General features: G+C 74.2%; 48 protein-coding genes, 1 tRNA gene and 1 pseudogene (1 of these 50 running past the window's edge). 23 read left to right on the top strand and 27 right to left on the bottom strand.

All coding sequences use genetic code 11. From position 1 onward, the window contains the following. Positions 1-247: the end of a PHP domain-containing protein gene (locus ACI792_RS12745; protein ID WP_456602959.1), read on the top strand. It extends 803 nt beyond the left edge of the window; only the last 247 of its 1,050 coding nucleotides appear in the window; the start codon falls outside the window, past its left edge; the stop codon is at positions 245-247. A gap of 164 nt (positions 248-411) precedes the next feature. Here the strand turns inward: ACI792_RS12745 and ACI792_RS12740 are convergent, their stop codons facing one another. Next, positions 412-1,275, bottom strand: coding sequence for a hypothetical protein (locus tag ACI792_RS12740; protein ID WP_456602910.1), 864 nt, complete (start codon positions 1,273-1,275; stop codon positions 412-414). A gap of 299 nt (positions 1,276-1,574) precedes the next feature. On the opposite strand from ACI792_RS12740, the gene ACI792_RS12735 reads away from it, so the two are divergent. Both ACI792_RS12735 and ACI792_RS12730 read left to right on the top strand, forming a co-directional pair. Beyond that, complete coding sequence (locus ACI792_RS12735; RefSeq protein ID WP_456602909.1) at positions 1,575-2,834, top strand: hypothetical protein; 1,260 nt, start codon at positions 1,575-1,577, stop codon at positions 2,832-2,834. 142 nt (positions 2,835-2,976) lie between these two features. After that, entirely contained in the window at positions 2,977-4,482 is a 1,506-nt protein-coding gene (locus ACI792_RS12730; protein WP_456602908.1) for a sugar transferase, read from the top strand. A 60-nt stretch (positions 4,483-4,542) separates the two neighbouring features. Here ACI792_RS12730 and ACI792_RS12725 read toward each other — a convergent pair whose 3' ends face one another. Then, positions 4,543-5,763, bottom strand: a complete 1,221-nt coding sequence (locus ACI792_RS12725) for a hypothetical protein (RefSeq protein ID WP_456602907.1) — start codon at positions 5,761-5,763, stop codon at positions 4,543-4,545. Positions 5,764-6,040: 277 nt separating this feature from the next. On the opposite strand from ACI792_RS12725, the gene ACI792_RS12720 reads away from it, so the two are divergent. Continuing rightward, positions 6,041-6,211, top strand: coding sequence for a hypothetical protein (locus ACI792_RS12720; protein WP_456580119.1), 171 nt, complete (start codon positions 6,041-6,043; stop codon positions 6,209-6,211). On the opposite strand, the gene ACI792_RS12715 is transcribed toward ACI792_RS12720, so the two are convergent. Beyond that, a complete protein-coding gene (locus ACI792_RS12715; protein WP_456602906.1) occupies positions 6,208-7,005 on the bottom strand; it encodes an arsenate reductase/protein-tyrosine-phosphatase family protein in 798 nt (265 codons plus the stop codon). The two genes, ACI792_RS12720 and ACI792_RS12715, sit on opposite strands and share 4 nt — an antisense overlap. Positions 7,006-7,256: 251 nt before the next feature. On the opposite strand from ACI792_RS12715, the gene ACI792_RS12710 reads away from it, so the two are divergent. Further along, a complete protein-coding gene (locus ACI792_RS12710) occupies positions 7,257-8,093 on the top strand; it encodes an ATP-grasp fold amidoligase family protein (RefSeq protein WP_456602905.1) in 837 nt (278 codons plus the stop codon). Then, positions 8,090-9,211 carry a glycosyltransferase family 4 protein gene (locus tag ACI792_RS12705; protein ID WP_456602904.1) on the top strand — a complete coding sequence of 374 codons (1,122 nt, stop codon included), beginning with the start codon at positions 8,090-8,092 and terminating at the stop codon, positions 9,209-9,211. The genes ACI792_RS12710 and ACI792_RS12705 overlap by 4 nt, the downstream gene beginning before the upstream one ends. On the opposite strand, the gene ACI792_RS12700 is transcribed toward ACI792_RS12705, so the two are convergent. The 5 genes from ACI792_RS12700 to ACI792_RS12680 all read right to left on the bottom strand — a co-directional run bounded on the left by ACI792_RS12700 (position 9,205) and on the right by ACI792_RS12680 (position 16,336). After that, positions 9,205-10,680, bottom strand: a complete 1,476-nt coding sequence (locus ACI792_RS12700) for a sugar transferase (protein WP_456602903.1) — start codon at positions 10,678-10,680, stop codon at positions 9,205-9,207. The two genes, ACI792_RS12705 and ACI792_RS12700, sit on opposite strands and share 7 nt — an antisense overlap. Positions 10,681-10,978: 298 nt before the next feature. Next, entirely contained in the window at positions 10,979-12,583 is a 1,605-nt protein-coding gene (locus ACI792_RS12695) for a polysaccharide biosynthesis tyrosine autokinase (protein WP_456602902.1), read from the bottom strand. Between the two features lie 99 nt (positions 12,584-12,682). After that, the gene (locus ACI792_RS12690; RefSeq protein ID WP_456602901.1) at positions 12,683-13,750 is read right to left on the bottom strand and encodes a glycosyltransferase family 4 protein; all 1,068 of its coding nucleotides are present in this window, start codon (positions 13,748-13,750) and stop codon (positions 12,683-12,685) included. Then, positions 13,747-14,712, bottom strand: coding sequence for a glycosyltransferase (locus ACI792_RS12685; protein WP_456602900.1), 966 nt, complete (start codon positions 14,710-14,712; stop codon positions 13,747-13,749). Before ACI792_RS12685 ends, ACI792_RS12690 begins: the two co-directional genes overlap by 4 nt. A 115-nt stretch (positions 14,713-14,827) precedes the next feature. Next, a complete protein-coding gene (locus ACI792_RS12680; protein WP_456602899.1) occupies positions 14,828-16,336 on the bottom strand; it encodes a hypothetical protein in 1,509 nt (502 codons plus the stop codon). Positions 16,337-16,636: 300 nt separating this feature from the next. On the opposite strand from ACI792_RS12680, the gene ACI792_RS12675 reads away from it, so the two are divergent. Together ACI792_RS12675 and ACI792_RS12670 are read left to right on the top strand one after the other, a co-directional pair. Then, positions 16,637-17,956: a UDP-glucose dehydrogenase family protein gene (locus ACI792_RS12675; protein ID WP_456602898.1), complete on the top strand. Its 1,320-nt coding sequence runs from the start codon at positions 16,637-16,639 to the stop codon at positions 17,954-17,956. A gap of 43 nt (positions 17,957-17,999) precedes the next feature. Next, the gene (locus ACI792_RS12670) at positions 18,000-19,340 is read left to right on the top strand and encodes a hypothetical protein (protein WP_456602897.1); all 1,341 of its coding nucleotides are present in this window, start codon (positions 18,000-18,002) and stop codon (positions 19,338-19,340) included. A gap of 1 nt (position 19,341) precedes the next feature. Here ACI792_RS12670 and ACI792_RS12665 read toward each other — a convergent pair whose 3' ends face one another. After that, positions 19,342-20,325, bottom strand: coding sequence for a polysaccharide lyase (locus ACI792_RS12665; protein ID WP_456602896.1), 984 nt, complete (start codon positions 20,323-20,325; stop codon positions 19,342-19,344). A gap of 296 nt (positions 20,326-20,621) precedes the next feature. On the opposite strand from ACI792_RS12665, the gene ACI792_RS12660 reads away from it, so the two are divergent. The 5 genes from ACI792_RS12660 to ACI792_RS12640 all read left to right on the top strand — a co-directional run bounded on the left by ACI792_RS12660 (position 20,622) and on the right by ACI792_RS12640 (position 25,994). Next, positions 20,622-21,842, top strand: coding sequence for an acyltransferase family protein (locus tag ACI792_RS12660; RefSeq protein ID WP_456602895.1), 1,221 nt, complete (start codon positions 20,622-20,624; stop codon positions 21,840-21,842). 285 nt (positions 21,843-22,127) lie between these two features. After that, positions 22,128-22,391 carry a hypothetical protein gene (locus ACI792_RS12655; RefSeq protein WP_456602894.1) on the top strand — a complete coding sequence of 88 codons (264 nt, stop codon included), beginning with the start codon at positions 22,128-22,130 and terminating at the stop codon, positions 22,389-22,391. A 266-nt stretch (positions 22,392-22,657) separates the two neighbouring features. Next, positions 22,658-23,644 (top strand): LCP family protein, encoded by a 987-nt coding sequence (locus tag ACI792_RS12650; RefSeq protein WP_456602893.1) that lies wholly within the window; start codon positions 22,658-22,660, stop codon positions 23,642-23,644. Positions 23,645-24,295: 651 nt separating this feature from the next. Next, the gene (locus ACI792_RS12645; RefSeq protein ID WP_456602892.1) at positions 24,296-25,093 is read left to right on the top strand and encodes a hypothetical protein; all 798 of its coding nucleotides are present in this window, start codon (positions 24,296-24,298) and stop codon (positions 25,091-25,093) included. Between the two features lie 91 nt (positions 25,094-25,184). Continuing rightward, positions 25,185-25,994, top strand: a complete 810-nt coding sequence (locus ACI792_RS12640) for a glycoside hydrolase family 16 protein (protein WP_456602958.1) — start codon at positions 25,185-25,187, stop codon at positions 25,992-25,994. Here ACI792_RS12640 and ACI792_RS12635 read toward each other — a convergent pair. Then, complete coding sequence (locus ACI792_RS12635; RefSeq protein WP_456602891.1) at positions 25,979-27,730, bottom strand: glycosyltransferase family 2 protein; 1,752 nt, start codon at positions 27,728-27,730, stop codon at positions 25,979-25,981. The genes ACI792_RS12640 and ACI792_RS12635 overlap by 16 nt on opposite strands. A 1,052-nt stretch (positions 27,731-28,782) precedes the next feature. On the opposite strand from ACI792_RS12635, the gene ACI792_RS12630 reads away from it, so the two are divergent. The 3 genes from ACI792_RS12630 (at position 28,783) to ACI792_RS12620 (ending at position 32,346) form a co-directional block, all read left to right on the top strand. Then, positions 28,783-31,074, top strand: a complete 2,292-nt coding sequence (locus ACI792_RS12630; RefSeq protein ID WP_456602890.1) for a putative bifunctional diguanylate cyclase/phosphodiesterase — start codon at positions 28,783-28,785, stop codon at positions 31,072-31,074. Between the two features lie 98 nt (positions 31,075-31,172). Continuing rightward, positions 31,173-31,562, top strand: a complete 390-nt coding sequence (locus ACI792_RS12625) for an S-adenosylmethionine decarboxylase (RefSeq protein ID WP_456602889.1) — start codon at positions 31,173-31,175, stop codon at positions 31,560-31,562. 1 nt (position 31,563) lies between these two features. Further along, complete coding sequence (locus tag ACI792_RS12620) at positions 31,564-32,346, top strand: hypothetical protein (RefSeq protein WP_456602888.1); 783 nt, start codon at positions 31,564-31,566, stop codon at positions 32,344-32,346. A 211-nt stretch (positions 32,347-32,557) separates the two neighbouring features. Here ACI792_RS12620 and ACI792_RS12615 read toward each other — a convergent pair whose 3' ends face one another. The 7 genes and pseudogenes from ACI792_RS12615 to ACI792_RS12585 form a co-directional block, all read right to left on the bottom strand. After that, positions 32,558-34,696, bottom strand: a complete 2,139-nt coding sequence (locus ACI792_RS12615; RefSeq protein ID WP_456602887.1) for an acyltransferase family protein — start codon at positions 34,694-34,696, stop codon at positions 32,558-32,560. 134 nt (positions 34,697-34,830) lie between these two features. Continuing rightward, positions 34,831-35,880: an NrfD/PsrC family molybdoenzyme membrane anchor subunit gene (nrfD, locus tag ACI792_RS12610; protein ID WP_456580074.1), complete on the bottom strand. Its 1,050-nt coding sequence runs from the start codon at positions 35,878-35,880 to the stop codon at positions 34,831-34,833. Position 35,881: 1 nt separating this feature from the next. Next, the gene (locus ACI792_RS12605) at positions 35,882-36,943 is read right to left on the bottom strand and encodes a 4Fe-4S dicluster domain-containing protein (protein ID WP_456602886.1); all 1,062 of its coding nucleotides are present in this window, start codon (positions 36,941-36,943) and stop codon (positions 35,882-35,884) included. 130 nt (positions 36,944-37,073) lie between these two features. Next, positions 37,074-40,364, bottom strand: a pseudogene (gene fdh, locus ACI792_RS12600) (formate dehydrogenase). An 85-nt stretch (positions 40,365-40,449) separates the two neighbouring features. Beyond that, positions 40,450-40,689: a hypothetical protein gene (locus tag ACI792_RS12595; protein ID WP_456602885.1), complete on the bottom strand. Its 240-nt coding sequence runs from the start codon at positions 40,687-40,689 to the stop codon at positions 40,450-40,452. 64 nt (positions 40,690-40,753) lie between these two features. Continuing rightward, positions 40,754-41,491: a hypothetical protein gene (locus ACI792_RS12590; RefSeq protein WP_456602884.1), complete on the bottom strand. Its 738-nt coding sequence runs from the start codon at positions 41,489-41,491 to the stop codon at positions 40,754-40,756. 37 nt (positions 41,492-41,528) lie between these two features. Beyond that, positions 41,529-41,786: a hypothetical protein gene (locus ACI792_RS12585; RefSeq protein WP_456602883.1), complete on the bottom strand. Its 258-nt coding sequence runs from the start codon at positions 41,784-41,786 to the stop codon at positions 41,529-41,531. Between the two features lie 185 nt (positions 41,787-41,971). On the opposite strand from ACI792_RS12585, the gene ACI792_RS12580 reads away from it, so the two are divergent. Continuing rightward, positions 41,972-42,937, top strand: a complete 966-nt coding sequence (locus tag ACI792_RS12580; RefSeq protein ID WP_456602882.1) for a glucosyl-3-phosphoglycerate synthase — start codon at positions 41,972-41,974, stop codon at positions 42,935-42,937. A 50-nt stretch (positions 42,938-42,987) separates the two neighbouring features. Further along, positions 42,988-43,851, top strand: a complete 864-nt coding sequence (locus ACI792_RS12575) for a glycerophosphodiester phosphodiesterase (RefSeq protein ID WP_456602881.1) — start codon at positions 42,988-42,990, stop codon at positions 43,849-43,851. 138 nt (positions 43,852-43,989) lie between these two features. Here ACI792_RS12575 and ACI792_RS12570 read toward each other — a convergent pair whose 3' ends face one another. Together ACI792_RS12570 and ACI792_RS12565 are read right to left on the bottom strand one after the other, a co-directional pair. Continuing rightward, complete coding sequence (locus tag ACI792_RS12570; protein WP_456602880.1) at positions 43,990-44,667, bottom strand: HAD family hydrolase; 678 nt, start codon at positions 44,665-44,667, stop codon at positions 43,990-43,992. A 45-nt stretch (positions 44,668-44,712) separates the two neighbouring features. Further along, on the bottom strand, positions 44,713-45,828 hold the full coding sequence (locus tag ACI792_RS12565; RefSeq protein WP_456602879.1) for an NDMA-dependent alcohol dehydrogenase: 1,116 nt from the start codon (positions 45,826-45,828) through the stop codon (positions 44,713-44,715). Positions 45,829-46,009: 181 nt separating this feature from the next. Here ACI792_RS12565 and ACI792_RS12560 point away from each other — a divergent pair, with 181 nt between their 5' ends. Next, positions 46,010-46,729, top strand: a complete 720-nt coding sequence (locus ACI792_RS12560) for a TetR/AcrR family transcriptional regulator (protein ID WP_456602878.1) — start codon at positions 46,010-46,012, stop codon at positions 46,727-46,729. Positions 46,730-46,741: 12 nt separating this feature from the next. On the opposite strand, the gene ACI792_RS12555 is transcribed toward ACI792_RS12560, so the two are convergent. The 4 genes from ACI792_RS12555 to ACI792_RS12540 form a co-directional block, all read right to left on the bottom strand. After that, on the bottom strand, positions 46,742-47,335 hold the full coding sequence (locus tag ACI792_RS12555) for a TetR-like C-terminal domain-containing protein (protein ID WP_456602877.1): 594 nt from the start codon (positions 47,333-47,335) through the stop codon (positions 46,742-46,744). A 133-nt stretch (positions 47,336-47,468) separates the two neighbouring features. Continuing rightward, positions 47,469-47,801 carry a hypothetical protein gene (locus ACI792_RS12550; RefSeq protein WP_456602876.1) on the bottom strand — a complete coding sequence of 111 codons (333 nt, stop codon included), beginning with the start codon at positions 47,799-47,801 and terminating at the stop codon, positions 47,469-47,471. Between the two features lie 14 nt (positions 47,802-47,815). After that, a complete protein-coding gene (locus ACI792_RS12545; RefSeq protein ID WP_456602875.1) occupies positions 47,816-48,706 on the bottom strand; it encodes a 1,4-dihydroxy-2-naphthoyl-CoA synthase in 891 nt (296 codons plus the stop codon). 56 nt (positions 48,707-48,762) lie between these two features. Next, positions 48,763-49,239 carry an NUDIX domain-containing protein gene (locus ACI792_RS12540; RefSeq protein ID WP_456602874.1) on the bottom strand — a complete coding sequence of 159 codons (477 nt, stop codon included), beginning with the start codon at positions 49,237-49,239 and terminating at the stop codon, positions 48,763-48,765. Between the two features lie 160 nt (positions 49,240-49,399). Between ACI792_RS12540 and ACI792_RS12535 the strand changes: the two genes are divergently transcribed. Genes ACI792_RS12535 through ACI792_RS12520 form a run of 4 tightly spaced genes read left to right on the top strand, consistent with a single transcriptional unit; the run spans position 49,400 to position 52,624 of the window. Beyond that, complete coding sequence (locus tag ACI792_RS12535; RefSeq protein WP_456580061.1) at positions 49,400-49,858, top strand: MaoC family dehydratase; 459 nt, start codon at positions 49,400-49,402, stop codon at positions 49,856-49,858. 6 nt (positions 49,859-49,864) lie between these two features. Next, positions 49,865-50,437 carry an LOG family protein gene (locus ACI792_RS12530; protein WP_456602873.1) on the top strand — a complete coding sequence of 191 codons (573 nt, stop codon included), beginning with the start codon at positions 49,865-49,867 and terminating at the stop codon, positions 50,435-50,437. A gap of 50 nt (positions 50,438-50,487) precedes the next feature. Then, the gene (locus ACI792_RS12525; protein WP_456602872.1) at positions 50,488-51,423 is read left to right on the top strand and encodes an alpha/beta fold hydrolase; all 936 of its coding nucleotides are present in this window, start codon (positions 50,488-50,490) and stop codon (positions 51,421-51,423) included. A gap of 28 nt (positions 51,424-51,451) precedes the next feature. After that, positions 51,452-52,624 carry a geranylgeranyl reductase family protein gene (locus tag ACI792_RS12520; protein WP_456602871.1) on the top strand — a complete coding sequence of 391 codons (1,173 nt, stop codon included), beginning with the start codon at positions 51,452-51,454 and terminating at the stop codon, positions 52,622-52,624. Here the strand turns inward: ACI792_RS12520 and ACI792_RS12515 are convergent. From ACI792_RS12515 to ACI792_RS12500, 4 genes are all read right to left on the bottom strand, one after another. Continuing rightward, positions 52,582-53,436, bottom strand: coding sequence for a hypothetical protein (locus ACI792_RS12515; RefSeq protein ID WP_456602957.1), 855 nt, complete (start codon positions 53,434-53,436; stop codon positions 52,582-52,584). The two genes, ACI792_RS12520 and ACI792_RS12515, sit on opposite strands and share 43 nt — an antisense overlap. 350 nt (positions 53,437-53,786) lie before the next feature. After that, entirely contained in the window at positions 53,787-56,051 is a 2,265-nt protein-coding gene (locus tag ACI792_RS12510) for an immune inhibitor A domain-containing protein (protein ID WP_456602870.1), read from the bottom strand. Positions 56,052-56,422: 371 nt separating this feature from the next. Next, positions 56,423-56,510, bottom strand: a tRNA-Ser gene (locus ACI792_RS12505). 199 nt (positions 56,511-56,709) lie between these two features. Beyond that, positions 56,710-57,576: a F510_1955 family glycosylhydrolase gene (locus tag ACI792_RS12500; RefSeq protein WP_456602869.1), complete on the bottom strand. Its 867-nt coding sequence runs from the start codon at positions 57,574-57,576 to the stop codon at positions 56,710-56,712. Between the last annotated feature and the right edge of the window lie 95 nt (positions 57,577-57,671).

Below are 57,671 nucleotides of genomic sequence, written 5' to 3'. Positions count from 1 at the left end.
CTGCGTCCAGCACGGCACGGCGGTGGAGATCAACAGCCGACCCGAACGGCTGGACCCGCCCCGGCGGTTGCTCACGCTGGCGGTGGAGCTCGGCTGCGAGTTCGCCGTCGACACCGACGCGCACGCGCCCGGCCAGCTGGACTGGCAGTCCAACGGCTGCGAGCGGGCGGTCGAGTGCGGCGTCCCGGTGGACCGCGTGATCAACACACGCACCGCCGACGACCTGCTCGCCTGGACCGCGGGCTGACGGCTCGCTCCCCCGCAGCGTCCGCCTCGATCACGCGCGGCGGCAGACCGGATCCGAGGGGGCGGGATGGCTCGTTCCGCACGGGACGACGGGGCCCGGGGCGCCCCGAGGAGGCGGCAGGCGACCGACGAGCGGTCCGCGCGCTGACGCCGCGGGCCCCTGGTTCAGCGGGCCGGCTTCTCCAGCGGCGCGACCGGCTCCAGACCGTAGGCGTCGTCCGCCCGGCGCATCGCCCAGTCGGCGGGCAGCACCAGGCGCGGCGCGACACCGACCAGGACCGCCATGAGGAGCGCGACGCCGGCCAGCGCCTCCCCCGACTCCTCCACGAAGGTGGCGGCGACGCGCAGCGAGGCGGGGGCGAGGGCGGAGAGGGCCGAGAGGCCGACGGCGGCGACGCCGTAGCCGGCGAGGCTGCCCAGCACCCGGCGCCGGTCACGGCGCTCGGTGCGGCTGAGGAAGAAGAGGGCGCCCACGACGGCCAGGGCGGCGAGCGCGCTGAGGGCGATGGCCGCGGGCCGGCCGACGGCGGAGTCCAGCCGGGCCATCGCGTCGGCGTGCACGGTCCCGCCGGCCTTGACCGACGCGATGCCGGCCGAGACCAGCCCGACGGCCAGCCACCAGGTGCGGCGGCCGGGGTTGCGGGCGGCGCCGGCGACGGCGGCGACCGCGGCGACGGCGAAGAGCCCGGCCACGAACAGGCGGGGCAGGGAGAGCGGGGCGTCCATGGAGAGGGCCTGGGCGGCGGGGCCCGTGGCCCCGTTCAGGCTCAGCACGAAGCCGGTGGCCATGAGCACCACCGCGGCGGCGGCCAGCCCGACCCCGACCGGCGGCAGCGGGACGGCGCGGCGGCGGGTGCGCGCGGCGGTGGCTACGGGGGCGGTCGCGGGGGCGGTCGCGGGGGCTCGGCCCCCCGGGACGGACGCCTCCTGCTGGTCCGCGTGCCGGATGACCCGGCCGATCACGACCCCGAGCACGACGGCGATCGCCGTCCAGACGACCAGTCCGCCGACGATCCAGGCCCACCACACGCGCTGATCATCGGCACGGCGGCGGCAGAACTTGACCCTCCAGCCCGCGTGTCGCCACGAGCGGGGCGGAGGGGTCAGCTGGGACCGGCGAGGTGGCGCCGCAGGGCCTCGCGTCCGTGCAGCGGCGCCAGCCCCCCGTTCATCGGCCACCGGGCGACGCCGTTCCGACTCCCTCCGGTCACCGAGAGTGAGGCCGGGCCGCACCGGGCCGCTGTTCACCCGCGCGCCACCCGGGCCCGGTTCCCCTCACCCACACTTCGGGCCGAAGGTGTCCTCGAGAGGAGCCACAGGGGGTTCGCATGTCCATCGGTCGGCCGTGGGGCCACGCGCGGGAGCCGCGCGGCCTCCGCACGCCGCCGGCCGGACCCGCCCGCTGGTCCTGGCGCCTGCTGGTGACCACGTTCCTGCTCCTGGGCGCCTGGGCGCTGCTCGGCGCCACCGCCGACGACGCGGCGCTTGCCGACGCCGGAGAACCCCCGGAGGGCGACACCTCCGTCGTCGAGCCGGCCGGTGAGGGGACGACGCCGCCCGACGACGCGGCCGGTCCCCCGCCGGGTGCGCCCGTCGACCCGCCCCCTGACCCCGCGGAGCCGCCGCCCGTGCCGGCCGACCCGCCCCCGACCGCGCCGGCCGACCCGCCGCCGGCGCCCGCCGACCCCCCGCCCGCACCCGCGGACCCGCCGCCGGTCACCGACCCGCCGCCCGCCGAGGAGCCGCCCGCGGAGGAGGTCCCGGCCGCGCCCGAGCCGCCGCCCGCCGCGGAGGTCCCGCCGGAGCCGGCCCCCGTCACCGACGTCCCGGCCACGGACACCCCCGCCACCGAGACCCCGGCCACCGAGACCCCGGCCACCGAGACCCCGGCCACGGAGACCCCCGCCGTCGTCGAGACCCCGGCCACCGACACCTCCGCCGACGTCGAGACGCCGGCCACCGACACCCCCTCCACCGGCACCGCGTCGACCGACGTCCCCGTCACCGAGCCCCTCGCTCCCGCCGAGGTGCCCGCCGACCTGCCCGCCGAGGGCACGGAGGAGACCGAGCCGGCGCCCGCCGATCCCGCGGCGGCCGACGAGTCGGCCGGCCCGACTCTGCTCACGGTCACGGTCTCGGTCACTGCTGTGGAGGCGGCGCTGATCGCGGCCCCGTCGCCGGTCACGACCCTCACGGCCCCCTGCCCGGAGCCCGGCGCCGTCACCGTCTCGTCGACGCCTCCGTCGGGCGGCGGGGCGGCGGTGGTCCGCGCAACCGGGCTCGCCACGGCCGCACCGACGGACGACCCTGCTCCGGAGCGCGCGCCACCGGTCCGCCGACCTGCTCCCCCGGCTCCTCCGGCGACGCCGGTCGCACCGGTGCCGGCGTCCGCCCCCGGCGGCCCCGCCTCGGCCTCGGTGTCGGGCGGCGGGTCGTGCGGGACCGGCCACACCGATCACGCCGACGCCGCGCTCGCGGTGCTCGACGCGGGCTTCCCCGCCTTCCTCGTCGGCTCGATCCGGGCCGCTCGCGGGCACGACGCCGCCCTCCTGGGCCGCATCGACGAGCCGGGTGCCAGCCCCGACTGACGGGCGCACCCCCTCGTCCTGCCCCGCCGGTCCCTCGATCGGCTCGTCGACCAGTCCATGACCCGCACGCGCGCGACCTCTCCCGGTGCGCTTCTCCGCACCGGGCGCCGGATCGCCGTTCGCACCGCAGGGAACTCACGCGATGAGCAGTGAAGCCATTCCGTCCGAACACCTCACCCAGCACCCGTCTGCGCCGCTGCCGGGGCTGCCGCGGCCGGATCCGCTGCGGGGAGCCGGTACCGCCGCGCGGCGAGCGTGGCGCGGTCCCTACGTCCGCCGGCTGGTGGTCTGGGACGCCCTCTGCGCGAGCGCGGCCGCCGGGAGCGGTCTGCTCGCCCGCTTCGCCCCGCCGGACGTCGGCGCCACGAACGCCTCCCTGGCCATCGCCGTGGCCCTGCCGGCCGTGTGGGTCTTCGCCATGGTCGTCGCGCGCAGCTACGAGAGCCGCTACCTCTGGGAGGGCCCGGAGGAGTTCCGCCGGGTCTTCTTCGCCGCCGCGCTGCTGCTCGCCATCGTGGGCACGGTCTCGTGGGGGCTGAAGCTGGAGGTGGCCCGCGGCTTCGTCGTCGTCGCCCTCCCGCTCGCCACCCTGCTCACCCTCGCCCACCGCCAGGCGCACCGCTCCTGGCTGCACCGCCAGCGGGCGCACGGCCGCTTCCAGCAGACGACGCTGCTCGTCGGTCACCGCAACGGCGTCGCGGCGCTCCGCGAGCAGCTGCACCGCGAGGCCGACCAGGGCTACCGGGTGATCGGCTACTGCATGCCGCACGGCTCGGGCCGCAGCAGCGGCCCCGGCGGGCTGCCGGTGCTCGGCGGCCTGGGTGAGGTCGTCGACGTCGTCGAGCGGTACGAGGTCGACACCGTGGCCGTGCTGCCCTCCCCCGAGCTGGACGGCGCGGCGCTGCGCCGGCTGGGCTGGGAGCTCGAGAAGACCGAGGCCGACCTGCTGCTCGCGCCGTCGGTCTCGGAGGTCGTCGGGCCCCGCATCCGGGTGCGCCCGGTCTGCGGGCTCTCCCTGCTGCAGATGGAGCGCCCCGAGCTGCGCGGCCTGCACCTGCTGGTGAAGGAGACGTTCGACCGGACCTGCGCGGTCCTGCTCCTGGTGCTGCTGGCGCCGGTCCTCGTGACCGCCGCGCTGGCCATCCGGTTCGACAGCCCGGGGCCGGTGCTCTTCCGGCAGGAGCGGGTGGGCCGGGACGGCCGCCGGTTCGCCATGCTCAAGTTCCGCAGCATGCACGTCGGGGCGGAGCGCCAGGTCGCCCGCCTGGCCGCGGTGGACGAGGGCAACGGGGTGCTGTTCAAGATGCGCCAGGACCCGCGCGTGACGCGGGTGGGCCGGACGCTGCGGCGGTACTCGATCGACGAGCTGCCCCAGCTGCTCAACATCCTCCGGGGCGAGATGTCGCTGGTGGGGCCGCGGCCGCCGCTGCCCTCGGAGGTGGAGCGGTACGGCGTGGAGATGCACCGCCGGCTGGTGGTCAAGCCCGGTCTGACCGGGCTCTGGCAGGTCAGCGGGCGCTCCGACCTGTCGTGGACCGACTCGGTGCGGCTGGACATCCACTACGTGGAGAACTGGTCGCTGACGCTGGACCTGATGATCCTCTGGCGGACGGTGGGGGCGGTCTTCACCGGCCGCGGCGCCTACTAGGGACGACGAAGGGGCGGGCGCCGCGCGTCTGCGCGGCACCCGCCCCCTGGAGCGGTCAGGTCAGCGGTAGCCGGGAGAGACGTACCCGATGCCGACGGAGCCGGCCGGGACGAAGTCACCCGACGCGGGCTTGCCCTGGGTGAGCGTGCCGCTCAGGTTGCCGATCGAGGGCCACGAGACGACGCCGTTGCTGATCTTCGCGGGGCAGCTGCGGTCGTCGGTCTGCGGCCACACGCTGTAGCCCATGTCGCGGCCGACGCGCGGGTCGATGAAGACGTTCTCCAGCGCCAGCGGGTAGGTGTTGCAGTCGATGCGGATGAACTGCCCGCCCCGCTCGACGGGGGTCACCCCGGAGCTGCCGACGTTGGTGTTCCGGATCGTGCCCTTGCCGATGGCGCCGAGGTCCTGGCGGACCTGGATGCCCTGGTAGTTCGTCGTGCCGCTGAGCCGGTCGATCCGGTACTCGCGCACCCCGCCCCACGGCTGGAAGACGTCGGCGTGGTTCACCGAGTAGGTGCCGCGCAGGGCCTCCATGCGGACGTTCTGGATCTGCACGGTGGCCTCGGGGGCGTTCACGGCGATGCCGTCGGCCTGGGAGCCCGGGACGTTGCCGTTGATGAGGACGCCCTCGATGTGCACCGTGCCGGTGCACTTGTGCACGTAGATGGCGCGCTGGTCGTCGTTGCCGAAGCGGGCGGTGGGCGCGACGGTGATCTGCCCGCCCATGATGACGGCGTTGCGGCAGTTGGCGATGGTGATCGGCCCGGCCGGGCGGTCGGCGGGCAGCTTGATCAGGACGTCGCCGTTCCTGGCCCCGATGGTCGTGACCGAGTTGCTCGGGGTGACGTTGTGGACCGGGTAGCTCTCCCAGCCGGCCGGCGGGGCCCAGCTGAGGGCGCCGGTCGACGGGGTCGTCGCGCGGGTGGCCGGGGTGCTCGGGGTGGTCGCGGCCGGGGTGGTCGGGGTCGGGGTGGCCGTGGTCGGCTTCGGAGCCGCCGGGGCCGGGGTGGTGGTGCCGGTGGAGGCCGGGCTCGTGCCGGAGCGGGAACCGGCCACCGCGGTCGGCTCCTCCGTCGGCGTGCCGGCGGTGGGCTGGTCCACGGGGACCTCGCCGGCCGGCGCCACGTCAGGGGCGGGGGGGCTCGTGGGCGGCTGCGCGGCGGGGCGGGAGTCACGGGACTCCACCGCCGGCGGGGTCGCGACGGCGTCGGACCCTCCGTCCTGCACGAGCGGATAGCTGAGGGGAAGGATGCCGACGAGCGCGAGGAGCAGCTGCGTCATGCGTCGGCGCGACATGCGCCGCCGGCGACGGGGTCGGATGCTTCGCCACTGTCGGTGAGCGTTTCGTGACACGCCGCTGAAGGTAGCGTCACGGTTCCATAACGCCAAGCCCGTTCGAGTGAATTTTCTCGGCCGCACGGCGAGTCGTCACCGGTTCTGTTAAGCGACTCGCGCCCCGACCAGCACGGATACCCACACATGCGGGGATGGACTTTTTCGGCAGCTTCTGCCCGCGTCGGACGCGCCCGCGGCGCGTCGGGGCCCCTAGGAAGGGCCCATGACGTGGGTGCTGGTCCTCCTGACCGCCTGGACGACGCTGGCGGCGCTGCTGGCGCTCGGCATCGGCCGGGCGGTCCGCACCGCCGACCGGCGGCAGGCGACGGAGACCGCCCCGGTGCCGGACTTCGTCCCCGCGGAGTGGACCGCCTCCCCGCCCGTTCCCCGCTAGGAGCCCGAGCCGGCCCGCCGGCGGCGGCCGAGCGCACCGAAGGCGCGCCGAGCAGGACCCGGGCCGGCGGAGCGGTGGTCGAGCGGGACCGGCTCGGCCCAGACCTCCGGGTCGCCGGACAGGCCCAGGACGCCGCCCGGGTGGATGTGCGACGCGCTCGCGACCGGATCCGGCAGGTCCGCGGCATCGACCGCCGGGTGCAACCGCAGCACGGCGGTGAGGACGGGCAGCAGGGCCTCGGACACGGCCAGGCCCACCGCCTCGTGGCCCTCCAGGGAGCGACCGATCGGATCACCGATGTCGTCGCCATCCCCGCCGCTGCGCCCGGGACGGGCCGCCGCCAGGGCGGACACCAGCCCGCGCACCCGGTCGGCGAACTCCTCCCCCTCCGGCTGCCGGTCGCCGAGCGCGCCCAGCAGCGCCGCGGCCTCCCGGAGGGTGAACGTGCGCGCCAGCGCCCGGGGCGCGAGCCCCAGGACGTCGCGGCGGTGGTCGCGGGTCAGGGTGAGCACGAGATCGGCCTCGTCGACCATCGCCGGCTCCAGCTGCCGGGCCACGAACCCCTCGGGGTCGCCACCGAACCCGGACAGGACCAGCGCGCTGCGGGGGTGCATCGGCGAACCGGCGACCGCGCGCGTGCCCGCGCTGACCAGTCGGACGTCGTCGGCCGCCGCGCCGAGGTGCTCGCGCAGGTAGGACCGTCCCAGCCCCTGCCCGAGGGCAGAGCGGCAGATGTTGCCGGTGCACACGAGCAGGACGGTGACGGGCGGTGGGGGGCTCTCCAGGGCGGGCACGACGCCAGTGTGATCGGTGCCGGCCGCCGCCCGACACCTCCGATGGGGTGATGGCGCACGGGGAAAAGGCCCTGGCCCGCACCGGGTACTAGGCTCGCCGCGACACCGGACGCCCGGATCGGGCGTCCCCAGCGGACACCAGCCGGCGTGCCCACGTCTCACACCTAGAAGGGGTCAGGATGCCCCGGAGCGGCCTGAACGAGAGCCTCCGACATTTCTTCCAGCCGGCCCACCGCAGGGTCGCCGGGCTCATGCCCCTCCCCCTCCGGCGGCGGTACCTCTACCTCGCGGGGCACGGCAGGCTGCCGCGTCTGCGCGACCCGCAGACCTTCGGCGAGAAGATCAACTGGCGGATCATGCACGACCGGCGCCCGCTGCTGGCCTGGACGTGCGACAAGCTGGCGATGAAGGAGCACGCGACGCAGGTGCAGGAGGAGGCCGGCATCTCGGTACCGGAGACCTTCTGGTCCGGCACCGATCTCACCGAGGTCGCCGGCCGGATGTTCGACCGCCCGTGGGTGCTCAAGCCCAACCACCGCAGCGGGCTGGTCCACTTCGGCCGCGCGGACGAGTCGGTCGACGCCCGCACGATCGCGGCGACGAAGAACTGGCTCCGCGACGACCAGAGCGTGCTGCTCGGCGAGTGGGCCTACAGCCAGGCGCGGCCGCTCTACGTCGTCGAGGAGGCCATCGGCGACGGCGTGACCCCGCCCGACGACTACAAGTACCTGATGTTCGACGGCAAGATCGCCGCGATGTCGGTGGACACCGGCCGGTTCACCAGGCAGCACTCGCGGACCTTCTACACCGCCGAGTGGGAGCCGCTGCGCATCGCGACCGCGCTGGGCAGCGGCGAGCCGAGCCCGCCGCCGGAGAACCTCGCCGCCCTGAACCACGCGGCCGAGGTGCTCGCCCGCCCCTTCGACTTCATGCGGGTCGACCTCTACAACGTCGACGGGGTCATCTGGTTCAGCGAGTACACGCCGTACCCCGGCGGGGGCGTGCTGCCCTTCGAGCCGCCCAGCTTCGACGCCTGGCTCGGCGAGCAGTGGACCCTCCCCGACCTCGACGACGTCGCGGCCCGGTGAGCACCGGGACGACGCGGGACGGCACGACCGGCGACGACGACGGGGGCGCGCTGCGCGTCCTCAGCGTCGGCCCGACGGGCGGCCAGCCCGGCGGGATGGCGTCGGTCGTCGCCGAGCTCGAGACGCAGAACGGCCTGACCAGCGCGCCCGTGGCGCTGCGGGTCGTGGACTCCGGCGGCATCGGGCCGGCCCCGCGGCGGGCGGTGAACTTCGCCCGCACCCTCCTCACCACCGCCACGGCCCGCGCCGACGTCGTCCACCTGCACGTCGCCAGCCGCGGCAGCACCTGGCGGAAGATGGCCGTCGCGCGGGCGTGCACGCTGCGCGGCCTGCCGTACGGCATCCACCTGCACGGCGCCGGGTACCGAGGCTTCCTCGAGGCCGTCTCCCCCGCCGCGCGGCGCCGCATCGAGCGCTTCTTCGACCGGGCGGCGTACGTCGTCGTCCTCGGCGGGCCCTGGGCCCGGCTGGTGACCGAGGAGCTCGGGGTGCCCGCCGGGCGGGTGCAGGTCGTGCACAACGGCGTCGCCGACGGCGCCCCGCCCACGACGCCCTGGCCGGCCGACCGCCCCCGGCGGGTGGTCCTGCTGGGCCGCATCGACGAGTCCAAGGGCGTCCCCGAGCTGCTGCGCGCCTTCGCGCAGCTCGGCGACCTCCCCGACGTGGAGCTGGTGCTCGCCGGCCCGCCGGCCGACCCCCGCGTCGTCGCGCTCGTGGAGGCGGCGGTCCGGGCGAGCCCGGGCCGCCTCACCTACGCGGGGTCGCTGCCCCGGGCCGCGGCCCAGGAGCTCCTGCGCGGGGCCTACCTGCTCGCCCTCCCCAGCCACGCCGAGGGGCTGCCGATGGTGGTCATCGAGGCGATGTCCCGGGGCATCCCCGCCGTGACGACGCCCGTGGGCGCCATGGAGGAGCTGGTCGCCCACGGGGCCAACGGGTTCCTCGTGCCCCCCGGCGACGTCGACGCCCTCGCCGAGCACCTGCGGCGCCTGCTCGCCGACACCGAGCTGCGCGACCGGATGGCCCGGGCGGCCTACGACACGTGGGCGGCGGGCTTCGACGCCCGCACCATGTACGCCGACATCCGCGCGTGCTGGCGGACGGCGGCCGGCGGTCAGTAGGCGCCGCGCCCGCGGAGGACGGCGCCGAGGGTCTTCCAGAGGATCATCATGTCGAAGCTCAGGGACCAGTTCTCCACGTAGCGGACGTCGATGCGCACCGAGTCGTCCCACGAGAGGTCCGAGCGCCCGCTGATCTGCCAGAGGCCGGTGATGCCGGGCTTGACCAGGAAGCGGCGGCGCATGTCGAAGCCGTAGCGCTCGGTCTCGCTGGGCAGCGGCGGGCGCGGGCCGACCAGGCTCATGTCCCCGCGCAGCACGTTGAGCAGCTGCGGCAGCTCGTCGAGGGAGTAGCGGCGCAGCACCCGCCCGACACGGGTCACGCGCGGGTCGACCTTGCGCTTGTAGAGGACGCCGTTGCCGTCGTTGTCGGCCTCGAGCACCTCGGACATCTTGTCCGCGCCGTGGACCATGCTGCGGAACTTGAGCATGGAGAAGGTCTGCCCGTCGCGGCCGACGCGGGTCTGCTTGAAGAACACCGGCCCGCGGCTGGTCGTCTTCAGGGCCAGCGCGATGAGGAGGAACAGCGGGAGCGTCAGGAGCAGCGCCGTGGCGGCCAGCGAGGCGTCGACCGCCGTCTTGGCCAGGCGGCGCACCCCGCGGAGCTCGGGGCGCTCGACGTGCAGCAGCGGGAGCCCGCACACGGGGCGGATCGCCACCCGCGGGCCGACGACCTCGGTGACCGCGGGGGCGAGCAGCAGCTCGGCCTCGGTCTTCTCGAGGTCCCAGCCGAGCCGGCGCAGCGACGGCCCGTCCAGCTCGGGGCAGGGCATGACCGCCACGGTGTCGACCTCGAACCGCTGCACCACGTCCAGGACCTCGTCCAGGCCGCCGAGCACGGGCAGCCCGTCGAAGTCGGTGGGGCGGTCGCTGGCCCTCCCGTCCGGCAGGCAGCACCCGATGACCCGGTAGCCGTGGTAGGCGGCGCGGTCGAGCTCGGCGCGCAGCGAGGCGACGGCGTTGCGGTGCCCGACGATGACCGTCGTCTGCTCGAAGGCCCCGCCACTGCGGGCCCGGTGCAGGGCCTGCCGGCGCAGGTAGCGCTGCAGCAGCGTCAGCAGCGTCGCCAGCGGGAGGGCGATGACGACGAAGCCCCGGGCGACGCGCAGGTCCAGGCCCCAGGAGACGACGGCGACCGCGGCCAGCAGGACGGCGGCGGCGTGCAGCACCCGCCGGAACTCCTCGGCACCCACCCAGAGGAAGCGCTCCTCGTAGCTGCGGCCGATGTGCATCGCGGCCACCCACACGACGGGCATCGCCAGCGCAGCCCACAGCGAGTACTGGGCCGCGCCGTCGACGTCGGTGCCGAACCGGCCGAAGTAGCCGATGGTGGCCGCGAGCACGGCGGCGGCGGCGTCCCCGAGCACGATGCTGCGGACGTAGGCGGCGCGCCAGGCCCGGCGCGCCGCGGTGCCCTCGCCGCGCAGGCGGCGCAGGCCGGGGAAGCGGGACCGCCCCGTGGTCGGCAGCACCTCACGAACGGTGTGGTCGTGAGTGACGTGCATGGAGATACCGAACTCCCTGGGTGCGTGTGGTCGTCGTGGCGACGACCGTCCACGCACCGACCCACCCACGATCACACAGAGTGGCCGCGCGCGATCAGTGAGGCACCATTGCCTGGCCGGTCGAGCCGCCAGGTGATGACGTTAGCCGCTCGGAGACGATTTGGCCCGCTCACGACATAACTGTACGTAACGAAAGTGTGCGCCTACGCTGCGTCAGCGGAGTAGGTCACATCCGTGTCGGCGGCTGCGCGCCGCCCACCCCGGATCAGCTCCGGCTGGGCGTGTCCCTGCTCTCGGCCGCCGTGGGCTCGCCCACGGTGCGCGGCGTGCGCGAGGCCGGCGGGACGGCGGTCGGCCCGTCGGCGGCCGGCTCGGCCGCCCGCACCTCGACGCGCGTCGCGCCACCGGGCTGGGTTCCGCGGTCGCCCCCGGTTCGCTTGCCCGGCGCCTGGGGGATCTCCTGGACGGCGGCGGGCCGGGGCTTGGGGTCCGGCTCCGTGGGGGTCTCGTCGTCGTAGCCGTAGGCCTGCGGCGTCGACGACGCGGGGGCCATGTTCAGGATGACCCCCAGGGTCCGCGCCCCGACCCGGTCGAGGATCGCGACGGCGCGCTCGAGCTCCTCCCGCCGGGTCTTGCCCTGGCGCACCGACAGCAGCACGCCGTCCATGGCGACGGCGACGGCGCTGGCGTCGGCGACCGGCAGCAGCGGCGGGGTGTCGACGATGACGTAGTCGTGGGTGGCCCGCAGCTGCTCGACCAGGGTGCGGAGCTGGCTGGACGCGAGCAGCTCGCTGGGGTTGGGCGGGATGGACCCGGCGGCGAGCACCGACAACCCGGTGCTGCCGTAGGGCTGCAGCACGTCGTCGAGGTCGGCGGCGCCGGCGAGGATGCTGGTCAGCCCCGCGCCGTCGACGAGGCCGAGGTACTTGACCACCCGGGGGTGGCGCAGGTCGGACTCCACCAGCGCGACCCGGTGGCCGCCCTCTGCCAGGGTGAGGGCGAGGTTGACGGCGAGCGTGCTCTTGCCCTCGGTGGCGACCGCGCTGGACACCATGATCACGCGGGGGGGCTCGTCGACGTTGAGGAACTGCAGGTTGGTGCGCAGCTGGCGGAAGGCCTCGGCGTTGGCCGACCGGCTGTTCCGCTCCAGCACGTGCGACGACCCGAGCTTCGAGTCGCGGGCGATGGTCCCGATCACCGGGGCGCCGGCCACCTCGGCGGCGACCTTCCCGTCGCGCACCGAGCGGTCCAGCCGCACCCGCGCGTAGGCGAGCACCAGCCCGACCAGCAGGCCGATGAGGACGCCGACGGCGATGTTGGCGTACAGGTCCGGCGACGAGGGCTCCGAGGCGACCTCGGGGGTGTCCAGGACGGTCACCTTGACCGGGATGGTGGTCACCGGGTCGACCGCGGGGTCGGTGGGCGTCGTCGTCGTCGCCTCGACCTCCTCCACCAGCTCGGTGAACTCGGCGGCGACGGCGGCCGCCAGGTCCCGCGCCCGCTCGGGCGAGGTGTCGGTCACCGTGATGTCGAGGACGCTGGTGTCGGGCACCACGGCGGCCGCGATCCGCTCCTGCACGGCCCCGGCGGGGAGGTCGAGGTCGAGCCGCTCGATGACGCCGTCGACGAGGCGCTCGCTGCCGAGGATCTGCACGTAGGAGGCGACGCGGTTCTGGGCGAACTGGCTGCCCTGGAAGGCGGCGGTGGTGGAGGTGGCGTCGGTCGACGTCACCCACAGCTGCGCGCCCGACGTGTACGTCGGCGTCATGGTCAGCGCGGTCGCGGCCCCGACCCCGCCGCCCAGCAGGATCCCGATCACGGGCAGGAACCACCCGGCCTTGAGCGCCGCGATGGTGTCTCTGAGTTCCACTACTTCCTCGTCTCCGATGATCGACACCCACTGACGTGGGTTGCAGCCGGGCTCAGCACTGCCGTCCAGCCGACCCAAGCAGTTGCTGAGCAGTCCAGGCTAGATATCCGGCGGATCCGAGGGGGGAGCCTCACCCGTACGTGTCGCACCGACACACCTGTCCCAGTGCTCGACGAACACCCGCCGGACGACGGCGTTGGAGTGCCGCGCCCGTACACGGTCCCACGCGCGGCGCCCGAGGCCCTGCGCCAGCTCCGGGGAGCCGGCCATCGTGCGGATCGCCGTCCCGAGGGCGTCGGCGTCGGCCGGGGGCACCACCATGCCGGTGTCGTGGACCACCTCGGCGATCTGGCCGACGTCGCTGGCGATGACCGGCGTCGCCAGGCTCATCGACTCGAGGATGATCATCGGCATCGCCTCCGCCCGGCTGGGCAGGACGAGCGCGGTCGCCGTCCGCAGCCGGGCGCGCACCGCCTCGGGGGAGACCGGCCCCTCGAACACGACTCCGTGCGGCAGCGGTTCCGGCAGCTGGAACTGGGGGGCGAGGTCGCCGAAGAGGACGAGCTGCTGGCCGTCGGGCCGGGCGGCCGACCACGCGTCGAGGAGCACGTCGGCGCCCTTGCGCGGCCCGATCTCACCGGCGAAGACGAAGCCCGAGCGGCCCGACCCCACCGGCTCCTCCTCGATGGGCACGGAGTTGGCGACCCGGACGGCGTCGATGCCGAGCGAGCGCAGCACCTCCGCGGCGGGGTCGGTGAGGACGAAGACGACCGCGGGCTGGCGCAGCACCAGGCGGGCGAGCCGGCGGTTGCCCTCGGCGAACGCGACGAACTGCGAGCCGTGCACGAGGACGGTGCAGCAGACCCCGCGCCGGCGGGCGAGGGCGAGCAGCAGCCCCTCGCGGAGGAAGGAGCCCTCCTGCGTCAGGTGGAAGTGCCACACGTCGGTGGGCTCCACCCGGTCGGTCAGCACCTTCAGCGCCGTGCGCGCGAAGGTGGCGAGGGTGCGCCGCCGGTCGCCGTGCCAGTAGGAGGGCCACTCCCGCATCTCCAGGTCGGGCCCCGCCCAGGTGTTCATGGTGCGCACCACGGAGGAGACACCACCGCGCCCCTGCGACGCGTTGCCGATCTGCGTGACGCGCAGGGCGGGTCGCGAGGGGCGGCTCACGCCGGCGTGTCCCCGGCTCGGCGGATCACCACGCCGGAGGGGTCGAGCTCGTCGGAGGTCAGGTCGCCGGGGGCGCGCAGCAGGACGAGGTCGCGCTCGGCGAGCTCGCGGGCCACCTGCACCTGGTGGTCGTCGACGTGCTCGCCGCGCTCGGCCAGCCGCGGGACGACGACGGGCCGGACGCCGAGCTCGAGGGCGCGGAGCAGCGTCCCCACGCCGGCGTGGGTGACGAAGACGTCGCTCTCGGCCACCAGCCGGTCGAACTCCTCGGAGCGGAGCTCCAGGTTCACGTCGCCGGGCAGGTCGTCGCGGGTCGTGGCGCCCAGCTGCCAGGTGACGGTGTCGCCGGGGCGCAGCCGGTCGCGGACGGCGTCGACGAGGGCGTCGAAGCGGAACGGCTTGATCGTGCCGAGGCTGACGAAGATGCGGCGGCCGTCGCCGTTGCGGGCGGGGCGGTCGGTCGCGGGGACAGCGGTGTAGTCGTCGAGCAGCGAGGGGCCGAGCTGCCAGCCGGGGCGGTCGGCCCAGGCGGCGTGCTGGCAGTAGCGCTGCGCCCGCGGCAGCCGCTCGAGGATGCGGCCGGTGGCGGAGGGGCCGTCGAAGCGGGAGACGCTCTCGATGTAGACGAACGGGATGCGGCGCAGCTGCGCGATGGCGTACGCGGGGATCGCGACGGCGGCCCCGGTGCTCAGGACGACGTCGAAGCGCTCGCGGCGCACCTCCCGGTGCAGCCGGAGGCCGGCGCGGACCGCCGGAGCCAGGCCCCGCGGGGGGACGTAGTCGAGGGTCACCACGCGGCGGCCGCGCAGCAGCGACCGGCTCTGCTCGGAGTCGAACGTGGCGAAGACCGAGTCCGGCTGAAGGCCGAACCGCTCGGCCCAGCGGACGATCTGCGCGAGGTGACCACCGGTCGAGGCGACCAGCAGCGCCCGCTTGCCGCTCAGCGCGGCGGACAGCTCCACCCTCTCACCTGCCGGTTCGGCTCGATCGCGTCGTGGTGGCACCACCGAAGCGTAATGGGGCGCGGCGGCGCAACCGCCTCCGCGCGCGCCTTTTCGCCGGTTGGTGTGGACGGCGTCAGCCGACGGGCGCCGGTCGGGTGACGCGGGCCACGCGGCCCGCTCCCCGCCGGTCGGCCGAGCCGGGGTCGGCGGCGGGCCGGTCGGCTCCTGCGTCGCTGTCGGCGGACCGGGCACCGAACGATCCCAGCAGACCGATCAGGAGGAAGAGCGGGATGTAGGACGGCGGGGAGACAAACACCGGGTTGCCGGTGGACTCGAGCAGGTACTGCACGATCCAGGCGATGCCGGTCAGGCCGAGGAAGCGGGCGGCGGGCTCGCTGTCGCGCGAGAGCGTGCTCAGCCGCCGGAAGACGACGACGAGCGCCGCCAGGAACGCGAGCATCCCGATGAAGCCGCTCTCGGCGAGCACCGCCGGCCACATGGTGTCGGTGAGGAACATCGCGTTGCCCGTGCGCTCGGAGAGGCCCCACACGTACTGGTAGCCGCGCTCGAGGTAGAGCGGGCTGTAGAACTCCGAGGCGGTGTCGGAGCCGAAGCGGCCGAATCCGGCCCCGAGCGGGAAGTAGTCCTGGGCGACGAAGAAGGAGTCGCGGGTCATCAGGGTGCGCGCCGCGGTGCCCTCGGACTGGTCGACGTAGGTGGCGACGATCCCCTGGATCGCGTTGAGCAGCGTCGACCAGAACAGGATGACGATGGCGACGACGACGGTGACCGCCGTCGCGAAGACGCCGGGGCGCCCCGCCCGCGAGCTCAGCCACAGGAAGCTGCCCATCATCCCCAGCCAGGTCTTGCGCCGGAAGGAGAGGACGGCGACCAGGGCCATTCCGCCCGCGAGCAGCCAGGTGAAGCGGGTGGAGCCCATCGTGGTGTTCCACGCGACGACCCCGAGGAAGCCCAGCGCGGCCATGATCCCGAGCGTGCCGGGCTCGACGAACGGGCCGATGAGCGAGGGGATGGCGGCGCGGAAGCTGAGCTGGTCGATGTTGCCGACCGTGCTCTGCCAGGTCTGCGGGATGGCGAGGTTGACCAGGCAGCAGGCGATGATGAAGAGCAGGACGCCGACCCCGCCCTTGGCCAGGCGGCGCACGTCGTCGCTGGTCCACTGCAGCTGGGCCACGGCCAGGGCCAGCAGGATCCCCTTGCCGGCGAGCGCGGCCCCCGAGCCGAGGACGACCAGCGGCACGTCGGCCACGAGCCCGCTGACCACGCCGAGCGCCCCGTAGAGGGCGAACAGGCCCAGGCCCGGGAAGCTCCGGATCGGCTGCCCTCGGACCAGCCGGGGCCCGACGCACACGAGCACGGAGGCGGCGATCGCGAGCTCGTCCAGCAGGTCCACCGCGGAGCTGCCGGTGATCTGCGCCGCCGTCTTGCCGAACAGGCTGACCAGGACGGCGGCCGCGATGAAGCGCTTGGGGTGGCGGACGCCCCACGCCAGCACCGGGACGCCGACGACCGCGAGGAGCACGAGCACCGGCTCGTAGGCCGCGGCGTACGTCAGGCCGGCGACCACCAGCACGCAGACGGCCAGGGTGCGCGGCATGGTCCTGGTCAGCGCGTCGCCCACCTCGACCCCTCCGCTCCCCGGCCGATACGGTTCCTCCCGGTCCGCCGCGCAGCGTTGCACGCGGGCCGACCCTCGACAATGCCACGCCCCCGCAATCCACCCGGGTGCGCAGCGACGGCGGTCACACCCGTTCGGGTGCTCCGCCACCTGCACGGACGATTCTCCGCCTCCCGTGGCGGCTCCGCTGGCGTTCGGGCCCTCGCGTGGTCGAACATGGCGGGGGCCTGCACACGGACGGACGGGGAGACCCGGGACCGGGCTGCCGGTCCCACCCCACACTCGGACCACCTGGAGCACTGCGTGAAGATCTCGGTCATCGGCTGCGGATACCTGGGAGCCGTGCACGCCGCGTCGATGGCCGAGCTGGGTCACGACGTCGTCGGCATCGACGTCGACGAGGCGAAGATCGCCTCGCTGTCGAAGGCCGAGGCACCGTTCTTCGAGCCGGGCTTCGAGGAGCTGCTGGAGCGCACGCTGGGCACCGGGCGGCTCCGCTTCTCCACCGACTTCGCCGACGCCGCGGGCTCCACCGTCCACTTCGTCTGCGTGGGCACCCCGCAGAAGCGGGGCGAGTACGCCGCCGACATGCGCTACGTGCAGGGCGCGGTCGAGTCGCTGCTCGACGTCCTCGCGCCCGGCGAGCTCGTCGTCGGCAAGTCCACGGTGCCGGTGGGCACCGCCGCGCAGCTCGCCGAGCTGATCGCCGACAAGGCGCCGGGCGCGCTGCTGGCCTGGAACCCGGAGTTCCTGCGCGAGGGCTTCGCCGTCCAGGACACGCTGCACCCCGACCGGCTGGTCTACGGCCTTCCGGCCGGTGCCGACGGCGACACCGCGCGGAAGCTGCTCGACGAGGTGTACGCGACGATCGTCGAGCGCGGCACCCCGAAGGTCGAGAGCGACTACGCCACCGCCGAGATGGTGAAGACGGCGGCGAACTCGTTCCTGGCCACGAAGATCTCCTTCATCAACGCCATGGCCGAGCTGTGCGAGGCCACCGGCGCCGACGTGAAGCTGCTCGCCGACGCGATCGGCTACGACGACCGGATCGGCCGCAAGTTCCTCAACGCCGGCCTCGGCTTCGGCGGCGGCTGCCTGCCCAAGGACATCCGCGCCTTCATGGCCCGCGCCGGTGAGCTGGGCGCCGACCAGGCGCTCACGTTCCTGCGCGAGGTCGACAACATCAACATGCGCCGGCGCATCCGCATGGTCGAGCTGGCCCGCGAGGTCTGCGACGGCTCGCTGCTGGGCAAGCGGGTCGCGGTCCTGGGGGCGGCGTTCAAGCCCGACAGCGACGACATCCGCGACTCCCCGGCGCTCAACGTCGCCGCCCAGCTGCAGCTGCAGGGCGCCGTCGTGCGGGTGACCGACCCGGCCGCGGTGGAGAACAGCCAGCGGCTGTGGCCGCAGCTCGACTACGCCGCCACCCCGGAGGAGGCCGCCGAGCGCGCCGACGCCGTCCTGGTGCTCACCGAGTGGAAGCAGTACCGGGAGCTCGACCCGGTGGCGTTCGGCCGGGTCGTCAAGCAGAAGCGCGTCCTGGACGGGCGCAACGCGCTCGACCGCGAGGCGTGGACCGCGGCCGGCTGGAGCTACCGGGCGCTCGGCCGGCGGGCCGGCTGATCCCCGTCCCGCCGACTCCCCCTGCCGTGCCGCCGACCCGCCGATGGTGATCCGACGGGTCGGCCGGGCCGTGCGCGGGGGCAAGCTGGTCAGCCGGGGCCTCACCGTCGCCGACCAGGCGATCTCCAGCGCCAGCAACATGCTGCTGTCGGTGGCGATCGCCACCGGCGTCAGCGCCGCCGTCTTCGGTGAGTTCGCGCTGATCTACAGCATCTACTGGCTGCTGCTGGGCGGCACGCGCGCCGCCGTCCTGGACCCGCTGCTCATCACCCAGCGCAACGTGCTCAAGGGCGCGCCGGTGCACCTGGTCGCGGCGGTGTCGGCGACGGCGGTCGGCGCGCTCGGCATCCCGGTCGGGCTGCTGCTGCTGGCCACGCCGCTGGACCTGGCCTGGGCCGTGTTCTTCCTCGGCCTCCCGGTCCTGCTGCTGCAGGACGCGCTGCGGTACGTCGGCTTCCTGGAGCAGCGGCCGGGCCGGGCCGTGCTGCTGGACGGCGTGTGGCTGGTGGTCATGGTCGTCGCGACGGTCCTGGCGCTCACCGGGGCGATAGCCGGCACGGCCGCCGTCCTGGCGCTGTGGATCCTCGGCGCGCTGCTGGCCGACGTCATCGGGCTGGTGACCTTCGGCATCCGGCGCGAGCCGGTGCGGCTGCGGGCGCGGCTGAAGGCGATGTGGCCGGTGTCCGGCCCGCTGCTGGGCGACTTCGCGCTCTCCTCCGGCTCCGGGCAGCTGACGATCTTCGTGCTGCCGCTGGTGGCCGGCACGGCGCTGCTCGGTCAGCTGAAGGCGGCCCAGGTCGCCAACGGGCCGCTGAACATCACCGTCGCCGCGGCGAGCGTCATCTGCCTGCCGATGGTGGCGAGCGCGGTGGAGGCCGACGCGCGCCGGGCGCTGCGGATCGGCCGGATGGCGTCGCTGGCGCTGGCCGGGGTGGCGGTCGTCTACGGGACGGCGCTGGTGCTGCTGCCGGAGAGCGTGGGGCGGGCGCTGTTCGGCGAGTCGTGGGGCTCGGGCTGGCTGGTGGCCGCGGTCAGCGCGCAGATGGTGCTCTTCGGCGTCACCCACGGGGCGCTGCTGGCGATGCGCGGCTCCCGCAACACCGCGGCCGCGCTGCGCGTGCGCATCGCCGTCGCGCCGATCGCGGTGGTCCTGCCCGTCGCACTCACCGCCGTCTGGGGCCGGAACGGCCTGATGGCGGGGCTGGTGATCGCCGCGGCGACGATGTCGCTGGTGAGCTGGCTGGTCGCCGTCCGGGTGGTGCCGCAGACGCCCCCGGCGGAGCAGGGGACGCCCGACGATCCGGACGTCGAACCCGTCGACCCCCGGGGGAACGCCCCGACCGGCAAGAACCCGCTGGGCTCGCCGGCGTCGGCGGCGCAGTAGCTCAGTCCGCGGCGGGCTCGAGGGCGACGCTCTCCCGCGACTCGCCCCAGCGGGCGTCGGAGAAGTAGACGGTGTGCTCGCGGCGGGTGTTGCTGGCCGCGTAGATGCCCTGCTTGAAGTAGATGCTCTGGCCCTCGAACAGGGTGGCCCCGACGGCGTTGACCAGGCGTTCGCCGTCGATCCACACCTGGACGTTCCCCTTGTCGGGGTCGGTGGACCACTCGATGCGGACGGTGTGGTCCAGCCACTCCCCCAGCACCAGCGGGCCCAGGTCGTAGGTGGCGACGTACTGCGCGGACTCCTGGCCGAGCAGGCCGCCGCGCAGCGAGAGGCGGATCTCGGGATCGGGGCCGTCGGTCACCCAGAGGTCGACGTTGGGCGAGCCCTCGTTGGCCGTCTGGTGCCACTGCGTGTAGATGAGGAACTCGTCGCCGCCGTCCCAGAAGAAGTCCTCGGGGAAGTAGGTGGACCACGAGTACCACTGCACGTCGCCCTCGCGGGGGGCGCCGGCCTCCTCGATGGTCGAGCGCACCTCCCCGCGGATGGTGGTGTCGACGCCGAAGGTGAAATCGCCCGGGCGGGCGGAGAAGGCGGCGGAGTACTCGTAGCCGGGGCGGACCGGCTCGTCGACGACGCGTACCTGCTCGGGCCGGGCGGCCTGGACCTCGCTCCAGTCGTCGAGGTCGCCGTCGGCGTAGCTCCACACCTGCACGGGCTCCGGCGTCTCGTCGGGCGACTCCGAGCCGGAGGGGGATGCCGCGCTCGACCGCGACGGGTTGAACCGGTCTCCCGTCGTCGGCACCGGCTCGAGGTCGGACCGCGGGATCGCCGTGCTCTCGATCGGGGTCGACGTCGGTTCGGCGGTGGCGTGCGGGGCCTCGCCCTGGCCCTCGCTCTCGTCGGGGCCGCTCGAACCGCAGGCGCTCAGGACCAGCGACGCCGTCACCACCAGGGCGAGCGGGAGCGAGCAGCGTCCACGTGTCACAACGGTTCCCTCTTCGTCCTGGTCGGCGCGGTGGGCGGCGCAGCGCCCCGGACGGCGGCCGGCTCGCGCGGTGCGAACCCGCGCCGGGTGACCACGGGCGGGGTGCCCGAGGTTACTCATCGAGAGCCCGTGACCGCAGAGTCACCGCCACGCACCGGGGAACGAGGTGTTCACGTCCCGTGTTCCCCGGCGTACAGCGGCGAGAGCGAGCAGGCCTTACTGTTGGAGGTGATGATCTTCCCCGGGCGTTCGATCGACGAGCCCGAGGTGCCCTGTGCACCTCGGGAGGGCTAGCGGTGTCGGCACCGCGTCCCGGCACGACGTCCCGCGATACCTCAGCCGGCTCGGCCGATCAGCGCGCGGGCGAGCGCCCGGCGGCGGTCCCCGCCCGGCCCCGGGCCTCGTCGTCCGGGCCCACCCCCGCCCGGCCGACCGCCCGGCTGGACTCGCTGACCGGGCTCCGGTTCATCGCCGCGCTGCTGGTGTTCGGCTCGCACACGATCGCGACGTTCGAGACGACGCCGGTGGGGGACGCGGTCTACCCCTTCCTCGAGCCGGGCGCGGCCGGGGTGAGCTTCTTCTTCATCCTCAGCGGCTTCGTGCTCACGTGGACCCACCGCCCGGGTGACAAGGCGGGCCCGTTCTACCGGCGCCGGTTCGCCCGTATCGCGCCGGCGTACTGGGTGGCGGTGATCGCGTTCATCCCGCTGAACGCGCTGGCCCGGCCGGAGGAGACCGGGGAGCTCCTGTGGCACATGGCGCCGTCGTTCGTCGGGCTGCACGCGTGGATCCCCGACAACGAGTACTACTGGGCCGGCAACGGCGTCACGTGGTCGATCTCCTGCGAGATGTTCTTCTACGCGATGTTCCCGCTGCTCATCGTGCAGGCCCTGCGGCTCTCGCAGCGGGCGCGCTGGTGGGCGGCCGGGGTGCTGTGCGTGCTGGTGATCGTGCCGCCGATCGTGCTGGCGCCGCTCACCCACGGCGAGACGGTGGCCGACTGGGCGATCTTCATCTTCCCGGTGCAGCGCCTGTGGGAGTTCTGCCTCGGCATCCTGATCGCCCTGTGGATCAAGGAGGGGCGCCGCATCCGGCGGATCGGGCTGGGCGGCTCGCTGGCGCTGGTCGCCGTCGCCTACGTCGTCGCCGCCTACGCCCCGGCGTACCTCATCTGGGTGGCCATCCCGTTCATCCCCTTCGCGCTCACGATCGCGACGGCGGCGCAGGCCGACCTGGACGGACGACCGTCGATCTTCCGACACCCGGTGCTGGTGAAGCTCGGCGAGTGGTCGTTCGCCTTCTACCTGACCCACCAGCTGGTGATCAGGGCGGTGGACTACGTGCTGATGCCGACCACCCTCGCGGTCGCGCTGGGGGCGACGGTGCTGGCGCTGGTCGTGTCGATCGCCAGCGCCTACGTGCTGTTCACCGTCGTCGAGAAGCCGCTGGAGCGGCGGCTGCGCGGCGGCTCGCTGCCGGTGAGCACCGGCGGCGCAGGCCACACCCCGTCCCGCTAGCCGTACCGCTCCCGCTCTCCGCCGAACTGGTGCGCTCGCGTCGCCCGCTCTCGCCGGCGCGCGAGCGCCGCCGCGGTGCCGAGCAGAATCACTGGATTCGACGCCCCCGTCGCTCGGCGCGACGACCGCCCAGGCGCTCCACCAGGTTTGGGGGTCGATGTTGTCTCGAAGCCGTAACACGCTTCAGGGCATGCGCACGTACCTTCGAGGGCAGTAGCTGAGCCACGGGGAACGGCACCGTCCCAGTCGGATCCGGCGACAGTCGGCGACACCTAGGAAGAGCCCATGAGTTGGGTGCTGATCCTCATCGTGGTGTGGGTGGCCGTCGCCCTGGCCGTCGCTCTCGTCATCGGACGCAGCATCCGCCTGGCCGACGAACGGACGCAGGCCGCCCGGGACCGCCACGTGGAGATCGGCAGCGGGCTGTTCACCGATCCGCCGCTTCCCCGCCCGGCTCTTCCTCCGGACGACGACCCCCGCCGGATCCGGCACAGCGCCGTGGCCGGAAGCCCTCCGCGCCCCGCCGAGCCGTACGACCGCTCCGCCTGAGCGGCCGCCTCCGTCGCACGTCGTCCGGTTGCAGCCACGGCCGCGCCTGAGGTCACCCCCACGGGGCAGGGTCCGACCACGCCCCTGTGACGCCGCCGTACCCTCGGCCGGGTTCGACGACGACGGGGGTCCGAGGAATGCGCAGCGACGAGAACGGCGCGCCGGAGCAGGGCGGGCGGGACACGTCGCCCCTCCCTCTGATCTCCGGCGACGACCACGCGGACGGCGCCGAGCCGCATCCTCCCCGCCGGAGGGGCCTCCGGCGGGTGCTCATTGGCCTCGGCATCCTGGCGCTGGTGGTCGGGCTGGTCATGGGCGGCGGGTTCTGGTTCCTCGCTGACCGGTGGGCCGGCAACATCGACCGGGTCTCCGACGTGTTCGCCGACCTGGAGGGGGAGGCGCGCCCCGCACCGGCCACCCCGCAGCAGAGCGCCGCCGAGGACCCGATCACCTTCCTGCTGGTCGGCTCCGATACCCGCGTGGCGGCCGCGGACGGCGCCGACCCCGGTGGTCGGTCGGACGCGATCATGCTCGCCCGCCTCTCGGCGGACCGGAAGCACGCCCAGCTGATCTCCATCCCCCGCGACTCGTGGGTGGAGATCCCCGGCCACGGCATGAACAAGATCAATGCCAGCTACGCCTTCGGCGGGCCGTCGCTGCTCGTGCAGACCGTCGAGCAACTGACCCAGGTGCGCATCGACCACTACGTCGCCATCGACTTCGAGGGCCTGATCCAGGTGACCGACGACCTCGGCGGCGTGGACGTCGTGGTCGCCGAGACCACGCAGAACGGCCCGTACACCTTCGAGGCCGGGATGAACCACCTGAACGGAGACCAGGCTCGCTGGTACCTCGGGCAGCGCTACGGCCTGCCCGGCGGGGACTTCGACCGGGTGAAGCGGCAGCAGCAGTACCTGCGGGCCATGTTCGACAAGCTGTTCAGCTCCGAGACCTTCACCAGCCCGCCGAAGCTCGACGCGGCCATGCTCGCCATCACGAGCGCCGTGAGCGTGGATGACACCCTGAGCAACGCTGACCTGGTGAGCATGGCGTACTCGATGCGGGGCGTGACGCCGGGCGACATCGATTACTTCACCGCCCCGGTGCTGGGCACCGGCACGGAGGGGGCGGCCAGCGTCGTCTACCTCGACGGCAACGCGTCCGAGCGGATGTGGGGCTACCTGCGCAGCGACTCGCTGGGGCACAACGCCGGCGAGTTCGCCGACGAGGCGCTTCCCGACGTCCCGCGCTGACACGTTTCGGTCGGTGAAGTCACCGCCCGATGGGGTACTCGCGGAGGTCGGACAGCATGCAGCAGTGCGGCTACGACTCGGCCCCCTGAGCCGACCCCGGATCTGGCGGCAAGCTCGGCCGCCCCGCGCCGCCGGCCCTCGACCATCGATGAGTCGACGGCGCCCACTGCGCCCGGCCCCCTTGACGAGGCCGCACCAGCGATGGGTTAGCGGACGCCATGCGGCCCAGGCCCGGCCCGAATCCGTTGGACTCCAAGAACGAGAGTCACCACCGCGCCCCTTCGGAGTCTCGGACGATGACTACGCCCACGCGGAGGGGCAGTTGCGCCGCCCTTACTCGGTAGCAAAGTGCATCCCCGCTCGGTAGCAAAGTGCATCCCCGCCCCCGGGGCCGCGAACATGGAGGGGAGCAAAGTGTATTTGCAGTCAGGCGACGATGCTCTCGCTGAAATCGTCCATCCGCTCATGCTGTCCGCGGCCTGATCCCCGCGGCCGATGCAGCGCAGCGTGTCGATGCACAAGTAGGCGCGACAACCCCACGAAAAGCGACCCGGAGGGCTTGAGTGTGGCACATGTGACAAGGGTGCCGGCGGAGACTCCAACGCCACTAGGGTCCCGGCTCGGGGCGGGTCGCGCTTCTAGCCTGGCCGTATGCCCTGTCCCTCGTGTGGGGCGACGGCCACGCGCACGCAGATCCTGACCGGCTACTGGCGGTGCGACGCCGACGTCCGTGTCGACCAACTCGTCGGCGCTCCCGCCGACGGGGACGTCCCGGCAGTTTCGTCACAGGCGGAGACTCGTCGCTGCGGCACCGTCTACATCCAGACCCGCGACGACGACGCGGCCACCTGCCGCTGCGGCGAGCCCGCGATCGGTGAGTGCACCGAGTGCACCCGAGCCGTCTGCGCCGCCCACTCCGACCTCTGGCAGGGCTGGCGGGTGTGCGACCGCGACCTGGCCAACGCCCGGCTTCGCGCCCGCGCCGCCGCGGCCGCCGAGGAGAAGCGCCGCGAGGAGGAGGCAGCCGCCGCGGAGGCCGAGCGGCTGCGGCAGCGCACCACCCTGCTCGAGCTCGCCGACGAGGACGCCGTCTGGCTGCTCTACGCCCGCGACGAGCGGCGCACCGAGCAGGAGGTGCGCTCGGCGGTCCACCAGCTTCGTCGGCTCTCCGCGGCGCAGTTGACCGACGTCTGCCTCTACCTGCTTCCCTACGCACGCGAGGCCGAGCGCCGGCGCACCGGCCTCACCCGCCTGACCGGCTGGGCGTTCGAGGGGCCCGACTTCCACGGCCGGTCCTGGTTCCTGACCCGCAAGGGCGAGTGGCACCGCAGGAGCACCAACAACGGCGCCGACGGCCGCTGGAAGAAGATGCGCTTCGATGACGTCGAGAAGCGCGCCGTCATCGACGAGATGGCGTGGCAGCAGTCGATCGACAGCGGACTCGTCTGAGCGCAGGCCGCGCATCGCCCGGCCCAAGGGGCGGCGCTGCTCGAGCGCGCGCAGGCGCCGCCCGCGGGCTGGGACGATGGACTCCGTGCGCATGACGACACGGCTGGTGGCGACCGCCGGAAGCCTCGCCCTGGTGGCGGGGCTCGCCGGTTGCGGCGCCGACCGGTCGGACGACCGTGCCCTGTTGTGGGCCGAGGAGTTCGACGGCCCGGCGGGCAGCCCGCCCGACCCGGACGTGTGGTCGCCGGAGCTCGGGGGCGGCGGCTGGGGGAACGAGGAGCTCCAGACGTACACCGCCGAGCGCGCGAACCTGGCGCTCGACGGCGAGGGCAACCTCGCGATCACCGCGCGCGCCACCGGCCCCGCCGACGATCCGCTCTGGACCTCCGCCCGCGTGACCACCTTCGGCGCCCGGACGTTCCACCACGGCCGCATCGAGGTGCGGGCCAAGGTGCCGTCCGGCAACGGCATCTGGCCGGCGGCCTGGACACTCGGCCAGGACATCCAGCGCGTCGGCTGGCCGGCCTGCGGGGAGATCGACCTCATCGAGTCGATCGGCCCGGCCACCGAGGCGCTCCAGACGGTCCACGGACCGCGGCCCGACGGCACCAACTGGATGCAGAGCGTCGTCACCCCGGTCGACGAGCCGCTGTCGGAGGAGTTCCACGTCTACGGAGCCGACTGGTCCGCCGACCGGATCACGTTCTCCATCGATGGCCGGACGACCGGTACCGCGAGCCGGGCGGACGTGCCCGACGGCGGCACGTGGCCGTTCGACAGCCCCCAGTACGTGCTGCTGAACGTCGCGGTGGGGGGCCGGCTCCCCGGCCCCCCTGACGCCTCCACGCCACGTACCGCGACCATGCTGGTCGACTGGGTGCGGGTCTACGCCCCGGACTGAGCTCTCGCGCCCGCCCGAGCCGGCTCGGCAACCGGCTGAAGCACCGGGCGCGCGTCGTGCTCCGCATCCCGCGGCGGCAGGACGGCGACGTGGTTCAGGCTTTCCTGACGGGGGAGGCCCGCCCCGGCGACGGCCACCTCGCCCCGGCCCGCCAAGGCCCGGTGCCTGCCGGCCACTGCGGCCGCCGTGCGGCGTTCCGCCAGCGCGGCCACGCGGGTGGGCATCTCCAGGAGAGGCACCACCACCATCGCCGCGACGATGACCGTCGCCCAGGCCAGCATCGGCCACCCCGTGCGCCCCAGCATGAGACCGCACACGATTGCCGTGGCCATGAGCGCAGCCATCACCAGGTGCTGCCGGAAGACCGGCAGGGGCGTCACCCGCTCGGAGCCGATGCCCTTGGGCGTGACCTTGAAGCTGAGCCGCCGGCCGACGAGCACGTAGGCGAACGCGAGCGCGTAGACCGGCTGCACCACCGTGCCGACCAGCCGCCCCGGCCACTGCCAGCCGCTCTCCTGCTCCGGCCGCACGTTGAACCGCTGCATCCAGAAGGTGTGCAGCTGCCGCCAGACGAGGTAGGGCCCGTAGGCCACCACGAGCGGGAGCAGGGAGATCGCCGCCGGCGCGATGCCGGTCGCGAAGTAGAAGGCGATGAGGGCCGCGCCGAGCACGAAGGCGACGCCGCTGAAGTAGTTCTGCTGCAGCCACAGGTACAGGCCACCGCGGCGCACGCCGAGGGCCCGGAGCCGGCGCGGGGTCACCTGGAGCAGCAGCGCGAAGCAGCCGTAGGCCCACCGGGCCTGCTGGTTGAAGTACGCCAGCCACGTTCCCGGCCCCTCGCCGATGGCCAGGGCGCGGGGCACGTAGTGGCTGCGCCAGCCCTCGGCGTGCAGCTTGATGCCCGTGGCGAGGTCCTCGGTGATGTGACCCTCGTACCAGCCCACGGACTCCAGCGCCGCGACGCGGACGACGTGGTTGGCGCCCAGCATCATGGCCATGCCACGGGCGCTCATCGACCGGAGGAGCGGCCCGTAGAACGTGTACTGCTGCTGCGCTGCCCCCCGGGACACGAGCGTGCCGGTGTTGCCGTAGATCTGCGGGGTGACCACCCAGCCGGTCCGGGCGTCGCGGAAGTACCCGAGCGTCGCGGTGAGGAAATCGGGCGTGGCGACGAAGTCCGTGTCGATCTGCGCCACGACGTCGTAGCGGTGGCCGTGCGCCTCGTACCAGGCGTTGTGGTTGCCGCCCTTCGTCCGCGCGGCGAAGCGGCCCTCCGGCTGGTTCCACCGCTCCACACCGTGACGGCTGAAGTGCCGGACCCCCATCTGGCGGCACAGCTCCCGCGCGCCCTGGTCGTTCCCCTCGTCGAGCACCCACGTGTCGTGCGGGTACTCGGCCGCCACCATGGCCTCGAGCGTCCGGGCGAGCATCGACAGCGGCTCGCTGCCGGGCACGAACGTGGTGATGAAGGCGACCCGCAGGCCGGGCTCAGGAGACGGCGGGGCCACGTACACAGGCATCCGCCGCGCCAGCACGTGGCCCAGCCCGTCCATGAAGATCCGGTGCCACACGACCAGGGTCAGCAGCACGAAGAGGCCGACCGCCAGCCAGCGGGGCGTCTCCGGCGACGCATCGGCCAGCCGGTCGGGGTCGAACCAGAAGCGGGCGAACAGCGCCAGCGCGAGGACGCCGAAGACGACGGAGCCGTACCAGACGGCTCGTTCGCGGCGACTCATCGGGCGAGCGGCCGGCGAGCAGGCGTGGCGGCGAGGTCCCGGGCGCGGGACAGGGCTGAGGGCATGACAGGACTACCTCTGACGTGGAGACGTGGAGGGCCTGGGTTCGCCACTGGCTTCCCGTCGGCTGAGGCGACCACTTGATCGCCGACGGTTCTTCGCCTGCCCGGCTCAGCGTTGAGCCCCGAGCACCGAGCTCGGTAGTTGAAAGATCCACCGTCGACGCCCGGTTGGACAGTGATGACCATCACATATTGCGTGCTACTTTATGGCGCGCCGCGATTCGTCACACTCGGGAGTCGCCGACTGCCCGACTGGCGTCGCCGGTGCTGAGGAAAAGCCCTGGTGAGGCCGCCATGCGGCGACCGGGGTGGGCGGGCGGCCTCGACGATGGGTGCACGTCGGCGGCGTCAGCCGGGCACCGTGGATCCGCGGGGCCACTCGAGACCCGGCCCACCACGTGCGCGTGCGTACCGGTGGGGCGCCGCCCATCGGGTGGCGCGGGGGGCTCGGACGACGACGCCGCAGCCGCGGTCGGTGCGGCGACCGTCGGTGCTACGCCGCCCTGGGGAGCAGGCGCAGGCGGGCCAGGAAGCCGGTGGCCCTCGACGTCCCCGTGTCCGCAGACCCGTCTTGGTCGGCGTGGACCTGCACCGGACGGTCGGCCGGCATCGGAGCGACCTCGTCGTCCGCTCGGGCCACCGCCGGACCACCGGCCGGCACGGGGAGCAGCCGGTGGACGTCGGCCGGACCGTAGGCCGACGGCGGCGCGGCATGGCGGCCGTATGCCACCGCCTCGGCACTGCGGCGGACCAAGGTGTCGTCCGTCGGCGCGAGCTCCGGTGCCACCCGCAGCGACTGCCCTGCTCCGTTCCCACGGTCCATGCGAGTGTCATCGGCAGTCCGACGACGACTCGTGACCGGGTGCGCCCTCCGGCACCGGCCGCCGGCGCGACTGCCCCTTCCGGGTGAGCCGGGGCGCGCACGGGTCCAGCGGAGCCGATCCGCCGCCGATGTCCTGATCCATGGACCAGCGAGATCAGGAGAGGGCCGTGCCTCGTCGTCCCAGCTCCCTGTTCCTCCTGACCGTCGGACTGGTCGCGCTCTTCGCCACCGGCATCGGACCGCGTCCCGCCGGCGCCACCTGGGACCGCGCCTACGACGTCGTCCTCTACAACCTGCCCTACCTCGCCGCCGCGGCCGCCTGCGTGGTCGCGGCACGGCGCGTGCGCAGCGAGCGCATGCTCTGGGGTGCGCTCGCTGTCGCGCTCACCCTCGGTGCGTTCGGCAACGCGCTGCGGGTGCTCTCCGCCGGCCTGCAGGGCAACGAGCCGTCCTCCGCCCTGTCCCACGTGGTCTCGTTCACGGCCTACCTGCTCGTGTACGTGCCCCTCGTCGTGCTGATCCGCGCCCGGGTACCCCACTTCCACCCGAGCATGTGGCTGGACGGCGTGGTGGCGGCGCTGGGCAGCCTCTCCGCGGGGGTCGCCTTCCTGGTGGGCCCCTACCTCCTGACCGACCCCGGCGAGACGCCGGTGGCCGCCGTCGACCTGGTCGCGCCGATAACGACCGTCCTGCTCATCGCGGTTCTGATGGCCATCGGCGCCATCCTCGGCGTGCGCCTGGACCGCACCTTCGTGCTGCTGGGCTCGGGGCTGGCTCTGATCTGCGTCTCGGACCTCGTCCTGTTCGCCCTCAAGGTGCGGGGCACCTACGTCGACGGGGGCCCGCTGGAGCTCGGCTGGCTGGCCGGCATCGTGCTGACGGCCGCCGCCGCGGCGGGCGCGGTCGAGCAGCCGCCCCCGGCCAGGTCCACCGGTTCCCGCATCGGATGGCGGCTGCTGGCGGTGCCCCTCGCCTGCCTGTTCGCCAGCCTCCTCGTGCTCAGCCCCTGGTCGCAGCCCGTGCCCGACATCGCCGGGTGGCTGGCCATCGGCTGCGTGCTGGCCGGAGTTCTCCGCATCGCCGTCACCTTCCGGGAGGTGCGCGGGTACAACCAGATCAAGCTGGAGTCGCGGACCGACGAGCTCACCGGGCTCGCCAACCGCCGCGCGCTCCTGGAGCAGACCCAGCGGGTCATCACCGTGGCGACGCCCGCCCAGCCCGCAGCCCTGCTGCTGCTGGACCTCGACGGCTTCAAGGAGATCAACGACAGCCTCGGCCACACCGCCGGTGACGACCTGCTCCGCCAGATCGGCCCGCGGCTGCGCCGCTCCCTCCGCTCCGGCGACGTCCTGGCCCGGCTCGGCGGAGACGAGTTCGCCGTCCTGATGCCGGCCGCGGACCTCGCCGACGCGCGCGCCCTGGCCGAGCGGCTGCGCGACCTGCTGCTGGCGCCCTTCACGGTCGCCGACGTCCGGCTGCACGTCGGCGTGAGCATCGGCGTCGCCACCGCGCCGGCCCCGGCGGCGTCCGTCGAGGAGCTGCTCCACTGCGCCGACGTCGCCATGTACAGCGCCAAGCGCGCCCGCGAGGGGGTGCACGTCTACGTGCCCGACCCCGTCACCGGCACCGCGGGCAGCGACCGGCTGCGCACGATGGAGGAGCTGCGGACGGCGCTGGCCGGCGACGAGCTGCGGGTCTTCCTCCAGCCCCAGATGGACATGCACGACGGCAGCATCGTGGGCGCCGAGGCGCTGGTCCGGTGGGAGCACCCGACCCGCGGGCTGCTCTCCCCCGCCGCGCTGCTGCCGGCGGCCGAGCAGGCGGGCCTCCTGCGACCCCTGACCGACCGGGTGCTGGAGCTCGCGCTCGAGGCGGCCGCCCGGTGGTGGCCCGACCGCGAGATCCCCGTGTCGGTCAACCTCTCGGCGGCCAACGTCACCGACCTCGACCTCGCCGGCAAGGTCGCCGCCGCGCTGCACCGGCACGGCCTGCCCCCGCGGGCGCTCACCCTCGAGCTCGTCGAGGACACGCTCATGGCCGACCCCGAGCGCGGCCGCACGGTCCTCGCCGACCTGCGCCGCTCCGGCGTGCGCACGTCGATCGACGACTACGGCACCGGCTACAGCTCGCTGGCCCACCTGCGCCACCTGCCGGCCGACGAGCTCAAGCTCGATCGCAGCCTGACCGCCGACGTCGACCGCGACCCCCGGGCGGCCGCGATCGTGCAGAGCACCGTCGCGCTCGCCCACGCCCTCGGCCTGAACCTGGTCGCCGAAGGGGTCGAGACCCTCGCGACGAGCGCGGCCCTCGCCCGGCTGGGGTGCGACGTCGCCCAGGGCTACGCCATCGCCCGCCCCATGCCGGTCGAGGACTTCCTGCGCTGGCTGACCGCCTCCGATTCCGGGCTCGTCGACGCGACGCTGATCCCCCAGCTGCAGCGGGGGCCGACCGCCCGCTGACTCCGAGGGTCAGGACGACGCCCTACGGGGGACGCACGACCAGGCGACACGCCGACCTGGGTGAACACCGTGCGCTACCGGGTGTGGACTATGAGCGGGTGACGCCGTCCTCCCCTGCCTCTGACCTGGTCTCTCATCCACTCGCCTGGCGGGAGCTCGCCCCGGAGATCCTTCGCCAGCGACTGGTGATCGAGGGCTGCCCGGCCGCGCCCGTCGACGACGCGCAGATCCGGACCTACCTCTCGGCGCTGTCCCGCGAGGTGGACATGGTGCAGCTCCTCGAGCCCGTGACGCACCGCTCCGACCTCTACGGCTGGGCAGGCTGGATCCACTGGGAGACCTCCGGGGCGCACTTCTACGCCTGGGAGCAGCCACGGCTGTTCTTCTCGGTGGACATCTACACCTGCAAGGCGTTCGACCCCGACACCGCCGTCGCCTTCACCGCCGACTTCTTCGACGCGCGCACCGTCGTCGCGAAGGGCTTCTGACATGGGGCTCCGGCTGCTGGTGGCGCAGTCCCCGGCTGAGCGGGAGGCCGCCCGTCAGGTCGAGGCCGCCGTCTTCCTCCAGGCCTTCGGCAACACGCCGGAGCTCCTGGACGAGGAGTACGGCCCGTACGAGGCGCGGTCGCGGTTCGTCGCGGTGGTCGACGACGTCAGCGGCGTCGCGCTGGGCACCGCCCGGCTGATCGTCGCCGACGCCGGGAGCCCGGTGAAGACCCTGCTCGACGTCGCCGGCGACCCGTGGCACCTGCCCGTGGCCGACAGCCTCGGCACCGTCGGTCTCGCCCCCGAGGAGGTGTGGGATGTGGGCAGCCTGGTGGTCGACCCGCGGTACCGAGCCGGCGCGGCCGGTGCCGAGCTCAGCGTGGCGCTCTGCCACGGCCTCTGGCGGTACGCGCGCAACTGCGGTGCCCCGGGACTCGTCACCATCGTCGATGACCGGGTCCGCCGGCTGCTGCGCGCGATGGGCGTGCCCTGGCAGCCGATGCCGGGGGCGGCGTCGCAGCCCTATCTGGGCTCCCCCGCCAGCACCCCGTGCGTCCTCGTCGCGGAGGCGGCGGAGGAGCAGATGGCCCGGGCACGCCCGGATCTGGTGCCGGCGCTGGTCCACGGGCGGTTCGGCTCCATCACCCTCGACCCGGCCGACCTCGCGCCGAGCCGCGGGGCTCTGGTCGACTCGGCCGAGCCCGAGCTCGTGGAGGCACCCCGTCGCGACAACACCGGCTGGCGGCCGCCGACGGCCCGCCGCGAGACCACGCCCCTCGGGTAGGCCCGCCGCGGCCCCTGGCCGGCGGGCGGGCTGCCGGCCACGACCGGGCGGCCCGTCTCCCGGCGTGGCGAGCTCGCTGGGGAGTCGCCCGGGTCTGAGCAGGGCAGGAGGCGCTCCCCGGCCAGTCGCTCTCTGCCCCGCCTGAGTGGGCAGAGAGCGACCACCCGGAACGGCTTTCAGCCTCCGGCGGGGCGGGCGGGCGGGCCCGCGCTCAGGAGGTGACCCTCTCCGGGACCATCTCCCGCACGGCGGCCGCGACCATGTCCGCGGCGGCCGCGGTCAGGTGGGTCTCGTCCGTGCGCAGCAGCACGGAGCCGGCGAAGGCGGGGCAGCGGCCGTCCGCGCAGAACAGCTCCCGGGTGTCCACGTACGTGACGTCGGCCCCGGCCTCCTGGAGCGTCTCCACCGCGGCCCGCTCGGCCTCGGTCTTGTCCAGGAAGCCGCGGCTGATCGACCGGACGCAGTCCTGCGGGCCGCTCAGGCGTCCCCCGCACGCGCGGGGGTCGGCGCCCAGCGGCGGGTTGCCGAGGACCACCACGGAGTCCACGAGCGGCGTCACCGCTTCGAGGGTCGACTCCAGGCCGCGCTGCCACTCCTCGATCGCGTCGTCGCCGGTGGCGCCGCTGACGAAGTTGCCGAAGTACCCCTGCCCGGCCGACATGACCAGCACGTCGGGGGCGGTCTCCTCGATGAACTCGAGCGTGCGCTCCCGCGCGGCCGCGCAGTCCTCCGGGAAGCCGGGCGGCTCGGCCGGCGGCGCCGCGGCGACGTCGACGAGCGGGCAGGAGGCGAAGCCCAGCCCGAGCACCTGCCAGTCGTCGCCCGAGAACATGGCGTCGACCGTGGGCCCCCAGCTCATCGCCACCGAGTCACCGACCAGGAGCGCCGTGTTGGGCGCGTCCGCCGGCCCGTCCTGGCAGACCAGTGGCTCCCCTCCCGCCGTCACCGTGTTCCGGCACCCCGGCGCCTCGGTGCCCATCTCCTCCGCCTGCTGCGCGGGCCCGAGCCCGTCCAGGGAAGGCGTGAGGTCGTCCGGCCAGGAGTCCGCGGCCAGCGCCGCCTCGACCTGCTCCGCGAGCCGGTCCGCGCTCGGCCGCTCCCCCGTGGTGGAGGCCGCCGGACCAGCGCTGACGGTGTCGCTGCCACGCAGCCACGCCGGCCCCCAGAACTGCGCCGCACCCACCACGAGCAGCACCCCGGCGACGCCGACCGGCAGCAGGTACCCGGGGCGGCGGGGCCTGGACCACCCGGAGGTCGGGCGGAAGGCGGGGCGCATCGCCAGGACGGGCCGCTCGATCCACCGGTAGGAGGCCGCGGAGAGGGCCAGCGTGAGCGCCAGGAGAGCCACCTGCACCGGGACGGAGCTGCCGAGGATGTCCACCCCGAACACCACGACCGGGAAGTGCCACAGGTAGATCGAGTACGACCACTGGCCCAGGCGCTGCGAGACCGGGTTGGTCAGCAGGACGGTGGCCGCCGACCGCGGCGGGTCGGCCAGCAGCACCATCGCCGTCCCGAGCACGGGCGCGAGCACCCACGGGAACGGGAACGCCGAGGACGGCGAGATCACCACCGCGGAGCCGAAGATGACCGCGAGCCCACCGACGGAGAGCCCCGCGCGGAACCGGTCGGCGACGACCGCCGGGCCCCCGACGACGGCGACGAGCCCCCCGATCAGCAGTTCCGAGGCGCGCGCGAGGGTGTCGAAGTACGCGGCCGTCGGGGCGGTGGCCGTCCGGTAGGCCGCCCACGCCAGCGAGATCGCGATCCCGACGCAGAGGATCCAGACCAGCCGGCCCGGCCGGCGGCGGAGGCCGAAGAGGCCGTAGGCGACGAGCAGGAGCAGCGGCCAGAGCGCGTAGAACTGCTCCTCGATCGAGAGCGACCAGTAGTGCTGCACCGGCGACGGCGGCCCCTGCGCCTGCAGGTAGTCCGCCCCGACGGCCACCAGGTGCCAGTTCTCGACGAACAGCGCCGCGGCCAGCGCGTCCACCGCGGTCTGGTTGGCCCGCGGCAGGAACCACAGCAGGTACCCGACGACGACGGTCACCACGAGCACGGCCATGGCCGCGGGCAGGATCCGCTTGGCGCGGCGCAGGTAGAAGTCGCGGAAGGAGACGGTGCCCGTCGACGCGAGCTCCCGGAGGAGCAGTGCGGTGATCAGGTACCCGGAGATCACGAAGAAGACGTCGACGCCGATGAAGCCGCCGTGCGGCCAGCCGAAGACGTGGTCGGCGACGACGAGCCCCACCGCCACGGCGCGCAGCCCCTGGATGTCGCTGCGGAAGCGCAGCAGGCCGCCGGGCGGCCGCGGCGTGGTCCGGCTCGCGGCCTGATCAGTCCCCGACATGGCCAGGAAGGTACGCGGACCGAGGTGTGCCCGTGGTCACCGAGCCGCGCGACTCCCCCGGTCGTGCGTCTGCCTGGCCGCGCCGCCCTGCGCTGACCCGGCGGCCCGCCGGCGCTGCGGAAGCCGCCGCCGGGTCAGCGCGTCGTCGTGTCGGCGTGCTCCTGCTGCCGTGCCGCCAGCCGCTGCTTCTGCGGGACGACCACGTACTTCGGGTCCTTGGTGCTGGCGATACCGGCCTCGAAGACGCCGAAGCGGGTGAGCAGCGACCCGGCCGCCAGCAGCGTCCCCGAGGCGACCGCGCCCCAACGCCGCCGCCCGGCCACCGCCGTCAGGGTGGCGCCCGCCGCGGTGCACGCCTGCGCCGCGCGCATGAGGGTGCCGGGCCGGCCCTCGTGGAACGGCTCGCTCAGGATCCCGTGGTCGTTCTCCACCTTGTGCATCGCGGCCAGTTCGATCGCCGCGCCGGCGATCGCCATCTTCCGCGCGGGCCCGGCCTCCTCGACCGGCGTGAACATCATCGTGATGCCACCCCCGGCCGCCATCGCGGAACCACCGAAGACGTAGGGCAGCTGGGTGTACGCCGCGTGCCACGACGGCACCGCGGTGTTGGCCAGCAGCACCCCGGTGTAGGTCGCGAGCGGGCCGCCGAAGATCGCGCCCACCACGCCGCCGAAGCGCTTGAGCCGCGGGAACCAGCCGAGCAGCTCCACCGCCGCCGTCGCCGCGGCCGCCGCGCTGAACGGCGCCAGGATGTAGGAGCCGACCGACAGCGGCGAGGTCGGCTTGAACACCCGCAGCATGTGCAGGAAGCGCTCCGGGCGGCCGAGGTCGTGGATGAGGAAGACCACCGACGCCATCGACCCGGCCCCGGCGGTCAGCCGCGACACCCGGGTCAGCGTGGGCCGGTCGGTGAGGTCGGCGAGCGCGCCGAGGATCGCCGAGGAGCCGGCCGCCCCGCCCAGGAACAGGTAGAGCGGCACGTCCGGCGACTTCCACACCGGCGTCTTCACGATCTGCCGGCCGTAGTACGAGGTGAACTCGACGTCGTCCACCATCGCGACCTCGCCGCGGTGGCGGCCGCGGCCGTGCTTCCGGCGTCGCTTGCTGCCGGTGCGCTGCTGCACCGCCGGGCCGCGGTCGGCCTGGCGCCACCCGGCGCCGGGGCTGGTGATACCGCCGGTCATGTCAGCGCCTCCGCGAGCCGAGGACGGCGGTGACCGCGACCCCGACCATCATCACCGCGGCCTTGCCGGCCGCCTTCCACATCGCCGGCAGGTCCCGCGTGGTCACGACCGGGTCCGGCGGCAGGCCGTAGACCTCGGGCTCGTCGAGCAGCAGGAAGAACGCCCCGTCGCCGCCGACGCCGTCGTTCTCGTCCCGCCCGTACAGCCGCGCCGTCTCCACGCCCTGCGACTTCAGCGTCGCCAGCCGGGCGTCGGCGCGCTCCTGCAGCTCGTCGAGGTCGCCGAACTGGATGGACTGCGTCGGGCACGCCGTGGCGCACGCCGGCTGGAGCCCGTCGGTGAGCCGGTCGTAGCACATCGTGCACTTGAAGACGCGGCCGTCGTCCTTGCGCTGGTCGATGACGCCGTAGGGGCACGCCGCCACGCAATAGCCGCAGCCGTTGCAGATGTCGCCCTGCACGACCACCGTGCCGTACTCGGTGCGGAACAGCGCCCCGGTGGGGCAGACGTCGAGGCAGCCGGCGTGCGTGCAGTGCTTGCAGACGTCGGAGCTCATCAGCCAGCGGATCTGCTTGTCCGCGCCCGACTGCCCGGTCTGCGGGTCGAACTCGCTCAGGGCCTCAGCGTTGAGCACGCTCTGCTGGGCGTTGGCCAGGCTGACGTCGTCTCCGGCCACCGCCGGGGACGGGCCGCTGCCGGCGCGGTCGTCGCCGGGCCGGCCGAACGTGGGCATCGGCAGGTCGACGGCGCGGCTCTGCTCGATGAACGCCACGTGCCGCCAGGAGTTCGCGCCCAGCTGCCCGGTGTTGTCGTACGACATGCCGGAGAGGCCCAGGGCGTCGCGGACGCCGTGGGAGTCGTCCATCGGGAGGGTGTTCCACTCCTTGCACGCCACCTCGCACGCCTTGCAGCCGATGCAGACCGAGGTGTCGGTGAAGAAGCCCACCCGCTTGGGGTGCTCCTCCTCGTAGCCGGCCTCCGCCGTGACGTCGGGCAGCGGGCCGAACAGCCGGTTCTCCGGGTCGCGGCCGGTGAAGGCCGGGCTGGCCGAGCTGATCGTCATCTCGCTCCCCTCCTCTCGCGGTCGTGCCGACGCGGGCCGTCGACGTCCTCCCTCACCTCAGCGCGTCCACCCTCACCGCACACCCTGAGGGAGGACACGCCACGATCAGGGAACCTGATCCCAGCGGGGGTCACTGGGTGGACCCCTCGCCGGCCTCGGCGGCCACCGGGTCGCGGCCGTTCACGCCGACCTTCCCCGACGGCACCCCGGCCCGGCGGCGGTAGGACTCGACGAACTCCAGCAGCTCGGTCCCCCGCGGCCGCCGCCCCGCGACGATGTCGCAGGTGCTGACCTTGGACTCCTGGATGTGGGTGTTCGGGTCCATGACGATGCCGAGCAGGTCGTTGGCCGCATCACCGGTGGAGATGCCGGCGTAGGACCAGTGGTACGGCATGCCGATCTGGTGGACGACGGTGCCGTCGCGCAGCTTGATCGGCCGCACCCGCTCGGTCACCAGCACCTTCGCCTCCACGGCCGTGCGCGCGCTGACCAGCGTCGCGAACTCGCCGTTGCTCAGCCCCCGCAGCCGCGCCAGCTCGGGGCTCACCTCCACGAAGAACTCCGGCTGGAGCTCCGAGAGGTAGGGCAGCGTGCGGCTCATCCCGCCGGCGGTGTGGTGCTCGGTCAGCCGGTAGGTGGTGACGGCGAACGGGTAGACCTCGCTCCGCGTCGGGTTGGCCCGGTTCCACGGCCCCTCGATCATCTCGAGCGTCGGGTTGGCCTGCTGCTTGTAGAAGGCGTTCTCCACCACCGACTCGGCCGGCTCGTAGTGCGTCGGCAGCGGGCCGTCGACCACGCCCGCCGGCGCGAAGAGCCAGGCCTTGCCGTCGCCCTGCATGACGAACGGGTCGGTGCCGGCCAGCGCGTCCTGCGCCTTGGCGCCGTCCGGCGGCACGTAGTCCGGCCGCTTCTTCTTCTCGAAGTCGGGGACGTCGTCGCCGGTCCACTCGCCCGCGGCCTCGTCCCAGTACACGTACTTCTTGCGCTCGCTCCACGGCTTGCCGTCCGGGTCGGCCGACGCGCGGTTGTAGAGCATCCGCCGGTTGAGCGGCCAGGCCCAGCCCCACTCGGAGGCGACGGCGCCCTGCTCCTTCGCGGGCTTGCGCCGCGCGGACTGGTTCACCCCGTCGGCGTAGACGCCGCAGTAGATCCAGCAGCCGCCCGTGGTCGAGCCGTCGTCCTTCATCTGCATGTAGGAGTTCAGCAGCTGACCGTCGGGGCCGTAGCCGTTGATCTCGCGCAGCACGAGGTCCGCGCTCGGCTCCTCGTGCTCGCCCTCGGGGAGGTAGTCCCAGGTGAGGTCGAGCAGCGGGCGGTCCCGCGGGTCGGTGGAGTCCTTCAGCCGCTCGCGGAGGATCCGGCCGAGGTGGAAGTAGAACCACAGGTCGCTGCGGGCGTCGTTCGGCGGCTCGACCGCCTTGTGCCGCCACTGCAGCAGCCGCTGCGTCTGGGTGAAGGTGCCTTCCTTCTCCACGTGCGTGGCGGCCGGCATGAAGAAGACCTCGGTGCCGACCGTCTCCGGCGCGAGCTCGCCGGTCTCGTGCTCCGGGCCCTCCTTCCAGAAGGTCGCCGACTCGATCATCTGGAGGTCGCGGACGACCAGCCAGTCCAGGTTGGCCAGCCCGAACCGGTTCATCCGGCTGTTCGGGTGCCCGACCCCGGGGTTCTCGCCGACGAGGAAGTAGCCGGAGACCTTCCCCGCGATCATGTCGGCGATCGTTCGGTAGGAGCTGTGGTCGCCGTCGATCCTGGGCAGGTAGTCGAACGCGAAGTCGTTCTCCGGCGTCGCGGCGTCGCCCCACCAGGCCTTGAGCAGGCTGACCATGTAGGCGGGCTTGTTGCCCCAGAAGCCGCCCTTGCCGGCGGCGTCGGCGACGTAGTCCTCCAGGGTGTCGTGCTGGTGGGAGTGCGGCATCGGCAGGTAGCCCGGCAGCAGGTTGAACAGCGTCGGGACGTCGGTGGAGCCCTGGATGCTCGCGTGCCCGCGCAGCGCCATGATCCCGCCGCCGGGGCGGCCGATGTTGCCGAGCAGCGTCTGCAGGATCGAGCAGGTGCGGATGTACTGCGCGCCGACGCTGTGCTGCGTCCAGCCCACCGAGTACACCCACGCCGTCGTCCGGTCGCGGCCGCTGTTGCTGGTGACCCACTCGGCGACCTGCGCGAAGACCTCCGGCTCGATGCCGCAGACCTCGGACACCATCTCGGGGGTGTAGCGGGCGAAGTGCCGCTTGAGCACCTGGAACACCGTGCGCGGGTGCTGCAGGGTCTCGTCCCGCTTGGGCTTCGCCGGGATCGGCGGGCCACCGCTGCCGGCCGCCTGCGCGCGGTCGGACTTCTTGACGGCGGGGTCGTCCTCGAGCCGGTCCTGCTCGGCGGCCTCGGCCGGGTCGTCGGCGCCCGAGTGCGGGGGCTCCTCGAACTCGTACTGCCAGGTGTCCTCGTCGTACACCCGGTTCTCGGGGTCGTAGCCGGAGAACAGGCCGTCGAGGTCCTCGGAGTCGACGAACTCCTCGCCCACCAGCGCCGCGGCGTTGGTGTAGGCGACGACGTACTCCTCGAAGTACAGCTCGTTGCTCAGGACGTGGTTGATCAGGCCGCCCAGGAACGCGATGTCCGTGCCGATGCGCAGCGGGACGTGCAGGTCGGCGATCGCGCTGGTGCGGGTGAACCGCGGGTCGATGTGGATGATCTTCGCGCCGCGGGCCTTGGCCTCACCCACCCACTGGAAGCCCACCGGGTGGCACTCGGCCATGTTCGAACCCTCGATGACGATGCAGTCGGAGTTCGCGAGGTCTTCCAGGAAGTTCGTGGCGCCGCCACGACCGAACGAGGCACCCAGACCGGGCACCGTCGCGGAGTGCTATATGCGCGCCTGGTTCTCGATCTGGATCGCGCCCAGGGCGCTGTAGAGCTTCTTCATGAGGTAGTTCTCCTCGTTGTCGAGGGTCGCCCCTCCGAGGCTCGCTACTCCCATGGTGCGGTTGACGCGCTTGCCGTCGTTCTCGTCCTGCCAGCCCTTGCGCCGGGCCTCCAGGACGCGGTCGGCGATCATCTCCATCGCCGTGTCGAGCTCGAGGTCCTCCCACTCCGTCGCGAACGGACGGCGGTACTTCACCGTCGTGACGCGGGTGGGGCTGGTGACCAGCTGCTTGCTCGCCGACCCCTTGGGGCAGAGCCGGCCGCGGCTGATCGGCGAGTCGGGGTCGCCCTCGATCTGGACGATCTTCTCGTCCTTCACGTACACGTTCTGGGCGCAGCCGACGGCGCAGTACGGGCAGACGCTCTTCACGATCTTGTCGGCGGTGGCGGTGCGCGACACGGTGGCCTCGGTGGCCTTGCTGCGCGCGGCCTTGCCTCTGCCCAGGGGGTCGGAGCCGGTGAGCTGGCGGTACACCGGCCAGCTGTCGAGCCAGGTCTTCACGGGCGTCACTCTGCCACCCGGTGCCCCGCGCGGCGCGCCGACAGGCCCGCGCCCCGGGTCCGCATCCCCCGTGAGGACGACGGCGTCAGCCGCGGGCGCGGGCCTCCGCGTCCGCGACCCGGCCGGGCGGCGCGGCGAGCCCGACCAGCGCCAGGACGGCGACCGCCCACCCCGCGAGGACGAACAGGTCGCCGGCGTGCACCCCGTGGCTGCCGACCAGCGTCAGGAGCACCGGCCCCTCGTTGCTGTACTCACCGGTGATCAGCAGGAAGGCGAACCCGGACACGACGGCCCCGGCGACGGACGCGCAGAGCCAGCGGAGCATCCGGCCACGGTAACCGCGCCGGGGCGCGGGGCGCTCGTCCCCGGCGACGGCGGATGCGCTCGGCTCACCCACCGGCCGGCACCAGCGGCTCGACGAGGGGCTGCACCCGGTCGGCCACGGAGCGGTGCCCGGCCTCGGTGGGCGTCGCGCCGTCCTCGCCGACCAGCCCCTCCCCCGTCAGCCAGCCCTCCGCCAGCGGGTCGGCGAAGGCGATGCCGGTCGCCGCGGCGGCCGCGGAGACCGCGTCGCGGTCGGTCTGGATGTACCCGGGCGGAGGGAGCTCCGGCCACGCCGGGCCGACGGCCACCAGCGCGGCGTCCGGCGAGGCCGCGCGGGCCGCCTCGAAGGTCGCCTGCGCGGCGGCCTGCACGTCGGGGAAGGCGTCGTTGTCGTGGCGGGAGCCCGAGAAGACGACGACGTCCCAGTCACCGCCGGCGGCCTCGGCGTGCTGGGCGAAGGTCGCGCCCTCGGGCGGCGCGTCCAGGTAGCCGCTGCCGTCGGCCGCGGCGACGGTGAGCTCCACCGGGCGGGTGCCCCCGCCGGAGAGCCCGTCGGCGACCAGCTGCGGCCACGCGGTGACCCCCTCGGGCGCGAGGGCGGTGCCGTCGCCGACGACGAGCATCCGCAGCGGGGCGGCGGCGGGGGCGGTCTCCTCCAGGCCCAGCCCTGCCGAGGCGGGGGCGGTGAACCCGGGCGGGGGTGGCCGGTTCAGGAGGAGGTAGGCCAGCGCCGAGACCGCCAGCAGGCCCAGCACCATGACGGCCCACGCCCAGCGGGGCGCCGGGGGGAGTCCAGCGACCACGCCGGGGACGGTACGCCGCGCGGCCTCCCCGCGGACCTCAGTTCTGCGCGCCGCCTCCGCTGCGCGACGGCGCACCGTCGCCCCGGTGCCCGTCCGTCGAGGGCGGGCCGGTGGAGGCCAGGCGGGCGGCCTGCGCCCGGCGCTGGGCGGACCGGCGCAGCAGCACCTGCGCCTGGGAGGCATCGGCGGTCCGGTGGGCCCGTTCGGCCAGGACGTCGGCGGTCTCCAGCAGGAGCGCGACCCGCCGCCGGTCCTCGCCCCCGACCTGCGGTCCGGGCAGCTGACCTGGGGTCATGCCCGCATCGTGGAGGAGGCCCGGCCGCCCCGCGACTCGGTGCCGCCGGGAGCTCTCCGACGGGGCTGGCGCGCGCCGTCGCCGTCGGCCCGGAGGCCCCAGTGCCGGGAACGCCCGCGTGACGGGCCGGTGAACAGCGGCGCCGCTCCCTGGTGCGCTCTCCCGGCCTGACCCACAGTGTGCGGGTGAGACCCGACGCCCGCGCCTGGTTCGCCGACCGCACGTCGACCGCGACCTCCCTCGACGCGATCGACGTCGATGCGCTGCTGCGGGCGAAACGCCGCGGCGGGCACCGGGTCAGCGTCGTCCTCCCCGCCCGCAACGAGGAGGCGACGGTGGGCCGGCTCGTCAGCGACCTGCACGCCCACTGGGTGCGCGGCGTCCCCCTCGTCGACGAACTGGTCGTCGTCGACTCCGACAGCACCGACGCCACCGCCGCCGTCGCCCGGGCCGCCGGCGCCGAGGTCGTGGCCACCACCGACGTGCTGCCCGCCGCAGGCACCCGCCGTGGCAAGGGCGAGGCGCTCTGGAAATCGCTGGCCGCCACGACCGGCGACCTCGTCGTATTCCTCGACGCCGACCTGCTGGGCGACGTCGTCCACTACGTGCCGGGTCTGCTGGGGCCGCTGCTGGCCGACCCCCAGATCGCCTACGTGAAGGGCTGCTACACCCGGCCGCTGGAGGTCGGGGACACCGTGGTGCCCGCCGGCGGGGGCCGGGTCACCGAGCTCACCGCCCGGCCGCTGCTCAACGCGCTGTGGCCCGAGCTCGCCGGCATCGTGCAGCCGCTCGGGGGCGAGTACGCCGGCCGCCGCTCCGCGCTGGAGCAGGTGCCGTTCGTCTCGGCCTACGGCGTGGAGGTGGGGCTGCTCGTCGACCTGCTGCGCCTGGGCGGGCTCTCCTCGCTGGCCCAGGTCGACCTCGGCGAGCGCCGGCACACCTCGCAGGACGTCGAGGCGCTGGGCGAGATGGCCGGGCAGGTGGTCGCCACCGTGCTGGCCCGGGCCGCCTGCGCCGGTGAGCCGAGCGGGCTGCTCACCCAGTTCCGGCGCGACGGCACGGGGTTCGTGCCCCGCAGCAGCGCCGTCGCGGTCGACGAGCGCCCGCCGATGATCACCGTCGCCGAGTACCGGGCGCGACTGGCCGTCTGACGGCGGCACCCGTCGTCGCGAGGGCCGTCCCGCACGGGGAAGATCGCTGTGTGCCGCACGACCGCTCCACGCCCCCGCACCCGGTGACCGGCCCCGAGGTCGTCGCGCACCGCGGGGCGACGGCGGAGGCGCCCGAGCACACGCTGGCCGCCTACCGGAACGCCACGGTCATCGGCGCCGACGCGGTGGAGTGCGACGTGCGGATGACCCGCGACGGCGTGCTGGTCTGCGTCCACGACCGCAGGGTCCGGCACACGTCGAACGGCCGCGGCGTCGTCTCCGCCCTGGACCTCGCCGAGCTGGAGCAGTTCCGGTTCGGCGCCCGGCGGGCGCGGCGGATCCGGGTGGACGACGCGGTCGCCGCGGACGAGCCCGACGTCGAGAACGGGCGGGTGCTCACCCTCGACCGGCTGCTGGAGTACGTCTCCGCGACACCGGGGAGCGTCCGGCTCGCCATCGAGACCAAGCACCCGACCCGGCACACCAACCGCGTGGAGCAGGAGCTGGTGCGCTCGCTGCGCCGCTACGGCCTCCTGCGGGGCGACCGGCCGGCGCAGTGGGGCGGGCGGCCGGCGTTCCGGGTGATGAGCTTCTCCCAGCTCGCGGTGCGCCGCGTCCACGCACTGGCCCCCGGCGTCCCGACCGTGCAGCTCATCGGCAAGCGGCTGCGCGCCGTGCGGACCGAGCTGCTGGCGGGCGCCGCGCACGGCGTCGGCCCCGGGGTCGCGCTGGTGCGGGCCGACCCGGGGTTCGTCGCGCAGGCGCACGCCGCGGGCAAGGAGGTCCACGTGTGGACGGCGAACACGCCCGCCGACATCGATTTCCTGGTCGGGCTCGGGGTCGACGCCCTCATCACCGACCGGCCGGACGAGGCGCTCCGACGGCTGGGCCGTGGGACGACCCCTGCCGCCTGACGCACCCGCCTGCCGTCACCCGGCAGGTCCACGGGCACGGTCAGTCTCTGCCCACCGGGCGTGGGCAGAGCGCCAGCGTCCGCCGGACCCTCACTCACCTCGGGCGCGGGCCCGGAGGTCGCGGGCGGGCGGGCCTGGTCAGGCCGAGGCGGTGGAGAGGTCGAGGCGGTCCAGCGCGGCGGCGAGGTCGCCGGGGGTGTCGAAGACGTCGAGAGCCCCCGCCCCGCGCAGCTCGTCGTCGCCGAACCCGCCGGAGCGCACCACGAGCGCGGGCATGTCGGCGTTCTTCGCGGCCTCCACGTCGTAGACCGAGTCCCCCACGACGACAGCCGGCGTCGACGCCGGCTCACCGAGCTTGCGCAGGGCCACCTGCAGGAGGTCGGGCGCGGGCTTGCTGGACTCGACGTCCTCGCTGGTCGTCCACGTCTCCGCGAGGTCCCGGGCGCCCAGCAGGTCGAGGAAGTGGTCGACGTGCTGCGCCTTGCCGGAGCTGGCCAGCACGACCCGATGACCGCGGTCGCCGAGGGCGGTGAGCAGGTCGCGGGCGCCTGGCAGGGCAGCGACCTCGTCGATGAGCCGGTCGAACTCGACCACCCAGCGGTCACGCGACTCCTGGCCGATGCGCTCCTCGACGTCGTCCCCGCCCAGCGCGGCCGGCAGGCGGTCACCACCCATGCCGATCAGCCGGTGGATGCGCCAGACGGGGAAGGTCTCGCCCAGCGACCGGAAGGCCCGGTACCACGCGAGGGCGTGCTGGTAGTTGCTGTCGACGAGGGTGCCGTCGACGTCGAGGACGGCGATGCGGAGGTCGGTCACCCTCCCGGGCTGCCCACGCGCGGCACGACCGAACCCCACCCCGCCTCAGCGCGAGTGGTCGAGCAGCCCGCGGACCGTCTCGCCGGCGGCCTGGTCGCGGTAGCCCTGGTTCACCTCGTCGAGCGCGTAGCGGCGCGTGATGAGCCGGTCCAGCTCCAGCCGGCCCTCCTCGTGCAGCCGCAGCAGCCGCGGGATGTCGGTGAACGGGTTGCACGAGCCGAACATCGCGCCCTGCACCCGGTGCTCGAACACCGTGGTGACCTGCCCGTTGAGCGTCGCCCGTCCCTCGTCGGGGCGGTCGGCGAGCGCGGTCAGCACGAGGGTGCCGCCCTTGCCCAGGCACGCCGAGGCTGCCTTGAAGACCTCGCCGGTCATCTTCCCCACCGTCACGACGACGACGTCGGCGCCGGTGCCGCGGGACAGCTCGCGGGCCAGGCCCACCGCCTCACCGGCGTCGGCGACCGTGCGGGTGGCGCCCAACGACTGGGCGAACTCCCGCTTCATGGCCACCGGGTCGACGCCGATCACGTGCATCGCGCCCGCGTGCACCGCGCCCTGCACGGCGTTGACCCCCACCCCGCCGAGGCCCACCACGACCACCGTGTCACCGGGCCGGACGCCGCCGGAGTAGACCGCCGAGCCCCAGCCGGTGGGCACGCTGCAGGCGACCAGGGCCGCGGTGTCCAGCGGCAGCCAGGGATCGATCCGCACGCAGGAGAACTCGCTGAGCAGCGTGTGCCGCGCGAAGGCGCCGATCATGCAGAAGCCGCCCAGCGGCTCGCCGTCGAGGCGGTAGGGGAACGTGCCGGTGGGCAGCTGCCCGGTGGCGATGGTGGCGCCCTTGTCGCAGAGGTTGGACCGGCCGGAGGCGCAGAACCGGCAGTGCCCGCACGCGGGCAGGAAGCTGGTGACGACGTGGTCTCCCGGCGCCACGCCGGTGACGCCGGCGCCGACGGCCTGGACGACGCCGGAGCCCTCGTGCCCGCCGACGATCGGGTAGCGCCCGCCGGGGTTGGCGTGCCGCAGGTGCTCGTCGGAGTGGCAGAGGCCGGCGTACGCCATCTCGACCAGCACCTCGCCGGGCCCGGGGTCCAGGACCTCCAGGTCCACGACCTCGTACTCGGTCCCCGCCTCGCGCAGCACCGCAGCTCTCGTCCGCACCGGGCGGCCCCTCCTCGCAGTCGTCGTCCGGGGCTCCCCGGCCCTCTGCCGGGGTCGACCCGCGGCCATCGTGCCTGGTGGGCCGGGACGTTCGGCGCAGACCCCCAGGGCGGCCGGGCCCGGCAGACCGCTCGGTCGGCCGTCCGGGCGATCACCACGATGGGTGCCTAGGCTGTTCACCGTGGGTGATCTGACGGACCGGCGAGCGCGCAAGAAGGCGCAGACGCGGGCGCACGTGCGGGCGGTCGCCCACGAGCTCTTCGCCGAGCGCGGGTTCGACGCGGTCACGATCGCCGACGTCGCGCGCCGTGCCGACGTCGCCGTCCAGACCGTGTTCAACCACTTCTCCACCAAGGAGGAGCTGTTCTACGACGGGCGCACCCCGTGGGTGTCCGGCCCGGCCGACGCGGTGCGCCTGCGGCCCGCCGGCCAGTGCCCGCTCGCCGCCCTGAGCGGCTACCTCAGCGCCTTCGTGCACGACCGGGTCGCCGCCCTGGGGGACGCCGACCACCGGCTCCACGTGCGGCTGGTCGCCGAGTCCGAGGCCCTGCGCGCGCACGAGCGCGACCTGGCCTTCGAGAGCGAGCGGCTGCTCACCGAGGCGCTGGCCGAGGCCTGGAGCGACCAGGCCCGCGCCGACGACGGCCCGACACCCGAGGACGTGGCCACGACGGCGACGGTCACGGCGGCCACCTGGCTCTCCGCCGTCCGGGCGCTGATGGTCCGGCACCGGCCGCTGGTCGCCTCCGGTGCGGACGCCACCCAGGCCGGCGCGGAGCTGGAGCGGGTCACCGCCCTGGTGCTCGACGGGCTCGCGGACACCGCGAGCCTGCTGCTGGACCGGCTGCGCGGGATCCCCGCAGCCCAGGCCGGTCCGCAGCCCTCGCGCCAGGCCTGCTGACCCGGCGGAGGCTCAGACGGCGACGGTCTCGCCGACCGGCCGCATCAGCGGCAGCAGCACCTCGTCGGCGACGAACTCGACCTGCTCGGCGGTCAGCGGCTCGGCCATCCGGTACCGCTGCCACCAGAACGCCTCGAGCACCGAGGTGAGCAGCCGCAGCCGCTCGAGCCGCACGGGCTCCCCGCGCTGCTGGGCGCGCTCCCCGAGGGTCTGGACGGCGGCGGCGAGCGGGCGCACCAGCGCCTCGTCGAGCCCCGCGCGCAGCTCCTCGTCGTGCCGGGCCGCGCCCACGAGGCTGGCCACCGCGCGCTCCTGCCGGTCCAGCGGACGGGTCCAGCGGTCGGTGATCAGACCCAGCAGGTCCGCGCGCAGCGAGCCGGCGTCCTGGGGCACGACCACCAGCTCGAAGCGGCTCACCGCCGCCCGGGCCATCGCCGCCATGGACGGCCAGCGGCGGTAGATGCCGGCTTTGCCCGCGCGGGCGCGGGCGGCGATGCGGTCGCTGTTCAGCCGACCCCACCCCTCGTCGGCCAGGATGTCGACGGCGACGGCGAGCAGCTGCTCGGACAGCTCCGGGCTCAGCGGACGCCCCGGCGTGCCGCTCACGACGCCGTCCCGAAACGGCTAGTCATATGCACCGGGACATACTCACCCGCGAACGGACCCACCACAACGATCTCGATCATCTGGGTGTGGCCGACTTCTCTCCGCAACCGCCGGGCGGACCCGACCGCGCTGCTCAGGCCCCCGCGGCGCTCTCGACCTGAACCTTCAGCTTCGCGCCGTCGTCGGAGAGCCGGCCGCGCGCGCGGGCGCCGGCGACCATCTCGTCCCACCGCGTGTTCCAGTCCGGCGCCGTGGCGCGCGGCTCGGCCGCGGCGCGCAGCGCGGCGACGTCGAGCACCGCCGTCTCGGCGTCCTGGAGCCGGCCCAGGCCGGACCGCTCCAGCGCCTCGGCCGCCTCCTCGTCGGTGACGGCGCCCAGGGCCAGGTGCATGCTGCCCAGGTCGTCGACGTCGACCACCCGCGCCTCGGGGCGCTCGTCGGCGCCCGTGACCACCTCGACGATCATTCGGTCCTCCTCGGTCAGACGTGCCAGGGGAAGCGGGTGAAGTCGGGATCGCGCTTCTCGAGGAAGGCGTCCCGGCCCTCGACGGCCTCCTCGGCCATGTAGGCCAGCCGGGTGGTCTCCCCGGCGAAGAGCTGCTGGCCGACCAGGCCGTCGTCGATCAGGTTGAACGAGTACTTGAGCATCCGCTGGGCGGTCGGGCTCTTGGCCACGATCGCCCTGCCCCACTCGAGCGCCGTGCGCTCCAGCTCGGCGTGCGGCACGACGCGGTTGACCATGCCCATGGCGTGCGCGTCGGCGGCGGTGTACTCCTCGCCGAGGAAGAAGATCTCCCGGGCGAACTTCTGGCCGACCTGCCGCGCCAGGTAGGCCGAGCCGAAGCCGCCGTCGAAGCTGCCGACGTCGGCGTCGGTCTGCTTGAACCGGGCGTGCTCGGCGCTGGCCAGGGTCAGGTCCGAGACGACGTGCAGGCTGTGCCCGCCGCCGGCCGCCCAGCCCGGGACGACGCAGATGACCACCTTGGGCATGAAGCGGATCAGCCGCTGCGCCTCGAGGACGTGCAGCCGGCCGCTGCTGCGGCCCTTGTCGTGCTCGTAGCCGTACTTCCCGCGCACCCGCTGGTCGCCGCCGGAGCAGAACGCCCAGCCGCCGTCCTTGGGGCTGGGCCCGTTGCCCGTCAGGATCACGCACCCGACGTCGGTGGACAGCCGGGCGTCCTCCAGCGCGGTGATCAGCTCGTCGACGGTCTGCGGCCGGAACGCGTTGCGCACCTCCGGGCGGTCGAAGGCGATGCGGACGACGCCGGCGTCGACGGCCCGGTGGTAGGTGATGTCGGTGAAGTCGAAGCCCTCGACCGGCGCCCACGCGGAGCTGTCGAAGATCTCGGAGACGTCGTCGCGGGCGCTCATGCGCCGAACCTAACCCTCGGGGACATCGGCCCGACGATGCCCCGTGACCACGGGTTCTACGCGCCGTCGCCGGCGAGGAGCGGCCGCAGCCGGTCGAGCGAGGCGGCCAGGCCCGGGTGCAGGGCCACCGCGGCCAGCCCCGCCAGCGGCACCCACGCCACGCCGTCGCTCTCGCCGTCCAGCCGCAGGTCGACCGCCTCGAACGGGCGCACCGGCCGGGCGAGCACCGTGGTGTAGGCCCAGCCCCCGTGGTCGTCGACGGACCTCTCGCCCAGGACGAGGTCGTCGGCGCCGAGCCCCAGCTCCTCACCCACCTCGCGCAGCGCGCCGTCGGCGGGCGACTCCCCGACGTGCAGCGCTCCTCCCGGCGTCCCCCACGTTCCGCCGTGGTGGGACCACCACGCCCGGTGCTGCAGCAGCAGCTCGACGCCGTCCGGTCCGTCGCGGTGGATCAGCAGGCCGGCCGCGCCGGCCCGCCCCCAGTGGCGGTGCCCCTGGCTGCAGGCGGTCCAGCCGTCGGTCGAGGAGAGCACGACGGCCAGTGAACCCGGTCGCGCGCCGCCGCGCCGCCGGGCCGGGTCAGGAGGTGTGCCGCGGGAGCTCGCGCTCTGCCCCGCCGGGGTGGGCAGAGCGCTATGTGCCCAGGACTACGTTGCGGGGAGGCACCCACGTCCGACGGAGGAGCGCACACCGATGAGCACCACGACGACCATGGCCGAGCTGAGCGGGCTCACCGGCACCGAGCTCGGCACCAGCGACTGGCACGAGGTCACCCAGGAGCACGTGGACCAGTTCGCCGAGGCGACCGGTGACCACCAGTGGATCCACGTCGACGTCGAGCGGGCGAAGAAGGAGAGCCCCTTCGGCGGCCCGATCGCGCACGGCTACCTCACGCTCTCGCTGCTCGCCTCCCTCTCGGGGCAGGTCCTCGCCGTGACCGACACGGTGATGGGCGTCAACTACGGCCTGAACAAGGTGCGCTTCCCCTCCCCGGTGCCGGTGGGCTCGCGGGTGCGGCTGACCGCGACCCTGAAGTCGGTCGAGGAGGTCACCGGCGGCCTGCAGGTGACGCTCGGGGCCGTGATCGAGCGTGAGGGCGGCGACAAGCCGGTCTGCATCGCCGAGCCGGTCTTCCGCTACTACGGCGGCTAGACCCGGGTGCGCATCGCCGTCTTCACCGGGTCGCACGCCGGCCCGCCGGCCCACCAGGAGGCCGCCGCGGCCTTCGCCACCGGGCTGGCCCGGGCCGGCGTCGGCATCGTCTACGGCGGTGGCCGCGTCGGGATGATGGGCGTCGTCGCCGACGCCGCCCTCGCCGCCGGCGGGGAGGTCGTGGGCGTGATCCCGCAGCACCTCGTCGACGACGAGCTCGCCCACCCGGGGCTCCCCCGCCTCGAGGTGGTCGCGACCATGCACGAGCGCAAGGCGCTGATGGCCGACCTCGCCGACGCCTTCGTCGCCCTCCCCGGCGCCGCGGGCACCCTCGAGGAGCTGTTCGAGGCGTGGACGTGGGGGATGCTCGGCCTGCACGCCAAGCCGGCCGCGCTGCTGGACGTCGACGGCTTCTGGCAGCCGCTGCTGGCCCAGCTGCGGCGCATGGTCGACGACGGCTACCTGGACGCGGGCCGGCTCGACGCGCTCGGCGTGGTGGGCGACGCCGAGGGCCTGCTGCGGTTCGCCGCGGCCTACGAGCACCCGCCGCGGAAGTGGACCGCGCCCTCGTCGTCCTGACCTGCGCAGTCGTAACCCCGTGGCAACACGGTCCGTGGTGCACTGGGCCGATGGCACCCCGCCTCGTCCGCCAGTCGCGGATCGTCCACGGGCACAAGCGGGCCTTCCTCCTCGCCGGGGAGGGCCCGCCGCTGCTGCTGCTCCACGGCATGGGGAACAACTGCCAGACCTGGGCCGGGGTCATCGACCGCCTCGCCCGGTCCCACACCGTCATCGCCCCCGACCTGCTGGGGCACGGCGACTCGGACAAGCCCCGGGGCGACTACTCCATCGCCGCCTACGCCAACGGGATGCGCGACCTGCTCTCGGTGCTCGACGTCGAGCGGGCCACCGTGGTCGGGCACTCCCTCGGCGGCGGCATCGCCCTGCAGTTCGCCTACCAGTTCCCCGAGCGGTGCCAGCGGCTGGCGCTCGTGGGCAGCGGCGGGCTCGGACCGGAGCTCTCCGCGGGGCTGCGGGCCGCCACCCTGCCCGGCGCGGAGCTCGTGGTGACCGCCCTCGCGGGCGTCTCCGGCCCGCTCCGCAGCGGCCTGCGGGTGGTCGAGACGGTCGGTCGCGCCGCGGGCTGGCGGCAGGTCGGCGACCTCGCCGAGGCCGTCGACGCGCTCCTCGCGCTGCAGGACGTCGAGGCGCGGCGGGCGTTCCTGCGCACCCTGCGCGGGGTGGTCGACGTCCGCGGCCAGGCGGTCACCGCGCTCGACCGGCTCTACCTCGCCGACTCCGTGCCCATGCTGGTCATCTGGGGTGGCCGCGACCCGATCGTCCCGGCGCAGCACGCCGAGACCGTGCGCACCGCCGTCCCCTCGGCCCGGGTGGAGGTGTTCGAGGACGCGGGGCACTGGCCGCACCTGGACGAGCCCGACCGGTTCTGCGAGGTGCTGCTCGACTTCATCGCCACCACCGAGCCGGCGGACCACGACCTGGACAGCTGGCGGCGGCTGCTCTCGCAGAACTGGGACGGCGTCCCGCGCCCGGTCGCGCGCTGACCAGCGGCCCTCCCCTAGCGTCGGGCGGGTGGAGCACTGGGACGTCGTCGTCGTCGGGGGTGGACCGGCCGGCGCCGCCGCCGCCCTGGCCGCCCGGCGGGCCGATCCGGGCAGCCGCGTCCTGGTGCTCGACCGCGCGGACTTCCCCCGCGACAAGGTGTGCGGCGACGGCATCGCCGCCGAGGCGCTCGACGTCCTCGCGGGGCTGGGCGTGGACCCGGCCACCGTCACCGACGGGTTCCCCGCCGTCCCGCGGCTGCGGCTGACCTCCCCGCGCGGCACCACGGTGGAGCGGGCCACCGAACGCCCCTCGCACGTGATCCCCCGCGCCGTGCTGGACGCGCGGCTCGTCGCGGCCGCCCAGGACGCCGGCGCGGTGCTGCGCCGGCACCAGGTGCGGCAGCTCCGGCTGCTCCCCGACCGCGTGGAGGTGGACGGGTCCGTCACCGCCGGGGTGCTGATCGGCGCCGACGGCGCGGAGTCGGTGGTCCGCCGGGCGCTGCGCGTGCAGCGGAACCCGCCCACCCGGCTCGCCGTCGCGCTGCGCGGCTACGCCCCCGAGCTGCCGGGGCAGGCCGGGGTGCAGGTCATCGTCACCACCGAGCAGCGCTGGCCCGCCTACGCCTGGTCCTTCCCGATCGGCGACGGGCGGGCCAACGTCGGCTACGGCGAACTGGTCTCCGGCGGGGCGACCCGGGCGGGCCTGGAGGACGGGCTGCGCCGGCTGCTGCCCGGCGTCGCGCCCGACGGCCTGCGCGCCCACCGGCTGCCGCTGAGCACCGGTCGCCCCCGGCAGCCCGACGGGCGGGTGCTGCTGGCCGGCGACGCCACGTCCCTGATCAACCCGCTCACCGGCGAGGGCATCTTCTACGCGCTGCTCTCCGGCGCCCTGGCCGGCGCGGCGGCTGCGGCCGGGGCGGGAGCCGGGGCCGCCTACCGGCGGGCGCTGGGCCGCCGGCTGGGCCGGCACCTGCGGCACTCCTCGACGGCGTCCTGGCTGAGCCACCGGCCGGCCCTCGTCGACGCGGTGCTCCGCTCCGCCGGGTCGCGGCAGCCGGTCTTCGACGACGTGGTGCGCCTCGGCCTGGCCGACGGCCGGCTCACCCTCCGGGCGCTCGCCGGAGCGGCGCGCCACCTGCCCCGCAACGAGGCCGCGGGTCAGCGCAGCGCGGTCACCAGCGGGATGCCGGAGGCCCCGTAGGTCTGCACGACGAAGCCGAGCTCGGCGAGGGTGTCGGCGAGGGCGGCGTCCATGACCTCCTGCACCGCCTCCAGCGCCGCGTCGCCCCGCGAGCGCTGCACGCCCATCCGGTCGTGGGTGCGCCAGCTGACCAGGACCCCGCAGGAGGCGGCCTCGGGCACCAGGCAGACCCCGCCCCCCGTCCCGGCGCCTGCGGCGTCGTGCAGCGGCAGCCCCGCCTCGACCAGCGCGGCGGCGACCTCCACGACCAGGGTGGTCAGCGGGTCGGTGTCGGTCAGCAGCGCGTCCCAGTCCTCGGGGAGCCGGTCCAGCTGGTCGCCGAGCTCGGCCAGCCAGGCGCGGTCCGCCGGGGAGGGGCGGGGAGCGATGCCGCCGCCGGCGCGCGGGGCCCCGAAGACGGAGACCGCCGCCAGCCCGCCGGCCAGCGCCGCCCAGTCGGCGTCGATCCGGTCCTCGAACGGGCCGGCCACCACCTGCGCCGCCTCGTCGACCAGCCACCAGCCGTGCCCGGCGCCCGGAGCGGCGACGGCGACGCGGGCCGGGGCGGGGGCCTCGGCGGCGGGGCGGACGGCGACGGCGACCCCCCGGGGGCGCGGCTGCCCCTGCCCGCCGCCGGCGGGAGCGGCGGCGACGCGGCGGCCGGCCGGATGGGTGCCCGAGGAGCGCGCCGCGGCGCGCTGGGCCTGCTCGCCGGCGGCGGCACGGGCGTGCTCGTACCGGGCCGTGGAGCTGGTGCCGAGCGCGACCACCACCGCGGTGCAGAGCAGGAAGCCCAGCACCGTCGCGGCCGGCCACAGCAGCATCGTGCCCATGATCACCAGGGGACTCCTCCGTGCGCGCGTCGCGGCCGGGGAAGTGCCGCGATCACGGCAGAAGCTACGGCTGTCCGGACTCCCCGTCGGCGGGTTCGACGCCACTCCGGAAGGCCCGTCACCCGATCGTTGCGACCGGCCCCCCGATGGGGCGGTGACCCCTCGCCCGGGTCGCCGCCATGTCGACTTCGCACCCGCTGACCAGCGCGGATGCCCCCGGTGCGACCTCGGTCACCCCGATCCGGCCGCCGGTCCGGCATGTCGCGGGACAGGCCCGCGGCGCGCGGCGTCCCGGAACGCGGAACGGCCCGCCGGCGGGTGCCGGCGGGCCGTTCGCGTGGTCTACCGGGTCAGTTGACCCGGACCTGCATGAGGGCACCCGCGGCGCTCATCCCGGTGACGGTGATCGTCGTCCCGGTCTCGGGCACGTCGACGCCGGTCCAGCCGGTGGCGTCGGGCTGCTCGCCCGGCGCGACCCACCAGTCCTCGGTGTCGTCGAAGGTGCGCACGGCCGGGAGGCCGCCGACCTTCTGGCCGACACCGGTGTCCGGGTCGTGGAGGGTGATCTTGTCGGTCGCCTGGAGCCCGAAGGTGGAGTCGTAGGACTGCACCCGTGCGCGCCAGCTCTCCCCGTTCGTGCGGTCCTCGCCCTCGTCGTCGGTGGGCTCGTAGAGCAGGCCCGGGTGGGCGTCGACCGGCAGGACCAGGCCCGCACCGGGGTGGGTGCCGACGTTGTTGTCGTTGTACTGGGTGTTCCAGTAGCTGATCAGCAGACCGTCCTGGTACGGGAAGTGCTCCACCCAGTTCGGCCGGCGCGGGTCGCCGAAGTTGTACGGCCCCGTCTTCAGCCCGGTGTCGTAGCCCGTGTAGGCCCGGTTCTCCAGGATGTAGGCGTTGAAGTACGAGTTCGTCGTCGTCCCGGTGGTCACCTCGAAGCCGTCCAGCGTCCACTCGGTCACGGCGGCGTCGTCGACGGCCACGGCGTCGACCTGCAGGCCCGGCTCGGTCGCCGCGCCGTCGGTCCAGTAACGGAAGCCGATCTGCGCGCCGTCGGGCACGCCCGCCAGGCTCGCCGTCAGGTCCACCCACTCGCCGTCGGTGCTGCCGGTGATGCCCTGGCCGAAGTTCTGGCCGTTGGGGTCGGTCGTCGTCGACAGGTTCGTCGGGATCGAGGTGAAGGAGTTGCCGCCGTCGGTGGACCAGACCGCGTAGGCGTAGTCCCAGTCCTGCTCGATCTGGTACCTGACCTTGGCGGTCAGCTCACCGGCGCCGGCCGGCTTGGCGGCCAGCATGCTGTGGTCGAGGTTGTCGCCCGAGCCCGAGTACCAGAAGTCCTCGCCCTCGAACGGCGTGCCGATCTCGGTGGTGACCTCCCTCTCCGGGAGGACGACGACGGCGGCCTGGTTCTCCTTGGAGTTGTAGGCCGACGGGCCGAGGCGCAGGTCGGCGCTCTCACCCGGATCCACGACCTCGTAGTTGAGCCAGCCCAGCTGCAGCTTCTCCCAGGCGCCCATGTGGATCGGCTGGGTGCCGATGCCGTCCTCGGGGCGACCGGAGTTGCCGTAGGAGCCGGAGCTCATCAGCGTCCAGAAGGCGGTGCTGTTCTCCGCGCCGCCGCTGTTGCCCGAGGTGTCGTAGAGGTCGGGCAGGCCGAGGTCGTGGCCGAACTCGTGGGCGAAGACGCCGACGCCACCGTTCTCGGGCTCGACGGTGTAGTCACCGATCCAGTACTTCGAGCCGCCGACCGGCGTGCCGCCCAGCGGGTTGACCGCACCGTTCACGGTCGGGCCGGCGGTGCCGACCCGGTTGGTCTGGTTGTACCAGCGGTGGCTCCAGATGGCGTCGTCGCCGAGGACGCCGCCGCCGACCTCCTCGCCCTCGCCGGAGTGCACGGCCTGGAAGTGGTCGATGTAGCCGTCGGCCTCGTCGAAGTTGCCGTCGCCGTCGGAGTCGTAGCGGTCCCAGACGTCGAACTGCGAGAGGTACTGGTCGATCTGCTCGGGGGTCTGCCCCGCCGCGATCTGCCGGTCGTACCAGGCGTTGACCGAGTCGTTGATGAAGGCCCAGACGGCGCTGTCGCCCAGGTCGTTGTCGCCGTAGGAGGCGCCGGTGCCCGGCACCTGCACCCAGTCCTCGACCTCACCGGTGACGGTGTAGCGGCCCGAGGAGAGCTGCTCGTAGAAGTTCGCCACCGAGTTGACGCCGGGCGCGCTGCTGTAGAGCAGGGTGTCGAAGTACCCCTGCGAGAAGTCCTCGGTCCAGATGGTGCTGTTGTCCACCGACCGGTCCGGCTGGGGGATCGAGTTGTGCGGCAGGTCGCTGAACTCGCCGAGGACGGTCCAGATCGCGTCGCTGTCCTCCTGGGCCAGTTCGACGTAGCGGCCGCGCGCCACCTCGACGACCTTGTTGTCGCCACGCGGCGTGGCCTGCCCGGTGAGGACCTGCTCGAGCGCCTCGGCGCGCAGCTCCTGCTGCGTCTCGGCGAGCGGGTTGGGCAGGTCGTGGGCGCGCTGGGGGGTCGCGGGCGCGCCTTCAGCGGGGGGTGCGGCGGAAGCCGTCACGGGAACCGCCATGACCAGGGCGGCGCCGGCGACGACGGCCAGAGCTCTCTTCAAGGATGCGTCTCCTGGGTCAGAGGAAGACCGTCCAGCCGACCGGCGGGGGGCCACCGGCGGCCCTCTCGGGCGGTCGGCCGGGACGTTAGGTGAGCCTCGCAACCCTGTCCACACAGCGGTACGGACCGGTCACGCACCGGAGCGTGACCGAGCGTCAGCGACTGCCGCAGCGACCTGGCTCTTTACCCTTGCGAAACAGTTTCGGATGCGCCGGAAACGGTTCGGCGTCGTCTCACGGGCTGGGACGCGGCGTGCCGTTCTGAGACGTCCGACACATCCGCGGCCGGGCGGCACGGGCTCGGGAGCAAGGCACCGCCCGGACCCACCAATCGTGGGTCCGGGCCATGCCGATGTCCTGCGACATCACACTGCGGAGGGCGTGGGATTCGAACCCACGAAGAGGGGTTACCTCTTAGCGGTTTTCAAGACCGCCGCCATCGGCCACTAGGCGAGCCCTCCTCCGGGCTCCTGACCTGCGACTCTGCGCGCGGGACAGGGGATCGGCGATGTCGACGGTAGCAACGCCGGTCACGTCACGGCCATGGAAGGCAGGACATGCACCACTGGGCCGTCACCTCCGTGCCGCCCACGGGCCAGGACCAGAGGCCCGAGGACTCGGCGCTGCGCGACTGCCCGACCGGCTGACCGGTGCCGGGACTCAGGCCGACAGCACCGCGGTGAGCGTGGCGCCGCCGTCGGTGGACTCGAGCAGGCCGTGGTCGGTCACCACGAGGACGCGCAGGTCGCCGTCGTCGGTGGTCGCCGCGACCGCCTGCGGCGTCCCGTCCAGCTGCCCCTGCTGCACCCAGCTGACCGCGCCGTCGGTGCTGGTCCACACCGCCCCGTCCGGTGTGATCCCGACCGCGGCCGTGCCGTCGCCGGACCAGGTGACCACCTGCAGCAGCGGCACGTCGTCCACCGGCGCCCACGTCGCTCCGGCATCGGTGGAGCGCAGCAGCCCCGCGCCGGTGGTGGCGAGCACCTGGCCGTCGGGGGCGGCGGCGAGGGTGTGCGGCTCGGCCGGGATGCCCAGCGGCTCCCAGGTGGTGCCGTCGGTGGTGCGGCGCAGGGTCCCGTCATAGCCCAGCGCGCCGCCGCCGGGCAGGGCGGTCAGGGCGTGGAAGTCCGACTCGCCGGCGCGCGACAGCGGTGTCCAGGTCGTCCCGCCGTCGGTGCTCTCGATGAGCCCGACCGGGTTGGGCAGGTCGGTGCGCAGCCCGGGGTGACCCGAGGCCAGGTAGTGGTCGGGGCCGACGACGGTGAACCCCATGAGGTCGATGACCGGGCCGACGGCTGCCGGCCCACCGTCGGCGTCGACGGTGATCAGCCCCTCGTGGGTGGCCAGCAGCAGTGCACCGTCGCCGGGGTCGACGGCGACGGCGTGCACGTGCGCGGTCGGCAGCGTGCCGGTGGTGTCGCCGGTCGTGGGGGGCGCAGCGGGAGTGCCGGTGGCCGCGCAGCCGGTCAACGGGGTGAGCAGGACGGCGCCGGCGAGGGCGGCACGAGCGGTGCGGCTCGTGGGCATGGTGGGAACTCCAGGGTGGTGGTGCAGGGGGGACGGGGGTGGGGGTGGGGGGGGGGGGGGGGGGGGGGGGGGGGGGGGGGGGCGCCCCCGGCCCG

The organism is Blastococcus sp. SYSU DS0669, assembly GCF_054050895.1.
This window is presented reverse-complemented; position numbering and strand designations above follow the sequence as displayed.

Coding starts and splice junctions, on each gene's coding strand:
- ACI792_RS12615 (WP_456602887.1), bottom strand. CDS start 34,696: ATGTCGGGGACTGATCAGGCCGCGAGCCGGACCACGCCGCGGCCGCCC.
- ACI792_RS12735 (WP_456602909.1), top strand. CDS start 1,575: ATGTCCATCGGTCGGCCGTGGGGCCACGCGCGGGAGCCGCGCGGCCTC.
- ACI792_RS12550 (WP_456602876.1), bottom strand. CDS start 47,801: ATGATCGTCGAGGTGGTCACGGGCGCCGACGAGCGCCCCGAGGCGCGG.
- ACI792_RS12635 (WP_456602891.1), bottom strand. CDS start 27,730: ATGAGTCGCCGCGAACGAGCCGTCTGGTACGGCTCCGTCGTCTTCGGC.
- ACI792_RS12725 (WP_456602907.1), bottom strand. CDS start 5,763: ATGACGCAGCTGCTCCTCGCGCTCGTCGGCATCCTTCCCCTCAGCTAT.
- ACI792_RS12515 (WP_456602957.1), bottom strand. CDS start 53,436: ATGGGCACGATGCTGCTGTGGCCGGCCGCGACGGTGCTGGGCTTCCTG.
- ACI792_RS12585 (WP_456602883.1), bottom strand. CDS start 41,786: ATGACCCCAGGTCAGCTGCCCGGACCGCAGGTCGGGGGCGAGGACCGG.
- ACI792_RS12525 (WP_456602872.1), top strand. CDS start 50,488: ATGGCACCCCGCCTCGTCCGCCAGTCGCGGATCGTCCACGGGCACAAG.
- ACI792_RS12670 (WP_456602897.1), top strand. CDS start 18,000: ATGGTGATCCGACGGGTCGGCCGGGCCGTGCGCGGGGGCAAGCTGGTC.
- ACI792_RS12730 (WP_456602908.1), top strand. CDS start 2,977: ATGAGCAGTGAAGCCATTCCGTCCGAACACCTCACCCAGCACCCGTCT.
- ACI792_RS12640 (WP_456602958.1), top strand. CDS start 25,185: ATGACGACACGGCTGGTGGCGACCGCCGGAAGCCTCGCCCTGGTGGCG.
- ACI792_RS12645 (WP_456602892.1), top strand. CDS start 24,296: ATGCCCTGTCCCTCGTGTGGGGCGACGGCCACGCGCACGCAGATCCTG.
- ACI792_RS12545 (WP_456602875.1), bottom strand. CDS start 48,706: ATGAGCGCCCGCGACGACGTCTCCGAGATCTTCGACAGCTCCGCGTGG.
- ACI792_RS12710 (WP_456602905.1), top strand. CDS start 7,257: ATGCCCCTCCCCCTCCGGCGGCGGTACCTCTACCTCGCGGGGCACGGC.
- ACI792_RS12500 (WP_456602869.1), bottom strand. CDS start 57,576: ATGCCCACGAGCCGCACCGCTCGTGCCGCCCTCGCCGGCGCCGTCCTG.
- ACI792_RS12605 (WP_456602886.1), bottom strand. CDS start 36,943: ATGACGATCAGCTCGGCCAGCCCGGCCTTCACCGGCCGCGACCCGGAG.
- nrfD (WP_456580074.1), bottom strand. CDS start 35,880: ATGACCGGCGGTATCACCAGCCCCGGCGCCGGGTGGCGCCAGGCCGAC.
- ACI792_RS12620 (WP_456602888.1), top strand. CDS start 31,564: ATGGGGCTCCGGCTGCTGGTGGCGCAGTCCCCGGCTGAGCGGGAGGCC.
- ACI792_RS12655 (WP_456602894.1), top strand. CDS start 22,128: ATGAGTTGGGTGCTGATCCTCATCGTGGTGTGGGTGGCCGTCGCCCTG.
- ACI792_RS12535 (WP_456580061.1), top strand. CDS start 49,400: ATGAGCACCACGACGACCATGGCCGAGCTGAGCGGGCTCACCGGCACC.
- ACI792_RS12720 (WP_456580119.1), top strand. CDS start 6,041: ATGACGTGGGTGCTGGTCCTCCTGACCGCCTGGACGACGCTGGCGGCG.
- ACI792_RS12595 (WP_456602885.1), bottom strand. CDS start 40,689: ATGCTCCGCTGGCTCTGCGCGTCCGTCGCCGGGGCCGTCGTGTCCGGG.